The sequence below is a fragment of the Sutcliffiella horikoshii genome (assembly GCF_008180725.1).
Lineage (GTDB): Bacteria > Bacillota > Bacilli > Bacillales > Bacillaceae_I > Sutcliffiella_A > Sutcliffiella_A horikoshii_B.
The window spans coordinates 1-57,671 of sequence record NZ_VTEV01000009.1 but is presented as its reverse complement, the minus strand read 5'-3'; the positions used below and the strand labels follow the sequence as shown (position 1 = coordinate 57,671).

At 38.4% G+C, this 57,671-nt stretch carries 60 protein-coding genes (1 of these 60 running past the window's edge); 14 read left to right on the top strand and 46 right to left on the bottom strand.

Going from position 1 to position 57,671, the window contains the following annotated elements:
* Nucleotides 1-129, bottom strand: the start of a protein-coding gene (locus FZC76_RS19180; protein WP_148989784.1) for a YodL domain-containing protein. 186 nt of this gene lie to the left of the window's left edge; only the first 129 of its 315 coding nucleotides appear in the window; the start codon lies at nt 127-129; the stop codon falls past the left edge of the window.
* Nucleotides 130-305: 176 nt separating this feature from the next.
* Between FZC76_RS19180 and FZC76_RS19175 the strand changes: the two genes are divergently transcribed.
* Complete coding sequence (locus FZC76_RS19175) at nt 306-1,421, top strand: DUF2515 family protein (protein ID WP_187442154.1); 1,116 nt, start codon at nt 306-308, stop codon at nt 1,419-1,421.
* 421 nt (nt 1,422-1,842) lie between these two features.
* On the opposite strand, the gene FZC76_RS19170 is transcribed toward FZC76_RS19175, so the two are convergent.
* Nucleotides 1,843-2,010 (bottom strand): YozD family protein, encoded by a 168-nt coding sequence (locus FZC76_RS19170; RefSeq protein ID WP_010193926.1) that lies wholly within the window; start codon nt 2,008-2,010, stop codon nt 1,843-1,845.
* 188 nt (nt 2,011-2,198) lie between these two features.
* Here FZC76_RS19170 and FZC76_RS23260 point away from each other — a divergent pair, with 188 nt between their 5' ends.
* Nucleotides 2,199-2,357, top strand: coding sequence for a hypothetical protein (locus FZC76_RS23260; protein ID WP_187442153.1), 159 nt, complete (start codon nt 2,199-2,201; stop codon nt 2,355-2,357).
* Here FZC76_RS23260 and FZC76_RS19165 read toward each other — a convergent pair.
* The 18 genes from FZC76_RS19165 to msrA all read right to left on the bottom strand — a co-directional run bounded on the left by FZC76_RS19165 (nt 2,346) and on the right by msrA (nt 20,863).
* The gene (locus FZC76_RS19165) at nt 2,346-3,053 is read right to left on the bottom strand and encodes a hypothetical protein (protein ID WP_148989782.1); all 708 of its coding nucleotides are present in this window, start codon (nt 3,051-3,053) and stop codon (nt 2,346-2,348) included. The genes FZC76_RS23260 and FZC76_RS19165 overlap by 12 nt on opposite strands.
* A 385-nt stretch (nt 3,054-3,438) precedes the next feature.
* Nucleotides 3,439-3,657: a YozE family protein gene (locus FZC76_RS19160; RefSeq protein ID WP_148989781.1), complete on the bottom strand. Its 219-nt coding sequence runs from the start codon at nt 3,655-3,657 to the stop codon at nt 3,439-3,441.
* 62 nt (nt 3,658-3,719) lie between these two features.
* Entirely contained in the window at nt 3,720-3,998 is a 279-nt protein-coding gene (locus tag FZC76_RS19155; RefSeq protein WP_148989780.1) for a YokU family protein, read from the bottom strand.
* An 11-nt stretch (nt 3,999-4,009) separates the two neighbouring features.
* Nucleotides 4,010-5,431: a lysine 2,3-aminomutase gene (gene kamA / locus FZC76_RS19150; RefSeq protein ID WP_088018409.1), complete on the bottom strand. Its 1,422-nt coding sequence runs from the start codon at nt 5,429-5,431 to the stop codon at nt 4,010-4,012.
* A 96-nt stretch (nt 5,432-5,527) separates the two neighbouring features.
* Entirely contained in the window at nt 5,528-6,949 is a 1,422-nt protein-coding gene (locus tag FZC76_RS19145; protein ID WP_148989779.1) for a sigma-54 interaction domain-containing protein, read from the bottom strand.
* Between the two features lie 4 nt (nt 6,950-6,953).
* Nucleotides 6,954-7,841: a putative beta-lysine N-acetyltransferase gene (gene ablB, locus FZC76_RS19140; protein ID WP_148989778.1), complete on the bottom strand. Its 888-nt coding sequence runs from the start codon at nt 7,839-7,841 to the stop codon at nt 6,954-6,956.
* Between the two features lie 178 nt (nt 7,842-8,019).
* Complete coding sequence (locus FZC76_RS19135) at nt 8,020-9,231, bottom strand: Ger(x)C family spore germination protein (RefSeq protein ID WP_148989777.1); 1,212 nt, start codon at nt 9,229-9,231, stop codon at nt 8,020-8,022.
* Nucleotides 9,228-10,820 carry a spore germination protein gene (locus tag FZC76_RS19130; protein ID WP_148989776.1) on the bottom strand — a complete coding sequence of 531 codons (1,593 nt, stop codon included), beginning with the start codon at nt 10,818-10,820 and terminating at the stop codon, nt 9,228-9,230. The genes FZC76_RS19135 and FZC76_RS19130 overlap by 4 nt, the downstream gene beginning before the upstream one ends.
* Nucleotides 10,808-11,935: a GerAB/ArcD/ProY family transporter gene (locus FZC76_RS19125; RefSeq protein WP_148989775.1), complete on the bottom strand. Its 1,128-nt coding sequence runs from the start codon at nt 11,933-11,935 to the stop codon at nt 10,808-10,810. Before FZC76_RS19125 ends, FZC76_RS19130 begins: the two co-directional genes overlap by 13 nt.
* Nucleotides 11,925-12,164 carry a hypothetical protein gene (locus tag FZC76_RS19120; protein ID WP_148989774.1) on the bottom strand — a complete coding sequence of 80 codons (240 nt, stop codon included), beginning with the start codon at nt 12,162-12,164 and terminating at the stop codon, nt 11,925-11,927. Before FZC76_RS19120 ends, FZC76_RS19125 begins: the two co-directional genes overlap by 11 nt.
* Before the next feature lie 473 nt (nt 12,165-12,637).
* Nucleotides 12,638-13,906 carry a peptidase gene (locus FZC76_RS19115; RefSeq protein WP_148989773.1) on the bottom strand — a complete coding sequence of 423 codons (1,269 nt, stop codon included), beginning with the start codon at nt 13,904-13,906 and terminating at the stop codon, nt 12,638-12,640.
* 36 nt (nt 13,907-13,942) lie between these two features.
* Nucleotides 13,943-14,596 carry a 3-oxoacid CoA-transferase subunit B gene (locus FZC76_RS19110; protein ID WP_148989772.1) on the bottom strand — a complete coding sequence of 218 codons (654 nt, stop codon included), beginning with the start codon at nt 14,594-14,596 and terminating at the stop codon, nt 13,943-13,945.
* A complete protein-coding gene (locus tag FZC76_RS19105) occupies nt 14,566-15,282 on the bottom strand; it encodes a CoA transferase subunit A (protein WP_148989771.1) in 717 nt (238 codons plus the stop codon). Before FZC76_RS19105 ends, FZC76_RS19110 begins: the two co-directional genes overlap by 31 nt.
* Before the next feature lie 13 nt (nt 15,283-15,295).
* On the bottom strand, nt 15,296-16,627 hold the full coding sequence (locus FZC76_RS19100; RefSeq protein WP_148989770.1) for an aspartate aminotransferase family protein: 1,332 nt from the start codon (nt 16,625-16,627) through the stop codon (nt 15,296-15,298).
* 970 nt (nt 16,628-17,597) lie between these two features.
* Nucleotides 17,598-17,741 (bottom strand): YjcZ family sporulation protein, encoded by a 144-nt coding sequence (locus tag FZC76_RS19095; protein WP_148989769.1) that lies wholly within the window; start codon nt 17,739-17,741, stop codon nt 17,598-17,600.
* An 86-nt stretch (nt 17,742-17,827) separates the two neighbouring features.
* Nucleotides 17,828-19,312 carry a methyl-accepting chemotaxis protein gene (locus FZC76_RS19090; RefSeq protein ID WP_148989768.1) on the bottom strand — a complete coding sequence of 495 codons (1,485 nt, stop codon included), beginning with the start codon at nt 19,310-19,312 and terminating at the stop codon, nt 17,828-17,830.
* A 214-nt stretch (nt 19,313-19,526) separates the two neighbouring features.
* Nucleotides 19,527-19,676, bottom strand: coding sequence for a hypothetical protein (locus FZC76_RS23255; protein WP_187442152.1), 150 nt, complete (start codon nt 19,674-19,676; stop codon nt 19,527-19,529).
* Between the two features lie 233 nt (nt 19,677-19,909).
* Nucleotides 19,910-20,863, bottom strand: a complete 954-nt coding sequence (gene msrA / locus FZC76_RS19085; RefSeq protein WP_148989767.1) for a peptide-methionine (S)-S-oxide reductase MsrA — start codon at nt 20,861-20,863, stop codon at nt 19,910-19,912.
* 138 nt (nt 20,864-21,001) lie between these two features.
* Between msrA and FZC76_RS19080 the strand changes: the two genes are divergently transcribed.
* Nucleotides 21,002-21,928: a CobW family GTP-binding protein gene (locus FZC76_RS19080; protein WP_148989766.1), complete on the top strand. Its 927-nt coding sequence runs from the start codon at nt 21,002-21,004 to the stop codon at nt 21,926-21,928.
* 169 nt (nt 21,929-22,097) lie between these two features.
* Nucleotides 22,098-22,943 carry a protein-glutamine gamma-glutamyltransferase gene (locus FZC76_RS19075; RefSeq protein ID WP_148989765.1) on the top strand — a complete coding sequence of 282 codons (846 nt, stop codon included), beginning with the start codon at nt 22,098-22,100 and terminating at the stop codon, nt 22,941-22,943.
* Nucleotides 22,944-23,126: 183 nt separating this feature from the next.
* Here the strand turns inward: FZC76_RS19075 and FZC76_RS19070 are convergent, their stop codons facing one another.
* Nucleotides 23,127-23,288: a Fur-regulated basic protein FbpA gene (locus tag FZC76_RS19070; protein ID WP_148989764.1), complete on the bottom strand. Its 162-nt coding sequence runs from the start codon at nt 23,286-23,288 to the stop codon at nt 23,127-23,129.
* 189 nt (nt 23,289-23,477) lie between these two features.
* Between FZC76_RS19070 and FZC76_RS19065 the strand changes: the two genes are divergently transcribed.
* The 6 genes from FZC76_RS19065 to FZC76_RS19040 all read left to right on the top strand — a co-directional run bounded on the left by FZC76_RS19065 (nt 23,478) and on the right by FZC76_RS19040 (nt 29,169).
* Nucleotides 23,478-23,801 (top strand): MerR family transcriptional regulator, encoded by a 324-nt coding sequence (locus tag FZC76_RS19065; RefSeq protein WP_088018440.1) that lies wholly within the window; start codon nt 23,478-23,480, stop codon nt 23,799-23,801.
* A gap of 113 nt (nt 23,802-23,914) precedes the next feature.
* Nucleotides 23,915-25,675 carry a sensor histidine kinase gene (locus FZC76_RS19060; protein ID WP_148989763.1) on the top strand — a complete coding sequence of 587 codons (1,761 nt, stop codon included), beginning with the start codon at nt 23,915-23,917 and terminating at the stop codon, nt 25,673-25,675.
* Nucleotides 25,668-26,396 carry a LytR/AlgR family response regulator transcription factor gene (locus FZC76_RS19055; protein WP_148989762.1) on the top strand — a complete coding sequence of 243 codons (729 nt, stop codon included), beginning with the start codon at nt 25,668-25,670 and terminating at the stop codon, nt 26,394-26,396. Before FZC76_RS19060 ends, FZC76_RS19055 begins: the two co-directional genes overlap by 8 nt.
* Nucleotides 26,397-26,518: 122 nt before the next feature.
* Nucleotides 26,519-27,970 carry a carbon starvation CstA family protein gene (locus FZC76_RS19050; protein ID WP_148989761.1) on the top strand — a complete coding sequence of 484 codons (1,452 nt, stop codon included), beginning with the start codon at nt 26,519-26,521 and terminating at the stop codon, nt 27,968-27,970.
* A gap of 95 nt (nt 27,971-28,065) precedes the next feature.
* Nucleotides 28,066-28,314 carry a DNA alkylation repair protein gene (locus tag FZC76_RS19045; RefSeq protein WP_148989760.1) on the top strand — a complete coding sequence of 83 codons (249 nt, stop codon included), beginning with the start codon at nt 28,066-28,068 and terminating at the stop codon, nt 28,312-28,314.
* 114 nt (nt 28,315-28,428) lie between these two features.
* Nucleotides 28,429-29,169 (top strand): DUF4397 domain-containing protein, encoded by a 741-nt coding sequence (locus FZC76_RS19040; RefSeq protein ID WP_148989759.1) that lies wholly within the window; start codon nt 28,429-28,431, stop codon nt 29,167-29,169.
* Nucleotides 29,170-29,218: 49 nt separating this feature from the next.
* Here FZC76_RS19040 and FZC76_RS19035 read toward each other — a convergent pair whose 3' ends face one another.
* The 4 genes from FZC76_RS19035 to FZC76_RS19020 all read right to left on the bottom strand — a co-directional run bounded on the left by FZC76_RS19035 (nt 29,219) and on the right by FZC76_RS19020 (nt 31,477).
* Nucleotides 29,219-29,347, bottom strand: a complete 129-nt coding sequence (locus FZC76_RS19035) for a YjcZ family sporulation protein (RefSeq protein WP_082380721.1) — start codon at nt 29,345-29,347, stop codon at nt 29,219-29,221.
* A gap of 43 nt (nt 29,348-29,390) precedes the next feature.
* Nucleotides 29,391-29,483 (bottom strand): YjcZ family sporulation protein, encoded by a 93-nt coding sequence (locus tag FZC76_RS19030; protein WP_082380722.1) that lies wholly within the window; start codon nt 29,481-29,483, stop codon nt 29,391-29,393.
* 489 nt (nt 29,484-29,972) lie between these two features.
* Nucleotides 29,973-30,560 (bottom strand): YpmS family protein, encoded by a 588-nt coding sequence (locus FZC76_RS19025; RefSeq protein WP_148989758.1) that lies wholly within the window; start codon nt 30,558-30,560, stop codon nt 29,973-29,975.
* A gap of 11 nt (nt 30,561-30,571) precedes the next feature.
* Nucleotides 30,572-31,477, bottom strand: a complete 906-nt coding sequence (locus FZC76_RS19020) for an SGNH/GDSL hydrolase family protein (protein ID WP_148989757.1) — start codon at nt 31,475-31,477, stop codon at nt 30,572-30,574.
* Between the two features lie 118 nt (nt 31,478-31,595).
* Here FZC76_RS19020 and FZC76_RS23250 point away from each other — a divergent pair, with 118 nt between their 5' ends.
* On the top strand, nt 31,596-31,739 hold the full coding sequence (locus tag FZC76_RS23250; protein ID WP_187442151.1) for a hypothetical protein: 144 nt from the start codon (nt 31,596-31,598) through the stop codon (nt 31,737-31,739).
* A gap of 21 nt (nt 31,740-31,760) precedes the next feature.
* On the opposite strand, the gene FZC76_RS19015 is transcribed toward FZC76_RS23250, so the two are convergent.
* Nucleotides 31,761-32,345, bottom strand: coding sequence for an SCO family protein (locus FZC76_RS19015; RefSeq protein ID WP_148989756.1), 585 nt, complete (start codon nt 32,343-32,345; stop codon nt 31,761-31,763).
* Between the two features lie 128 nt (nt 32,346-32,473).
* On the opposite strand from FZC76_RS19015, the gene FZC76_RS19010 reads away from it, so the two are divergent.
* A complete protein-coding gene (locus tag FZC76_RS19010) occupies nt 32,474-33,745 on the top strand; it encodes an MFS transporter (protein WP_148989755.1) in 1,272 nt (423 codons plus the stop codon).
* A gap of 23 nt (nt 33,746-33,768) precedes the next feature.
* Here FZC76_RS19010 and FZC76_RS19005 read toward each other — a convergent pair whose 3' ends face one another.
* From FZC76_RS19005 to FZC76_RS18950, 12 genes are all read right to left on the bottom strand, one after another.
* Entirely contained in the window at nt 33,769-36,519 is a 2,751-nt protein-coding gene (locus FZC76_RS19005; RefSeq protein ID WP_148989754.1) for a VWA domain-containing protein, read from the bottom strand.
* Nucleotides 36,503-38,308: a vWA domain-containing protein gene (locus tag FZC76_RS19000; protein WP_187442150.1), complete on the bottom strand. Its 1,806-nt coding sequence runs from the start codon at nt 38,306-38,308 to the stop codon at nt 36,503-36,505. The genes FZC76_RS19005 and FZC76_RS19000 overlap by 17 nt, the downstream gene beginning before the upstream one ends.
* Nucleotides 38,309-38,313: 5 nt before the next feature.
* Nucleotides 38,314-39,177, bottom strand: a complete 864-nt coding sequence (locus FZC76_RS18995) for a DUF58 domain-containing protein (protein WP_148989752.1) — start codon at nt 39,175-39,177, stop codon at nt 38,314-38,316.
* A 5-nt stretch (nt 39,178-39,182) separates the two neighbouring features.
* A complete protein-coding gene (locus FZC76_RS18990) occupies nt 39,183-40,190 on the bottom strand; it encodes an AAA family ATPase (protein WP_148989751.1) in 1,008 nt (335 codons plus the stop codon).
* The gene (locus FZC76_RS18985) at nt 40,191-41,741 is read right to left on the bottom strand and encodes a hypothetical protein (RefSeq protein ID WP_148989750.1); all 1,551 of its coding nucleotides are present in this window, start codon (nt 41,739-41,741) and stop codon (nt 40,191-40,193) included.
* Nucleotides 41,742-41,748: 7 nt separating this feature from the next.
* The gene (locus FZC76_RS18980) at nt 41,749-42,594 is read right to left on the bottom strand and encodes an ABC transporter permease (protein WP_148989749.1); all 846 of its coding nucleotides are present in this window, start codon (nt 42,592-42,594) and stop codon (nt 41,749-41,751) included.
* Nucleotides 42,594-43,526 carry an ABC transporter ATP-binding protein gene (locus tag FZC76_RS18975; protein ID WP_148989748.1) on the bottom strand — a complete coding sequence of 311 codons (933 nt, stop codon included), beginning with the start codon at nt 43,524-43,526 and terminating at the stop codon, nt 42,594-42,596. Before FZC76_RS18975 ends, FZC76_RS18980 begins: the two co-directional genes overlap by 1 nt.
* Entirely contained in the window at nt 43,523-45,964 is a 2,442-nt protein-coding gene (locus tag FZC76_RS18970) for a hypothetical protein (protein WP_148989747.1), read from the bottom strand. Before FZC76_RS18970 ends, FZC76_RS18975 begins: the two co-directional genes overlap by 4 nt.
* 119 nt (nt 45,965-46,083) lie before the next feature.
* A complete protein-coding gene (locus FZC76_RS18965; RefSeq protein WP_148989746.1) occupies nt 46,084-47,208 on the bottom strand; it encodes a Ger(x)C family spore germination protein in 1,125 nt (374 codons plus the stop codon).
* Nucleotides 47,205-48,314 (bottom strand): GerAB/ArcD/ProY family transporter, encoded by a 1,110-nt coding sequence (locus FZC76_RS18960; protein WP_262372732.1) that lies wholly within the window; start codon nt 48,312-48,314, stop codon nt 47,205-47,207. The genes FZC76_RS18965 and FZC76_RS18960 overlap by 4 nt, the downstream gene beginning before the upstream one ends.
* A gap of 9 nt (nt 48,315-48,323) precedes the next feature.
* Nucleotides 48,324-49,796, bottom strand: a complete 1,473-nt coding sequence (locus FZC76_RS18955; RefSeq protein WP_148989745.1) for a spore germination protein — start codon at nt 49,794-49,796, stop codon at nt 48,324-48,326.
* 127 nt (nt 49,797-49,923) lie between these two features.
* Nucleotides 49,924-50,904 (bottom strand): nucleoside hydrolase, encoded by a 981-nt coding sequence (locus tag FZC76_RS18950; protein WP_148989744.1) that lies wholly within the window; start codon nt 50,902-50,904, stop codon nt 49,924-49,926.
* A gap of 134 nt (nt 50,905-51,038) precedes the next feature.
* On the opposite strand from FZC76_RS18950, the gene FZC76_RS18945 reads away from it, so the two are divergent.
* A complete protein-coding gene (locus tag FZC76_RS18945; protein ID WP_148989743.1) occupies nt 51,039-51,299 on the top strand; it encodes a hypothetical protein in 261 nt (86 codons plus the stop codon).
* A gap of 127 nt (nt 51,300-51,426) precedes the next feature.
* The gene (locus FZC76_RS18940) at nt 51,427-51,942 is read left to right on the top strand and encodes a PCYCGC motif-containing (lipo)protein (protein ID WP_148989742.1); all 516 of its coding nucleotides are present in this window, start codon (nt 51,427-51,429) and stop codon (nt 51,940-51,942) included.
* A 50-nt stretch (nt 51,943-51,992) separates the two neighbouring features.
* Here FZC76_RS18940 and FZC76_RS18935 read toward each other — a convergent pair whose 3' ends face one another.
* The 8 genes from FZC76_RS18935 to FZC76_RS18900 form a co-directional block, all read right to left on the bottom strand.
* Nucleotides 51,993-52,835, bottom strand: coding sequence for a DegV family protein (locus FZC76_RS18935; protein WP_148989741.1), 843 nt, complete (start codon nt 52,833-52,835; stop codon nt 51,993-51,995).
* Nucleotides 52,836-52,958: 123 nt separating this feature from the next.
* The gene (locus FZC76_RS18930) at nt 52,959-53,210 is read right to left on the bottom strand and encodes a DUF2535 family protein (RefSeq protein ID WP_148989740.1); all 252 of its coding nucleotides are present in this window, start codon (nt 53,208-53,210) and stop codon (nt 52,959-52,961) included.
* A 90-nt stretch (nt 53,211-53,300) separates the two neighbouring features.
* On the bottom strand, nt 53,301-53,966 hold the full coding sequence (locus tag FZC76_RS18925) for an SOS response-associated peptidase (protein ID WP_148989739.1): 666 nt from the start codon (nt 53,964-53,966) through the stop codon (nt 53,301-53,303).
* Nucleotides 53,967-54,034: 68 nt separating this feature from the next.
* A complete protein-coding gene (locus FZC76_RS18920; RefSeq protein WP_148989738.1) occupies nt 54,035-54,745 on the bottom strand; it encodes a lysophospholipid acyltransferase family protein in 711 nt (236 codons plus the stop codon).
* Nucleotides 54,746-54,770: 25 nt separating this feature from the next.
* Nucleotides 54,771-55,265, bottom strand: a complete 495-nt coding sequence (locus tag FZC76_RS18915; RefSeq protein WP_148989737.1) for a dihydrofolate reductase — start codon at nt 55,263-55,265, stop codon at nt 54,771-54,773.
* On the bottom strand, nt 55,262-56,056 hold the full coding sequence (locus FZC76_RS18910) for a thymidylate synthase (RefSeq protein ID WP_148989736.1): 795 nt from the start codon (nt 56,054-56,056) through the stop codon (nt 55,262-55,264). Before FZC76_RS18910 ends, FZC76_RS18915 begins: the two co-directional genes overlap by 4 nt.
* A gap of 107 nt (nt 56,057-56,163) precedes the next feature.
* The gene (locus FZC76_RS18905; protein WP_148989735.1) at nt 56,164-56,913 is read right to left on the bottom strand and encodes an anthrax toxin lethal factor-related metalloendopeptidase; all 750 of its coding nucleotides are present in this window, start codon (nt 56,911-56,913) and stop codon (nt 56,164-56,166) included.
* A gap of 524 nt (nt 56,914-57,437) precedes the next feature.
* Nucleotides 57,438-57,671: IS3 family transposase (locus FZC76_RS18900; RefSeq protein ID WP_148989734.1), on the bottom strand; the 234-nt coding region annotated here is incomplete at its 5' end.

Genomic DNA, 57,671 nt, shown 5'->3' with positions numbered 1-57,671 from the left:
ACCGCTTCCCTCCATGGTTAGTCGGAAAATGGGAGTGTACCCTTTTGATTCTCCATAATTTGGTGTTTGCATAATGGTCACATCATATTCCCCTGTCCCCATCTTCATTATTCTTTTAAGAGCCAACATCCTTTTCACCCCTCAACCATTTCTATATATATTAATTAGCAATAAAGGGTGTCGAATCCTTCATCAGATTATAAAAAGTTTTGTCGAAAAGAGTAAAAATTTGCAAAAGTATAGCGTGACTCGCCTGTGAATCATGAAACCACCACAATCCTCATATGATAATCCGAGGTGATTTGATGTTTGGAAAATGGTTTACAGGAACAGCATCCAAGTCCAAAAATAATGATTCGATAAAATTATGGACTACTACAGAAGAAAATCAACTTAAAAAGGAATGGACAAATTCCCCGGTTAAACTTTCACCTTCATTTAAAGAGCAAGATATGGTGGCAAAAATCCGTAGCAAGACTGCCAGCCTTAACCGAAACAATGTTACAAGAACTCAAGCCTACTTGGATTTTTATCAGAAACATCCAGAAGTCCATTGGAGCTTTTTGGCTCACATGGTTTCAAGAAACGGTGGCTGGAATATGACAGACCTGAAAGCTAGCCACATTTCCACCTTGCTTTCTTACGAGAAGGCCTCCATCTTATTTCGTTTTCTTGAAAAAGCAAACTACCTCATTTTTCAAGATGCTTACCCACAATTACTCCTATATGAAGAAAGTAAAAAGGCTGGCAGACCTCTATTTTATCTACTCTCCGAATTTCATGTTTCACCTTTTATGAATCCGATATGGACACTTTTCTTGAGCAATAACAGTAAAAAAGAACTGCTTACTGTTTCCTTGATCATTAACGAACAGAATTTTATTGAATATAACCTCCTTCAAAATCCTTATTTTCAGCAGAAAGTTTTATCCAGTTTAACTTATCAACTACAGGAAAAGCTTGGCTTTACATTAGTTCTATTTCCTTACCGGAAGGGTTTGGACACTCTTTTGACTGGGCTTGGAGTTCAACAATTTTCCGACCTTTCTAATCGTATTGAGATAGGGAAAATGCTTTATGTCCTATTGTTTACCAACGAGGATGTCTTGCAGGGGGCTTTGCATTTTAGCAAGGAGAGTTTCCATACCGGTTCAAGAGAAGATTACCTTCCTGCCGTTTTTTCATCAAAGTCTACTTCCCGCAAGATTTATAGTCCTACACTCGAAGCAGCATGGGCGGATTTTGACCATCCTTCGATAGTTCCTGTTGATTGGTTTAAGGATATTCAGGAAGTATTAACGTTTTTTCATCTTCCTGCAAGTATGGAAGCAGCTGATATGGAGAAATCCCATCTATTTAATTTGATGAAGCTTACTGGAATTTCTGAGCTTCATGGTGTTTTCTTTGATAAGGAAAAATGATTAGGCTGATAAAGTACGTGGTGGTTTATTTGTAATTGGGACGGGGCGATCAAAAGTGTAAATGTCCGAAGTTTTTCAATAGTTGACCGAAGATTTCGGGAATTTAACCGAAGTTTCTCAAAAGTTGACCGAACGAAATTTTCAAGTTACCGAACCTCGGTTTTTTTTGTCCAAAGCCTTATAAGAATTGTCCGAACACCCTCTTTTAAATTGCTTTTTTTGACCGAACCACATCATAATTTGACCGAACGGTTTCAACCCCCACATAATTAGCTTATTTTTGAGCTAATCTCGTCCATATAGCATTAAAACGAAGCCCCCTCAAAATACCAATCTGCTGAAACCTAAAAAAGCTGCCCCTAAGACAACAATCTCGCCTAAGAAACAGCAATGCTTGTATTATTTTTTACTTTATCGATTCCTATTCTATCTCTTCATCAATAATGCATTTTTCCAGTAAATAATCGAACATGATATCCGCCAACTCTTCTATCTCGCTTTCAGCTGGAACATACCCCCGCCTTACCAGCTCATTGTAAAAGAACTCGGCTATTTCTTCTGTGTCGATAACTACTTCGATTTCTTTCACAATATCACCCCTTTTTAAAGGTTTATGTACGTCTTTAAAGATATATGTCTTACTCTCTATATTAATCCATCAGGTTGGACAAATGCTATCTTTGTTTTCAAAAATTTCAAAAAAGTGCATATCAATGTTCTAGCGTGCATACATTGGGGACATAAGGACAAGCAATCACAAAAAAGGAGGAGATTTATATGAAGAACTATTTAGCAAGCTTAGAAAGATTAGGAGAAGAGGAAGTTTTATTGCCACTTTTAGATAAAATTTCGGACAAATTGGTATTCGCTGCAGCCATTATCGGAGGTCCGTTCTTTATCTATTTGCTCTTTCAATTCTCCATTCTATTTTTCTAATTGACTATGTTTTTTGCCATCCATGTATTTTTTTAGGTTTTTCATTACTAGATTCATCACTTCCTGGTATTCCTCATCACCGAAGATATCATATAACACCTTATAATCATTGTAGACATCAAGAAGCCCATCAATTATTCTTTGATATTCCTTGTTGTATTCTTCTTTTTTGAAATGTTTGTTTGATCCAGTCATCGGATTATACAACTCCAAGCTTGTATTTTCTTTGTTGAACATATAGGACAATCCAAGTTTGTGGATAAGAATTTCAGCATGTTCGTGATGGACAACCATTGTCAATTCTTCCTCTCCTGCTTCCAACCATTCCCCATCAGACAATCTTGTCAATTCATAAATGATGTCTTCCCAGGAGTCTTCTTTATATCGCCAGATTTCAGTGCGGAAACCGACTATTTTAAATAATTCTTTGCCATATCCAGCAACATGGACGATATCACCGATAAAATACATATACTTGATATCAAGTCGTTCGGTTACCAGTACTTTTCCTTCATATTCAGATACAAAGGCAAGCGTCTCTTCTTGATATAGCCCTTCACTTGAATTTACTTCATATACATACGCACCATCTATTTGCTTCATGTCCGTCACTTTACCGACAGTTCCATAGATGGTGATGACGACAATGTCACCAATTTTATATTTCGGTTTGTTTGGTTTTTTGTTCTTCCCCATATAATTTCTCCCCATTTATCACTGTGGCTTTGATAGTAATGTATTATATGCAGCAAGATGCCAACTCGCCAAAGCGTTGGGGCAAAAAGTGGTTGTACGATGTGTTTATAGGCGGCTGTCCCTATTATTCTATTATTCCATTAACATAGGAAATAATAAAAACTTGTGTTGTTTGGCTGAACAACACTGTTCCTTTCCGCAAATGGCTTCGCTTTCCGCGGGACGGTGCTTGAGCCTCCTCGCTGCGCTGTGGGGTCTCAATCTACCGTTATTCCCCTGCTGGAGTCTTCGCCATTTGCTCCAATCCACAGCTAGAATTTACATAAAAATATGTTTTATGTTTAAAAAAAATACACCCTCATAAAAGGTGCACTTTAACTAGCTATTAAACTTCTTCTTCATACAGCTCCCAAGCCTTGTCGAAGGTAGACATGCTCTCTAGGTATTGGCCGTTCATTTCTAAATAGCTGCTGATTTCATGGTAGTCCTCTGAATTTTTTGGAAAACTATGATCGTCGTAAGCATGATTGGCAAATATACTGATGTCATCTTTTTTCAAAGCATGACGAAACTTCATTAAATAATGGTAAAACGACTTTCTCAAAATGCATCCACACCCATTTTTTTACCCTCATTCTACATTAGAATGAGGGTAAAGGACAACCATTAGCTTGAGAAGTCAAAGTAGTTTCTTTTTAACAATCGGGGTTTAGCCATTAGCTCCTTATAGCTGAGCTGTGCTTCTAATTCCTTCGTGTTGATTAAAAACAATTGATCTTCTATTTCCTTCACAGTTGTGTCTTCTTGATATTTCATTCCACAGTCCCCACAATTGACAGAGGGTGTTTCTGTTATGGTTACGGCTTTTGTACCATCAGGCAGTTCCCAATATACTGTTCCTGATGAAGATGTTGCTTGTGAGCTATCACACCAATTACATTTCATCAAGTACCCTCCTAACTTGATTCACTCTTGTTTTCTTCTTCTCCAACTATATACTTCTTCTGTTGGGCCTGGAATTTCTTTTCTTTTAATTCATCACGCTTATCACGTTTATCCTTTAAAGAAGAATGTTCTGGGTTTGTTTCGTAGTCCTTGCGGCGATTCAATCGATTTAATCCTTCTGGAACGAGATTGAATTGTGAATCATTCATTAGTGCTGCGATTCCTATATTTGAACGCTTATCCTCCATGTTTGAATAAATCTCACCAAAATAGGCTTCCGCTCTTCCAGGGACATAGTTTTCCGGTTCCGGATAAGTGGTGATAACCCCTTCGAAGTTTCTTAACACTACTTTATTCGCACTTTGTGAGATAATATAATTCGGTTGAACCGCAATTTTTCCACCGCCGCCTGGGGCATCCACCACAAAGGTAGGAACAGCATAGCCGCTCGTATGTCCGCGTAACCCTTCAATAATTTCAAGTCCTTTGGAAATTGGGGCTCTAAAATGTCCGATACCTTCAGAAAGGTCACATTGATAAATATAGTAAGGTCTTACACGTATTTTCACTAGATCATGCATTAACTTTTTCATAATAGGTACACTGTCATTGATACCTGCCAATATGACGGCTTGATTTCCTACCGGCACCCCTGCATTCACGAGCATTTCACAAGCCAGCTTAGACTCTTCTGTAATTTCTATAGAAGTATTAAAATGCGTATTTAACCAGACAGGGTGATATTTCTTTAATATGTTGCAAAGGTTCTCTGTTATTCGTTGAGGAAACACGACAGGTGCCCTAGTTCCTATCCGAATTATTTCAAGATGTGGAATGGCCCGCAGATTTTTTAAGATGTATTCAAGGATCTGGTCATTGATTAGAAGACCGTCTCCACCAGAAATTAGACAGTCCCGAATTTGGTCATTGGATGCAATGTAGGCAATGGCAGCATCCAATTGTTTTTTAGGCACTCCCATTCCGATTTGGCCGGAGAACCTTCTGCGTGTACAGTACCTGCAATACATGGAGCACTGGTTGGTAACCAAAAATAATACTCTATCCGGATAGCGGTGCGTCAGGCCTGGAACTGGGGAATCTTCATCTTCATGAAGAGGGTCTTCTAAATCGTACTTTGTTTTGTAGATTTCTTTTGAAATTGGTACAGATTGCATCCTTATAGGGCACCTTGGATCATCTGGATTCATTAACGAAGCATAGTATGGCGTTATATTTAAAGGGATGGTTTTAGTGGAGATTTTTACCCCTTCCTCTTCTTCCGGTGTTAAGTTAATGACTTTCTTTAAATCCTCAAGTGTTCGGATGGTATTGGTCAACTGCCATATCCAATCATTCCATTGTTCTTCGGTTACATCTTTCCAAAGTTCGAATTCACTCCAATGCCGTTTGGGCTTATATAGATCCATTTTCATCTCTATCTCCTCCCTGTTCTACACCATGCAATAACCGTGCCAACTACGCTGATGCCCAGTTATTACTTATATATGTAGAATAGGAGAAACTTGTTATTAATCTGCGTGCCGAATTTCTGGCACTTCAGTAGTATTAGATTTCTCTTCCATTTTAGCAAGTTTGTATTGAAGGGTCTGACGAGGTATATCCAGTATCTTTGCCGCTTTCATTACATTCCCACCTGTCAGATCCATGGCATTTTGTATCATTGATTTTTCTGTCTTCTGTAATTCTATCCTTAATGACCCCAGTTTTGCCGGGGTATAAGTTTGCTGCTTTATTTTTTTCAGCTTTGCAGGAAGATGTTTAGGAGATATGGTTTCTTTTTTTGATTTTAATAGAACATATTCTATCGTATTGATTAATTCTCTTACATTCCCTGGCCAATGATATGCACCAAACATTTCTCCAATTGCAGGAGGCAACAGATAAGAAATTCTCGTTTGCAATCTCTTTTCCATCAGGAGGCGAATGTCATGTGGTCGTTCTCTTAATGGAGGGATATATATCGGACAGGTATTCAATCGGTAATACAAGTCATCTCTAAATGATCCATTCTCTACACATGTATCAGGAGACTCATTCATCGCAGTAATAATTCTAACATCTACTTTAATCGTAGCCGTTCCACCAACTCTTCTTATGGATCCATCTTCAAGGACTCTCAGCAGTTTGGCTTGCAATTCTAAAGGCATAGAATTCATTTCATCAAGGAACAGGGTTCCACCCGATGCCAGCTCAAAAAGGCCTTTGCGGTCAACTGCACCGGTGTAACTGCCTTTTTCTGTTCCAAACAGAATGCTTTCTAGCAGTGTAGCCGGTATCGCTCCACAATTTTGCGCAATGAATGGTCCACGTTTTCTAGGAGATTGATGATGAATCCCTTGCGCGATGATTTCCTTTCCCGTCCCTGTTTCTCCCCAAATAACAACAGGTAATAACGACGATGCAAATAACATGGCATCTTGAAGCATAGATAAACAAACCGGATCATCCGTGATGAAGTCAGCTAGAGTGTAGGATGCTTGGAAAGGTGAAATCTTCTTTGATCCTTCTGACCTATTAATTTTGGATTGTAAATCCATTAGTTTATTAGATAGAGTGTTTAAGTGCCCATAATTCTTGGCAATTTCCACTGCACCTAATAAATTATCTCCCTTGAGGATGGGGATGGTAGTATTCACTGTTTCAAGTAACTGACCTTTTTTATTTTCATATCGTTGATTTTCATGGTATATCGGTTTATTCGTTTTCAGTACCTTCAGCAATGTACTAGTTTCCTCCGTCAAGGAAGGGAAAACATGCAAAAGATGTTTCCCTAATACCTCCTCCACTTTCATGCCGTCATAGCCTGCTGCCACCTTGTTATAATAGATTGTAAAACCGTCCTTATCTACTGCGTGAATAGCCTCATCGATTCCATCTAATATTGCCATTAACATTTCTTTTGACAGAGTGTGTGTTTGCATGATTATCATCCGCCTATTTCTCGGCAATTGGTGCCAATTTTTGGGCATCCATTAAGGAGAGGTCTTTACTCCAAACATTCATATCTTCTATCTTATCGAAAATATAACAGTTGTTTTTCAATCTTCCTTTATAGGTGTAATCCAAATTGTGTAAGACGGCATTCATCCCAAAAGAGAGAGCCCTGGCAATGGAATAGCTGCAATAAATTTGCCTTTTTACTAATTCTGCTTCTAATTCACGAATTAGAGAATTCATATAACCGCCTTTACGTTTTGAAGGAGAGGTGGCACAGTCAGTAATTTCAGCATTCTTATAGAAAGGGTTCATATCCGCTGATGCTGCTGCAATTATTTCTCCTTTTTCCTCTAAAAGCATAAAGATTGTATTACTATTTATTTTTTCCAAAATATAATCCGGATCTTCAATAGGCACAGGATAAATAGCAAAAACATTTTTATAAAAGTCAGATAAGGCTATTGCATCCGTTACCTCTGCCACACGCAATGTTAAATTTGGGTCTAGGAGTACTTCCTTTTGCTTCCTTTTTTGCCATACAGAATCAAGGATATTATCTTCTTCACACCATCTATCACTGTTATAGCGATCAATATTTTTATATTTGCATAGAAAGAACCCCTCTCCCCCGAGAAAGTATCCAGGAACAGAAGCTTCCAAAAGAAATCCTTTTTCTATTAGTGTTCTAATATTTTCTCTTCTAGATTTCACAATTACTTTCTCTACAAATGGCTGTTTGCTCCAATTTTCAATGTAATGTAAGATGTGACCTAAATTTCCTCTGAAATCTTCTATCTTCAGTCTTTTATTAAACTGATCTACATATGCGTTCAAATAGAAGGTTTCATTCTTTACTATTAAGGTTTTACCTGTTTTTGTACTCATTGTATCCCCCCTACTAATTCAATTCGCTAAAGAGTAAGAAATTCCCCCATTTTTTTATGAGGCCACTGAAAAAGTATTTGATTTTAGAGTTTTTTAACACCGCTGTTGATTTCCGCAAATGGCTTCGCTTTCCTAGGGGCTGACGTGAGCCAGCGGTCATTTTTTTATCAACCTCTTTTTATTGTCCAGAAACCGGTTCATCGGTCAAAAAGCTTTTGTTCCTTATTCCTGAACGTTTGATACGGTAATCTGCAAGGACCTCCACTTCTGCTTCTGAAAAAATCTCATCCCAATTGTCTTCAACCTTTTTAAATTTTTTTGGAGATGTACGGAAATATACCTCCCCAAATCCAAAAATATCTGCTTGGTATTCATCTTGCATTTTTTGAATAGTTGCCAAAATCTTTTCTTCTATATATTTATTTAATGCCTCTTCATGATTTTCATATGTTTTTATTTTTTCTAGATTCTGATGACATTGTGTTCCTTGTATTTTTGCCTCTCCACTGATATTTACTTTGATTTTGACCCCTGTTTTTTCTTCTGTCGTTTTTACATCAGAATGAGAATGGATAATACGAATATCTAAAAAATTATTTTCTGCCTCGTTTCCTTCCATATAACAAGGGACAGTTAGACTTGTCCTGCTAAGCCCTTGTGTCCAGAGGTAGTCTCTGGCTTCTTCGCGAGATAAAAAACCAATCAGTTTATCTTTTTTAAAAACGGATAGACCAGAAATAACAACAATGGAATCCAACTCTGTCTTTGAATTTTGTTCAATATTTTTTCCTGCTTCCGGTTTTCCTGCTATTGAAACAGCACTTGTCACCGGGTGTCGCCCCTTTGAAGTCAAAGAAGATATGAAATCTGTAAGGCGCACATACGGATCGCCTCCCCATTCTTCTAAATAGATCTCGATTTGCTTATGTACCTTGATGGATGGTACCAACTCTAATGGATAAGTTGTTTTTACAATATCAGAAGCTTTTGTTCCTCTTGATATTAGAATGTTGAAGTCATTTCGAAATTCTCCTGTTCTTTCCAAAAAGTCCAAAACATCACCGACACCATCCTTAGCGAGTAATTCATCGATAACAATAATTCTAGTGTGGGAATAGATGAGTTTTCTAGAAAGTCCGACGTTCATTCTTTCAGATAATTCAGCGAGTGAGTTCCCTTCCTCTTGAAAAGTAATGACAGGTGTCCCGCTACCAGGTTGATCAGCTGATAGTTGAGGTGCGTTTATTGTCTCAACAGTGACACGAAACTTTGCATTTTCTCCTTTTTCAATAGCAATCCCTGTGACGATGGAAATCTCATTCAGTTCAACCTTGTCCCAGCATCCCGTCAATAAGATTAAGACGGAGCATATACATAACCATTTCCTCATGAAAAATTCCCCTTATCCTGTGATGGTCCGCTGTTGCTGCCTTTATCGGAAGTTTTTTTAGTATGCTTAGGCTTTAGATAAGATGGACGGGTTATATTATCCCAAACAGGCATTCTGACAAATACATCCTTCTGATCTTCTAAAAGGAGAGGAGCCACTGGAGCCAAATACGGCACGCCATATGATCGTAAACCAGTCAAATGGATAACCATGATAACAACCAATAGCAGTACTCCATACAACCCTATCAATGCTCCCATCAAAATGTAGACAAAGCGAAGAATCCTCGTAGCAATGGAAAAGTTATAAATTGGGGAGACAAAACTTGCAATAGCTGTCAAAGCGACAATAATAATTAAAACACTAGAAACTAAACCGGCCTCAACAGCAGCCTGTCCGATAACCAATGCTCCAACAATGGAAACGGTCTGTCCAACAGCTCTCGGCATCCTCACTCCCGCTTCCCTCAATACTTCAAATGTAAGTTCCATCAACAGTATTTCAATTACAGCCGGAAAAGGCACTCCTTCTCTTTGGGCTTGAACACTAATTAACAAAGAAGTCGGAATTAATTCATGATGATAAGTAGAAATAGCCACATACAAAGAAGGCAACAACAATGAAAGCATAAAAGAAACATACCGGATAAGCCTGATGAAAGAAGCCATGAAAAATGGTTGGTAATAATCTTCCGTGGAAATAAAAAAATCGGTAAAAACAGTTGGCACACTTAAGGCAAAAGGACTGCCATCCACTAACACTGCAACCTTTCCTTCTATAAGATTTGCCGCTATGTTATCTGGTCTCTCCGTGTTATAGGTAAGCGGAAAAGGTGTAAGCGTTTTGTCAGTCAAGTATTCTTCGATATTTCCGCTATCAAAAAGTCCGACTACATTAACCTTTTCCATTCTACTTTTTACCTCTTGTACAAGTTCATCGTTGGTAATATTTTTTATATATCCTATTACTACCGCTGTTTTTGTATCCTGACCTACACGATACTGTTCAAAGCAGAGATTGGGATTACGTATTCTTCGTCTAATCAAACTAATATTTGTATTTATCGTTTCGGTAAAACTGTCTTTCGGCCCTCTGATAATAGTTTGGGTACTCGGTTCCGTAACGCTTCTTTTTTCAATGCTTCCCAGATTGATGCACAGTGCCTGTTCCATTCCATCTATTACGATGACAGCATATCCATTTAGGAGCTTCCAAAAGATCTGATGGTAATTTTCTGCAAATTTATAAGGAACAGAAGCGAAGTATTCTTTTCTAAACTCTTCCAGATCTCCAGATTGCAAGACTGAATCAGACCCTTCTGCAGTTACAAGTGGTTCAAAAATCTCTTCTGTCAATCTATCTTTGGCAATCAAAGTATCAAAAAAATAAACGATGGCATCCCTTTTTCCAACAATTAAAGTTGAATAGTGAAAATCAATGGAGAGAGAAAATTCTTTTTGTATGATTTTGTCATTTTCCTCGAGCGATTTTTGTAGGGGTTCAGACGTTTCTTCAGGTGAATATAGCTCTTTATCGGTAGAACTGATATTCCCACCTTCCCCTAAGAGAAATTGTTTTAACTTTCCCAATTTATATCACTCCTTTTCCCGCCACTTCTCTCCCTTGTTCGTATCAGCACAATCACAAGTAACATTAGTGGCAATGCAAACTGAAAGGGAAGGTGGACAAAATAAGGAACAATTTGTAAACCTTCCTCTATATGTTCAGCAAAATTGTCGGTTATGATTATGGAGGATAAACAAATAATGGAACCAACAGGAATTAAATACGTCCGGTACTCCCTATTGGAAATATGTTCTAAACCCTTTATCGCCCCAAAAAAGAAAACACCTATCTTAACGATGATGCCAAACATCACCACAAAGACAACCGCTATATCTACCCGTTCAATAAAATCTAATAAGGAGATTTCCCTTGCAGCCGAAAGGAGTGGAAAGTTTGACCTTTCTTTCATTTCGTGTCCAAGTGTAAGCACTTGAATAACGGATGAATAAACCAGTACTAATGTACTTAGAATGATACTTCCTGCGGCAAAACCTTTTGCCTTCTTATATTTGGTGACTAGTGGTAATACAACCGCAAATGCAATAAGCTCGCCAAAAGGAAAGGTCAATAGGCCGGGGATAATTGCTTGGAATATGGGTTTTATTCCTTCATCAAGAAATGGCCTTAGGTTTTCAAATTGAATCTCTCCAGACAATAAAATAAAAATTCCAACTAAAAATGTAAAAGAAAACACATAAGGGAAAAATATCTCCGACGTTCTTGCCATCACTTCAATACCGGAATTCAACATGTAAATAATCGTCAGAATAATAGTAATGCTAATTATTTCTATAGGAGTAAAGATAAAAATGGTAGACACAATTAATTCACCGAAGTCCCTCAAAACTCTTGAAGAGATATAAATAAAATAAATAATGTAAAGGAAACTTATTACGCCTCCTAACCATTTCCCTAAACAGAATTCTATGAGAGCAAAAAGATTATAGCCTTTTTTTCTACCAAGCATGAAATGCAAAAGATAAATATAGCCTACTCCTATTAATCCAGCCAAGCTGATGGCAATCCAGACATTTTGCTTTGCTTCTCCACCTATCCCGACTACTGTGGCGCTCCCCATTTCAAAAATGAGTATTAAGATAAACAGTTGCCATAATGATATTGTTTCTTTATTGCCCATTAGTATCTTTGCTCCTGTTTTTGTTATTTTTAAAATGTAGATCTTGAATGATTGCAAATGTAAAACCAAATATAAACGTCAAATAAACCATCCACTCTCTTAAACCAGGATCAAAAATGAACAAACGTGTAAAACAGTCTAAGACATCCCTGTTATAGTAATAACAATCGAGGATGGAAATGAAAATCACCATACTTAAAAACAGTAAGATAGTAAAGAACGTAACCATAAAGTTGCCTCCGGTCTTCATATACTTGATAGTATTTTCTAAACATCTCAGGATATGTAAACCAGTGTGAAATGCGATGTATGTAATCTATATAAAAAAGGAAACATGGCTAAAATTCTTTAGTAAATTACGTTAGTTACTTTCCTAAGTGGGAAAATGCACTTCCACTTCCGGGCAGTTATTTAATGTAGTGCAGGCACAGGGGAATGGGATCTCAAGTAAAAAGTAAAAGTGGAGGATATCAATAAATTCTGAGAGATATCAATAATTCTGAAGATATATCAAGAAATTCTGAGAGATATCAAGAATTCTGAAGATATATCAATAATTCTAAAGATATATCAAGAAAAAACAGAATATATCAAGAAATCGACACATTTCAACATTATCCGCACACCCACCAATTGCCTCCAAACCAATAAAAAAACCGGGCAATACCGCCCGGTCCATTCTTTAGTCGCTTAGTTATTCATCTATCCTTCATCAGAGATTTCACACCATTCCATAAGAAGGATGGCAAAAATCTCTGCAGCCTTTATCATTTCGTCAATGTAGATAAACTCATTAGGGTAATGCGCTACCTCTGTTGTTCCTGGACCACAAACGACTGTTGGGATACCTGAAAGTTGAGTGAATAATCCCCCATCCGTCCCCCACGGTGATGCTTCTAAAATGGGTTGCTTCTTTTCCACTTGTATATATGCCTTTTCGATCATCTTCACAAAAGGATGTCCTAACTCTACTGATCCTGGCACCCACTGCGCACCAAACCATTCAAGCTCGACTGGATGACTTTTAAACCACGGATCTGTTTCACCCAGACTTTTCAACCAGGTAGCTAGTTCTTGTTTTACTTCTACTAGTTTCTCTTCAGGCCCTACTCCTATTCTTCCTTCTAACACTACCAAATCTGGTACCGAGGATGGCCAACTTCCTCCTTCTACTTTCCCTATATTGATTGGAAGGGGAATTGGAATGCCTTTATATAAAGGATCTTCAACTCTTTCATTTCTTTTCGTTTCTAACTCTTGGATTTTTTCTATAACTAGAATGCTCTTTTCAAGGGCACTTACTCCCTCATATCTTGTACCTCCATGTGCGGACCGGCCCTTTACTTTTAATCGAAACCACATGGAACCTTGTTGTTTTGGGAAAATTTTCATATTTGTTGGTTCTGGTATTAGTACTGCATCTGCTGAATAGCCTCGAAGAATGGTCGCTAACGTTCCGGCTCCCCCACTCTCTTCTTCAATGACACTTTGGAAGATTACATCCCCTTTAAGTTTTACACCAATTGATTTTAAAGCATTAATCGCAAGAAGTAGGGAGACATTTCCTCCCTTCATATCTGTGCTTCCCCTGCCGTAAATTTTACCATCTTGAACTTTACCTTCGTACGGGTCACATTCCCACTGCAACAAGTCTCCTTCAGGTACTACATCGATATGCCCATTAAGGATTATGGAACGTCCACCCCCAGTTCCCTTCCAAATCGCCACAACATTAGGAGAATCCTCAAAATTCTCCCGCGTGGATACAAAATTTTCATGCAAACTCATTTCTTTAATATCCGGCTCCCAGATGTCTATTTCCATCCCCAGTTCCCGGCACGCTTCAATCACCACTGCTTGTGCGGAACTTTCATGGCCCTGTACACTTCTTTCTTGTATAAGCTTTCTTAAAAGTTTGACACCATTCCCTCTGTTTCTACCCAACCATTCTTTAATCATATTCTCCTTCATCTCATCCCCCCTTCTTTCCACAGCATAATTAAACCGTTATAAAAATGCAGGCGACAGTGTAAAAGGTGCCTCTGTTTTCTCTTTTACCTGTTCCAAACTCACGCCTGGCATTAATTCACGAAGGAGTAATCCAGCATCCGTTATCTCAAAAACTGCTAAATCGGTAATAATGATGTCCACACATTTTGGTGTTGTTACAGGTAAACTACACGATTTCACCACTTTTGATTGCCCATTTTTATCTGTATGGCTCATTAATACAATCACTTTTTTAGCTTTTTGTGAAAGCTCCATGGCTCCACCCATACCCGGTACTCTTTTGCCTGGTACAATCCAGTTAGCCAAATCACCCTGCTCCGATACTTGTAGCGATCCAAGAATCGTAATATCCAGCTTCCCTTTTCTGATCATTCCAAAAGCTAGTGCACTGTCAAAATAAGATGCACCAGGCTGAACAGATACAGGAAATCCGGCAGCGTTGCAAAGATTGGCGTCTTCTTCCCCCGAACGTGGAGTAGATGCCATTCCTAACACACCGTTTTCCGCTTGAAAAAAAACATGGATATTATCCGGTAGATGATTGGGAACCAACGACGGAATGCCTATGCCCAAATTTACAACCATTCCATTTTCTATTTCCTTGGCTGCTCTTTTGGCAATTAAATTCCGTATGTTTCCTCCCATACCCATGTCCAGTTCACCCCCTCGCTTTGAACCATATAATCCACATATACTCCAGGCACGACAATTTCTTCCGGATTCAAATACCCTAATGGAACAAATTCCTCCACTTCCACGATGGTTTTTGTCCCTGCCATTGCTACAAGCGGATTGGTGTTTCTGGCGCTTTTATCGAAAATTAGATTTCCATAAGAATCAGCTTTTTTTGCAAAGACGATCGAAAGGTCTGCAGTAATAGCTGTTTCAAGAATATATTCTTTTCCACCTGATGTAAGGATTTGTTTGTTTTTTGTTACAATGTCACTCTCAATCCCTACATCAACCAGAATCCCTCCTAAACCTACACCACCAGCTCTTATTCTTTCGGCTAATGTACCTTGCGGACTGAACTCGACTTCCATTTTTTTATCCGTCATCATCTTGCCCGCAACCGGATTTGAACCAATATGGGAAGCAACCAATTTATTTACCCTTCCTGCACACACTACCTTTCCGATACCTATTGTCGGAAAGCCGGCGTCATTTCCAATAAGTGTCAGGTTTTTCACCCTTGAATCCAAGAGGACATCAACCAGCTTCGGAGGTGTCCCCACCCCTCCAAAGCCGCCGAACATCAATGTCATTCCGTCAAAAAATAAATGGCGGACCATTTCCAGTTCCACTATTTTGTTAAATGTATTTTCTACTTTCTCCATCCCGGTCCACTCCTTACAATTCTGCTTGAAGTTCGTTTAGTGTCTGCTCTAGAATGGTAATCAGTTCATCCATTTCCTTTTGGTTGATTGATAGTGGCGGTGCAATAATGACGGCATCGCCTCCCACCCCTTCTATCCCTGCTGATGCAGGGTAGATAAGCAACCCATTTTTCTGTGCCAACTCTACAAGTCTTGTGGTGACGGCTTTCTCTTGTGAAAACGGATACTTTGTCGCAAGATCTGCTACAATTTCCAGTCCAAGTAAAAGTCCTTTGCCTCTAACATCACCAATAAAGGAGTAAGTCTGTTTTAATTGATGTAATTGTTGCAACAGATAATCTCCCATCTGCTGACCATTGCTTACAAGACTTTGGCTTTCAATATATTCTAAAACAGCCAATGCAACTGCTGCGGATTGGGGATTTGCACTATACGTATGTCCACTCATAATCAGCCTAGATCCCTTTAGAATGCTTTCTATAATCCTCTCGCTCACAAGCGTTGCTGCAATGGGAGTATAACCCGCACTCATGCCTTTGCCTATACAAATAATGTCCGGAATTACGTCCCAATGTTCCATCGCAAACATTTTGCCGGTCCTTCCGATGCCTGTCATTACTTCATCTGCAATAAAATGAATGTGATATTTTTTGCAAATTTCTGCAATTCTTTGATAATACCCATCAGGCGGGCAGATTGCTCCAGCTGCTGCCCCAATGACTGGCTCAGCTACAAATGCTGCGATATTCTCTTCCCCAATTTCCAAGATGGCACGCTCTAGATCCTCAGCACATTTAAGACCACATGCAGGGTATTCCAAATGGAAAGGACAACGGTAACAATAAGGCGGTTCTACAACAGGGGATTTTTCCAATAAAGGCTCAAATCTCCTCCTGCGATCCGCATGTCCTGATAAGGATAGCGCTCCTATTGTAATACCGTGATAGCTTTTCCAACGTGAAATAATTTGGTTTTTATGAGGTTTTCCTACCTCTTGCCAATATTGGATAGATATTTTCATCGAAGTTTCCACAGCTTCTGTCCCACTATTTACGAAAAACGACCAATTAATATCTCCTGGTGTGATAGAACTTAATTTTGTTGCCAATTTTTCTGCAGGTACGCTGCTGAATTGGGATCGATAAACAAATGATACTTTGCTTGCCTGGTCTGCCATCGCATCTATTACAGCTTGTACATGATGACCAATGCTTGCCGTAACAGCACCAGAAGAACCATCCAAATATTTCTTTCCAGTGACATCAAATAAGTACACTCCGTTACCGTGGCTTATCACCGGATACTCTTTATCTAATAAAGGCTTAATTAGATAGGATTGATCCATAAACGATTACTCCTTTCCACAACTGTCCTGTAACCGTTTACTAGCAATGGTAGCCCCTGTCTTTTAGAGGCAGGGTAAATCCTGGCTGTCGATAAGCTAGCTTACTTTCATTCTATGTTCAATAGAATGAAATATTTCGTTCAATTTATGGATAAATAAACAGTCTGTGAATGAATATGTATAAAGAACAAAATCGCTATTGCGACCTAAAACCACGTCCAAAGTAAGATTCTAACTTCTTGGTCAGTTCTCGCTTTTCACGTAACTTTGACAAATTGGCCTTGTCCGGATCTTGCCTCTGGGCCTCATCTAAGACCATTTCATTGAATACTCCTTTTTCCTCGTCATGGAGGTCTTCATCACGGGGATGAGGACCTCTCTACTCCTTTTTCCTCGTCACAGAGGTCTTCATCACGGGGATGAGGACCTCTCTATTCCTTTATCCCCGTCACCGAGGTCTTCATCACGGGGATGAGGACCTCTCTACTCCTTTTTTTTCGTCACGGAGGTCTTCATCACGGGGATGAGGACCTCTCTACTCCTTTTTCCTCGTCACAGAGGTCTTCATCACGGGGATGAGGACCTCTCTATTCCTTTATCCCCTTCACCGAGGTCTTCATCACGGGGATGAGGACCTCTCTACTCCTTTATCCCCGTCACGGAGGTCTTCATCACGGGGATGAGGACCTCTCTACTCCTTTTTCCTCGTTACAGAGGTCTTCATCACGGGGATGAGGACCTCTCTACTCCTTTTTCCTCGTCACGGAGGTCTTCATCACGGGGATGAGGACCTCTCTACTCCTTTTTCCTCGTCACGGAGGTCTTCATCACGGGGATGAGGACCTCTCTACTCCTTTTTTTTTCGTCACGGAGGTCTTCATCACTACGAATCCAGTATTCCATAATTAATTTCTTAAAAACACAAAAAAAGCATCACTCCAATTACCCGAGTGACACTTTTAAACTTATCTTATTTGCAATAGCAAGCTCCAACAATGATTAACAAAATGAATAGAACTACGATCAAAACGAATGTATTTCCTCCGCCGTATGCCGGGGCAACTTGAGATGGATAGCCGCATGGTCCACAAGTGTAGTAACAGTAATCGTGCATGGTCATCACTCCTGTTTAATATTTACACTTCTACACTATGTTATAGGTGGCTGTCCCGTATGTGCATATGCCTATTTTTCGAAATTCTATTTATGTTCCTCCATTTTATCAATGATTTTAACCATGCTTTTTAATGTCTCCTCTATATGAGTGTTATCCTCTGTAACTTGTTCGACTGTCGCGCTAATTTCCTCTAGACCAGCAGTAGCCTCTTCCATCAATGCTGCAAATTCACTTGTATACGAATCTGTAGTAGCTGTTTTTTCTTTTACTGTGCTTGCAAAATCCCTGAAGTGTTGGGCATCCATTAATAATGTTTTCAAAGTTTCGCTTATTTGCTGGAAGGATTGATTAACCTGATTTGTTGCTTCAAGGTTCTTCCCCATTTTTGCTATGTTGAGTTGCAACTGTTTCAATACCTCTTCTTTTGTATGGTGAAGAGATGAAAGGTTGTCTGTAATTTCTTTTGTAGTCTCGCCAGTTGACGTGGCAAGCTTCCGAATCTCTTCGGCTACCACAGCAAAACCTCTTCCAGCTTCCCCTGCCCTGGCCGCTTCAATAGAAGCATTTAGAGCAAGTAAGTTTGTCTGATCCGTAATATTTTTTATGTGTTGAGTTAATATATTCGTTTCATCAATTTTTTCCGTAAGCACCTGGAATACAGCGTCCATTTCTGCAACATCATGTGAAAAACTTTTCATGTTTTCTTGAAGTTCTACCGCCATCACTTTCCCTTGATCTGCTGTGAACTTTGTAGTATTGGTAGTTTGATATAAACTATTGGATTTATCGACAACATTATCCATTAAAATGGATACATCATTCGTCTGTTCCGCAATGCCACCTATCTGGTCTGCTTGTTTTTGACTACCAACCGATAGCTCTTGGATGGTTTGAGAAACCTCTTTTTGGGATTGAATATTTAAGTTAAGTCGGTCATGTACTTTATTGACTTGGTCAATTAATGTCATGGCATCCTGCTCAAAGGCTTCCTGCTTCTTTTGACGCTCTTCACTTACAGCTTGCATCTTGTCCACTATTCCCTCAAATTGAGCAAACAGTTTTTTCCCTATTTTCACTTGAACAAAAGTAATAACAAACAGTAAAAAGAATAACAAGACTATATTTCCTAACTGTCCTTCTGTCATCAAGTTGCCGTTTAGAAATGACCAAAGAGAGTAAGCGAAAAGGACTAAACTCCCTACTCCTCCAACGATAAAGACGTTTCTATTAAAGTAAACGGTTGCAAGCATTAGTACAAAAAAAGGTAGTATGAAACCTGATAAAGAAGCTCCGCGGTTTACTAAAATGATAAAGAATACGGTGAAGGTTACTCCCACTGTAAAGTAAGGCACTAAGTAGTGAAACCAAGTGTTCCATCTAGTCAAAAACAATAAAACAATTCCTAAACATAAGGCAACAAACAAAGTTGCGGTTATAACTGTTGCCGCTGGTACAAAGAAATTTACGAGAAGTCCAGCACCATACGAGATAAAAATCACGAAAAACATTAGCTTATTTTTGTTAATCAAGTCTTGAAATTTTAATTCTTTTACACTTACCGCAGACATAGCATAATCCCCCACTTAATCATCCTTTGTTGCTTTTGTTTCTTTTCTTTATAAAACTACTTATTCTTCAAATCCTTTCTATTATCCTGCAATAATTCTGTTATTTTGTTGAATTTTGACAGAAAAAACAGGCAATTATTGGGCTGCAATTGAAGAAAGAACTTCGAATAAAAAAAACATAGGGAGATTTAGTCTTCCTATGTTTTCATTCATATTATTTATCGGTTTGTTTTTGCTTCTTTTTCAAATACTCCGCACGTATTTTTTCAAGTTGCTGCTTTTTATCAAATTTAGCAGGTGTCTGTTTTTCATGAAACTTTGCCACAGCTACCTTACCTTTGTTATCCAATTGATATTTCCCCACTTAGTTCACCTACTTTTTATGTTTTAAAGAGAATCTATCCAACAACTATAATATACCTTATTTTATTGAAGTAAACCGCATTTTTATCCATTGGAGAATGATATTGCCTATTTGAATGGCGTGGAAGGTCGCGACGCCCGCAGGCAAGCAAAGCGCCTGGAACGGAAATTCACCTTCTATATTCTCTTTTACAAGGAAAAACGGAGTGTGATGTACACTCCGTTGGTTCATAATTAAAACATTTTTTTGTATTCTCCATATCCCTCTTGTTCAAGTTGGCTTACCGGGATAAAGCGAAGGGCAGCAGAGTTGATGCAATACCTTAGACCGCCTTTATCTACAGGGCCGTCCTCAAACACGTGACCTAAATGAGAATCTCCCTCTTTGCTTCTAACTTCCGTCCGTACCATTCTGTGACTAACGTCCATCTCTTCTTTGATTAGTTCTTTGTTTATCGGTTTGGTAAAACTTGGCCATCCGCAACCTGCATCGTATTTATCAAGAGAAGAAAATAAAGGTTCTCCGGAAACAATATCAACATAGATTCCTTCTTCTGTATGATTCCAAAACTCATTTTTAAACGGTGGTTCTGTACCGTTATTTTGTGTGACCTCATACTGAATGGGAGTTAACTTCTTTTTCAAATCTGCATTGTTTTCTTTTTTCCAATTCTCTTTGATAAAGGCAGCCCTCCCAGATCCTGCTTGATACATCTTATAGCGGAAAGGATTTTTCTTATAGTAATTTTGGTGATACTCTTCCGCTGCATAAAATGGCTTTGCAGGAAGGATTTCTGTTACGATTGGGTCTTTAAATCTTCCGCTTTGGTCTAAGTCATGCTTAGATTTTTCGGCGATTTCCTTTTGCTCATCGGAATGATAGAAAATGGCGGTACGGTACGAATCCCCTCGGTCGTGAAATTGACCGCCTGCATCTGTGGGATCAATTTGGCTCCAAAAAACGTCTAGTAATTTTTCATATGGGAAAATTTCAGGGTTGAACGTAATTTGTACCGCTTCATAATGGCCTGTCGTCTCAGAACATACCTCTTTGTATGTTGGATTTTCTTTATGTCCACCTGTGTAGCCTGAAACTACTTCTTCGATGCCATCCTGTTCGTCAAAAGGTTTAACCATGCACCAAAAGCAACCTCCGGCGAACGTTGCTTTTTCTAATTTGTTCATCATGTAGTACCCACCTTTTTATAAAATATATTTACGTGAATTATAGCAATATCAAAGAAGATTTCCTAATGGTATGCTCGTATTACAGAAAGATAATAGGTATGGTAAAATGAGGGGTACATATATCAGGAGGTTCCATTTATGAGTAAAAAAGTTGAAGTTTATATATTAGCTGGGTTTCTTGGAAGCGGAAAGACTACCCTTTTGACCCAAATGCTGCAACAGGAACAAGCAGAAAATAGAAAAGTGGCGGTGGTCATGAACGAGCTTGGGAAGGTCTCCATCGACTCCGATTCCATACCTGATGAAACCCCACTTTCCGAATTATTTGATGGCTGTATATGTTGTACCATTCAAGAAAAATTGGAATCCACGATGCAAGGGCTTTTACTTGATAAAGACTTGGATGCCATTTACATAGAGACGACAGGTGCCGCACATCCAATAGAGGTTCTAGACACGGTTCTTTCTCCCATATTCGCCAACAAGTTTTCTGAAGCTAGGATTATCACTCTTTTAGATGTTTTACGATGGAAAGATCGTGATAACTTATCTATTCAAGTTAAACAGCTGGTAAGAGAACAAGTGAAGCATGCAGATATGCTTATTTTAAATAAGACGGATTTAGTAGGTGAAGCAGAGGTTTCGAGCATTTTGTTTGAATTGCAATCCATTAATCCTCACGCTACTACACTTCTGACCACCTACGCTAAGATTCCGGAAAACAGCTGGAAAAGAACGAAGCAAATAGAAAAAGGAAGCCATTCACGTGCACATGTGAAAGATTCTCTTCATTTAAAAACATTCGTTTATCAGTTTTCATCTAAAATAGACTTGGATGAGTTTGAAGACTGGCTTAGAAATCTTCCCGATTCCGTCTACCGAATCAAAGGGTATCTTACTTTCGAGCATTCTAACAATGTATACTTGTTTCAGTATTCTTATGGCACACCACTATATTTAAAAGAGCTAGTTAAAGTCCCACTCAATCTTGTCATTATTGGGGAAAACTTGGATGTAGATTTGTTAACAGAACAGTTACAAACACTAGAGAAAAACAAGCAATAGCTGAAAGTGCTGTGCAAATCACCGATTCGCACAGCACTTTTTATTTTCTCTTTACACTATATCGGCACCCCTCAACTAGCTAGTGGAATTTTTCATTCATGAATGCGTTCAACTTGAATATGTTGGTTAGTAATGAGGATTATACTGTGTTTGTGAAAAGAGGGATTTCATGATTGTAATAAACGGAGAATCAATTACAGAAAGTAATCTGTCTAATTTAGAAGGCCTTGAAAAGACCATTTTTCAACGCTTATTTAACGATTCAGAGGTATATTCTTATGATTCTATAGAAGAATTAAGGTTTGAAATTGCCTTACGGAATAACATTGTTGCCAGTGCTGCATTAATGGAACAAGGGGAAGCGAGATTTGAAACCTTTGCTGGAACTCAGTGTAACCCTGCTTATTGGAAGTTGACAGATGTAGGTGGCATTCTGATACGGGAGGATGTCAATCCGTCTGATGCTATTGCTGATATTTTTAAAAACAGTCAACTATATGCATTCGAATGTGCAACGGCCATACTTATTCTGTATTATCACGCCATCTTAAATACAATCGGGCCTAAGCTTTTTAATGAATACTTTCAAGACTTGTACCTGTACAGCTGGCATTTTGATTCTGATCTTGTCATGCAGTCCGTCTACACTTACTATACGATTCCAGGTGATGTTGTTTATTTTAAAAACCCTGATTTCAATCCATTGACCTATTGGTGGAGGGGTGAGAATGCCGTGGTGATGGGTGACGATTTGTATTTTGGGCACGGACTTGGAATAAAAGATGCTTCCTATATCATTGAGTTTTTGAATGGTACGAGAAAACCAGGTGGTACCAAGCCTGCTTACTTGAGTGATTATGTTGCCCGTCCATCTTTTACACATTTGGCAAAATTATCCTCCTCACCAAACAGACGAACCAAACACCAACATCCAGTCATTATCCATCGCAAGAATTCCATTTCCCTCGATCGGTATTTGTTTTACTTGTATCGATCTTATCTTCCCAATCAATAAAGGCCAGCTCCCACATAGGAGCCAGCCTCTTTCAATTAGAATTTTGTACAAGCCTTAGTATTTCTAAAGCACGGTCGCCTTCTTTTTGAAGAAGTTCTTCCCATATCTGATCTCGTCGACAATCTAGTTTAATTATATCGTAAGCAAGCTTAAATGAATCAGATTTATGATACTCCTGCAACTTTATCTCCTCCCCTTTTCAATTAAGTTCGTATATTCCTTTTTCAATTCACTTAATGTGTAGGTGGAAAGAACACTATGATTCATGAAAAACCCCGCATTAACAAGTTTGGTAATATAATACTCTTTGGCGTCATTAATAGCCTTTTTAAAAATTTTTGCCATTCCACTCACCTCTCTTTATTCCAGTTTAGTAAACCAGTAGTGGAAATTCTTTATTTTTGTTAGGAGTTATCACATAGAAATTACAATCAACTTCATTTAACTGTAAGGTTTTCTTACAAACGCACAGGAATTTGTAATGGAAATGTACTATAATAACTGTAAGAGTTCTTGAAGAGGATGTGAATGGCTATGACACAAGAGGATCCATCTTTGAAAGAGAGAAAAGTCATTTCAATCGGCACGGTTCGTGATCTTACAGGTTTATCAGAAAGACAGATTAGATATTACGAGGAAAGAAAGTTAATATTTCCTGCGAGATCAGGTTCAGGCATTCGCAAGTACTCCTTCTCTGATGTGGAGCGGCTGATGGAAATAGCCAATCAAATGGAAGAAGGTGTTCAGACTCATGAAATACGTCGAGAGTGGAAAAAGAAAGAAAAAGAGAATGAAAACTGGAAAAAACAGATGTTAAAAGGACAAATTCAAGCTCATTTCAAACAAAATAGAAACTAAGCATGATATCCCTGAAGAAGGAAATCATGCTTTTTTCTTTATATGGATATGTCTTAACGGAAGTGTTTGGTTATGCTACCATTAGCACATCAGAATTAAGTGGAGCGTGAAAAATGTTTGAATTACTACTAACCATGTTAGAACGACTTGGTATCATTGTAACCGTTGCTTTTATCATGACAAGGCTATCGTTTTTTAAACAACTTATCAACAGGCAGCAAATTGATCGAAAGCAGCAGGCAATCGCTATAATCTTTTTTGGCTTTTTCGGGATTATCGGTACATATACAGGTCTCACTTTTAGTACCGAAACTTTAGGTTTTAACCGTTGGATAACGGAATTGAATGATTCAGAGGCGTTAGCCAATTCCCGAGTGATAGGGATTGTAATGGCAGGTCTACTTGGTGGATACAAAGTAGGAATTGGTGCAGGAGTTATTGCAGGTATCCATCGCATGAGTCTTGGTGGGTTCACCGCCTTTTCCTGCGGTTTTTCTGCTATTGTAGCAGGATTGTTAGCAGGGTTCATTCGAAGCAAATACAAAGGGAAAAGAATTAGTGTCGCAGTTGCGCTCCTGACGGGAGCAGTAGCAGAATCCATACAGATGGGGATTATTCTATTAAGTTCCCAGCCATTCTCCAAAGCTTTAGCACTTGTGGAAAGTATTGGTCTCCCCATGATTTTAGCGAATGGGGTCGGATCTGCTCTCTTCTTCCTCATTATATTAACTGTAATTAACGAAGAAGAAAGGGTTGGAGCACTTCAAGCTCAAAAAGCTTTGTCGCTTGCTGAAAATACGTTGACACACCTTCGAAAAGGTTTATCGACAGAGTCTGCTGAGGAAACATGTAAAATTATCTATCGGGAAGTAAATGCTAGTGCTGTAGCCATAACAGATATGGAAAAGATTTTAGCGCATGTAGGTTTGGGCAATGATCATCATAAACCTCTATCCCCCATCCAGACTCACAGTACCAAACAGGTCCTGAAATCAGGAAATTTATTAGTTGCAGGAAAGAACGATATTCAGTGCCAAGTTTCATCTTGTCCACTCGGTGCAGTGGTTATCGCTCCATTAAAGAAAAGAGAAGAAACAGTTGGGACACTTAAATTTTACTTTAGTTCCGATAAAGAAATTGATAATATCGTGATCCAATTAATCAGAGGACTCAGCTCCCTTATGAGTCATCAGTTGGAAATTTCCGAAGCAGAAAATGCATCCAAACTAGTGAAAGAAGCTGAAATTAAAGCGCTCCAAGCTCAAATCAGCCCCCATTTTCTATTTAACTCGCTGAATGTAATCGTATCTTTAATACGCACAGATCCTAAAAAGGCAAGAAAACTATTAATTTCTCTTTCTCATTTCTTCCGGCAAAACTTGACGGCAACCACTGCTAAATGGACCACTGTTCAAGAAGAGCTAAAACATGTACAAGCATACCTTTCTGTTGAGGAAGCACGATTCTCAGATCGCTTAACAGTAACGTATCAGGTTGACGAATCTGCGCTTTCCTACCTTGTTCCTCCTCTGTCCTTGCAGCCAATAGTTGAAAACGCAGTAAAACATGGGCTTAAGGACCGGCAGGAAAATGCAAATTTAATCATTAAAATAAATGAGCGCTCTTCAGATATATTTATCTCTATAGATGACAATGGAGTCGGTATGAAAAGAGAACGAATTAAAGAGCTTGGTCATCTACAGGTTTCTTCCCCTAGTGGCACGGGGGTTGGCCTTTACAATATAAATAAAAGACTTATAATGATGTTTGGCAATCAAGCAAGATTGCATTTCCATAGTAAAGCAAGTATTGGCACCTCTGTTTCTTTTACCATTGCCAAAAAATTAAGTAAGGATGATATTACCGATGGATAATATAAAAACAATCATTGTCGATGATGAACCATACAGCCGAGATGAACTTAAGCATTTAATAGAAGAGCATGACTGTATGCAAGTGATCGGAGAAGCAGCAACAGGTGAAGACGCTCTGTTACTCTGCATGCAGTATCAACCGGATGTCGTTTTTTTAGATATAGAAATGCCAAAAATGAACGGCCTGGATGTAGCCAAACATTTAAAAGAATTAAAAAAATCACCTCTTATTGTTTTCGCTACTGCTTTTCCAAATTTTGCAGTGGACGCTTTTAGACATGAAGCGGTTGATTATCTTTTAAAGCCTTTCGATGAGGAACAATTGTCCCAAACCGTGTGTCGGCTTATTAAACATTTAATGCCAGAAAAGGAATCTACACCACAACTTGGCTCCTCTAGGCTTGCTGTGGAGTATGAAAACGAGATTTTTTATTTAGATCCACTTGATATACTCTATATCAGCAGAGATGATCGAATTTCGAGGATACATACTACTACACGGAACTTCGAGTCAAAGCTTGCTTTGAAGGATCTGGAGGAAAGGTTGCATGACTACCCTTTTTTCCGCATTCATAAAAGTTACCTGGTTAATTTAAACTATGTGACGAAATTGACTCCTTGGTTCAATGGAGCATATATGCTTGAGCTTACAGGAAGCCCCGAAAAACTCTCTGTAAGCCGTAATTATGTAAAAGCATTAAGAAGAAAACTCGAACTATAACATGTCAGTAATTGATACTGACATGTTATTTATGTTTTTGTACATCTTGGCCACACTTACACTTAATGAAAGCCTTTTCATTTATAATGATGGTACTCCATAACGAGAAAGGGGTCCTCATTTTGTATACATTCTTAACAGGTATTGTCTTATTAATTTTAGGTTATTTCATTTATGGTAGATTTGTTGAAAAAGTATTTGGGATAAAAGATGCTAGGAAAACACCCGCATATTCCAATCAAGACGGTGTTGATTATCTACCGCTCGGACAAAATAAGAATTCATTGATTCAATTATTAAATATAGCTGGTGTCGGACCAATTTTCGGACCAATTTTGGGAGCCTTGTATGGTCCAGTGGCATTTTTGTGGATTGTCCTAGGATGTATTTTTGCCGGGGCGGTTCATGATTATTTGACAGGTATGATCTCCATTCGAAACCGCGGAGCTCATTTGCCTGAACTCGCAGGTAAATTCCTTGGAAAATTCATGAAACATACTGTCAATGCCTTTGCTATCTTGCTTTTACTTTTAGTTGGAACCGTTTTCGTAACGGCACCTGCAGGATTAATTCATACACTAGCAGAAGGCAAAGTGGCACTAAGTATCATTATATTCGCTATTTTCATCTATTATATTTTTGCAACGATGTTGCCAATCGATAAAGTCATCGGTCGTTTATATCCCATTTTTGGAGCGCTATTAATCATAAGTGCTTTAGGTGTGGGCGTATCATTAGTTGTTACAGGCGCACCTATTCCTGAATTAAGCTTCACAAATATGCACCCAGATAACGTGCCTATCTTCCCATTACTATTCTTAACGATTTCATGTGGAGCACTTTCTGGTTTCCATGCAACGCAAACACCTATTATATCTAGAACTACTCAGAACGAAAAACAAGGCCGTCGAATATTCTACGGCATGATGATTGCAGAAGGTATCATTGCCATGATATGGGCAGCGGCAGGAATGAGTCTGTTTAATGGGTCAGCTGGATTAAGTGAGGTCTTGGCAAATGGTGGACCAGGTGCGGTTGTAAGTGAAGTTTCTGTTACGATGCTTGGAGCAATTGGAGGTACAATGGCTGTCATCGGTGTCATCATTCTTCCTATTACATCCGGTGATACAGCATTCCGAAGTGCTCGTATGATTATTGCTGATTACTTCAATATTTCTCAAAAGAAAATTATCAGCCGTCTTTGGATAGCAGCTCCTTTGTTCATCATTTCATTTGTACTGACAAAAATTGATTTTGAATTATTATGGAGATACTTCTCCTGGGCGAACCAGTCAACTGCCGTCATAGCATTATGGGTCGGCGCGATGTATCTTTTCATTGCTAGAAAACAGTATTATATTGCGATGATACCAGCAATTTTTATGACAATGGCAACAACAACCTATATTTTAAATGCACCAATTGGCTTCCGTTTACCAATCGAAGCATCTTATATCGGGGCAGCGATGTTTACGATCATTATTATTGGATTGTTTTATATAAAAGCTATTGCAGCAAGAAAGACAGATTTCGAACTTGATGCAAATGATATCTCAAATAAAAAAGCAGCATAATCTCGCAAACGGTTCTACTTTTGTAGGGCCGTTTTTTGTTTTGCATAAAAGTTATCCGTTCGGAAAAAGCTACTATCAAAGGAGGCGGATTTGATATGGCATCCCCTTATCTATGCCCAAATTGTAAAACTAACCGCTCGCGTTTTAACATTATTGAACAAGTGGCAAAGTCCGTGAAGTTGAATCCTCAATCAGGTGAGGTTGTAGAGGAATATACATCGGGCACCACGGACCCTTTTCATATCCCATATAAAGGGCCTTCACAAAAAATTCAATGTGCAACTTGCGGAAATGTAGATGAAGAAATCACTTTCATCAAGCATGCAGAATATCAAAAAGGATAACAGGCCTAAGTTGCCTATTATCCTTTTTTCTATATACCCTTAAAAATAAATACTATTTCACTTTTCTTTGCATATCCATTTAGCATCAGGAATAAATGGAGGGTGTTTGCAAATATGGGACATGATGAAAATTATTTCCTCGCAGGACAATATCAATTGCTAGCTGATTATTATAAATACTCCGATTCACAAAAACATATTTATTTTTATTCTATGCATATTTATCATTTGCAAAAATGGGTGAGCACAATGAAGCCTGTTCCAACAAGAGAGGCCCCTTCAAATAATCGCTCCCAACTTAGGATACTTCATGCTGCCCCTGGGATAATGGCAGTCGATGTACTTGTAAACAATAACCCTGTATGGAAAGATCTGCGTTATACAAACAGCAGTAGATATGTAGATATAAAACCTACAAACAATCAAATAGAAGTTATCCAAAACGGGCAAAAATTAATAACCGGTACACTCCAGGCTAACACAGATATGAATTATACGATTGCAATTGCCGGAACAAAGGATAAACTACAACTTATACCAATTGTGGATGATTCGACTGTACCTCAAAGTGAATCAAAGCTCCGTTTTTGGCACTTATCCCCTGATGCTCCTTCTGTTGATATTGCAGTTAAAAAGGGTGATATCGTCTTTTCCGATATAGCTTACGGCGGAATATCTGATTATCTCGGACTAACACCGATGACAGTCGATCTTGAAATAAGGGTTGCAGGTACTAAGGATATCGTACTCCACCTAAACAGGGTAAGCTTGAAGCCAGATGTTGCTTATACCATTGTAGCAGTTGGCCTTGTTAAGAACAGTCCATCTTTGGAAGCCATTTTTTTAGCGCCATGACATGTAAAATGCTCAATCAACTTGTGATTGAGCACCGTGTTTTAATTCATTAGCACCAAGCAGCACCAACGATGATTAAAAGAATAAACAATACTACGATTAACACGAAAGAGCTTCCGTAACCACCTGGGTATCCTGCTCCTGCTACTTGACCGTAACCGCAACCACACCAACTCATAGCTGTCACCTCCTCTACAAAGGTATTTATCGAAGCTTGGTAATTAATAACTTAGAACTCCCGCACCAACAATCACCAATAAGATAAACAGAACAACTATTAACGCGAATCCTGATCCATAACCAGAACCACCCATGCTCTACACCTCCCCCTCTTTCCTAATACATAATGTATTCATGAGGAGCGTATTGGTAAAGGCATATGCCCAGTTCCAAAAAAATTGGGTGGTTTTTAATACTAAGCCCTCAGGCGTTGTAGTACCAAGTAAGTAATATAAAAAATAAAAACCGGGCAGAAACCGCCCGAGCCCTTTAAAAGCTATAGAATATTAGTTTTTGGTTAGTCACCGCTGTTCCTTTCCGCAAATGGCTGCGCTTTCCGCGGGACGGTGCTTGAGCCTCCTCACAACGCTTCAGGGGTCTCAAGCTACCGTTACTCCCCCGCTGGAGTCTTCGCCATTTGCTCCAATCCACAGCTAGAAATTACGTTAAAGAAACGTTATTGGGATATCAAACTCGGTTATTTAACTTATTTGACCTTAAGCTGACTGAAATCAACTGTCTTACATGCATTATTTTCTTTATAAAAAAAGCATGGTGAAATAATCACCATGCTTTTTGGGATGTTAGTCCTCCACCGGGACTAGTAGTTTAAATTCAATGTCGTCGCGTTCGACATCGAATTTTGTGAATATTACTTTTGTATCACTTTGCAGCTCCAGTTCTTGAAGTGCAACATAGATACTTTGTTCGTTCGGTATTATTTTAACCCAGGATGGTAAAGGGTAATTATCACCTACATACTTTAAAACCATGGATACAGGTACTTGCAACCTTCCGATCGACATGGAGTCCTGTTTTAACACTACATCACCGTTTTCCTGAACTTCAGGCATAAACGTCATGGTAAGGGGTATATTTCTCTCAAACACTGTCATTTCACCCCTGAGCTCCACTCTGTCAGTCAGTACCACTTCATAATTTAAAGGTCTTCTCGTTTCTTTTTCCAAATAGTAACGGATAAGTTCGTTTAAGTCTTCTTTATCTGATTGGATAGTGAAAGCTACCCTTTTTCGATCGTCATCCTTGCCGGGTAAATTGAATTTTGAGTGTTTTGGCAGCAGCACCAAGAATATTGCTACTCCCGCAATTAAAATATTTAGTACAAGCAAGCTTAAAAAAGCCGTTTTCCAGTTTATTACTTTCTTCACCATAACCCTCTCCACTACTCTTCTTCTAACATCTCTTCCAATGATGTTTCCACATTAAAACGCTTAATTTCTTCTACAACATTATTACCTATTAATTGATACCCTTTTTGGTTAGGATGAAACTGGTCGTCATCTAGCAAATTTTCTTCAGGCTCGATAAAAATGTCTTGTATAGGAACATAGGCTGTATTAGGATATTCATCTAGAACGGAAACGGTTGTCGCATTCCAATTAGTAACTACCTCATTCATTTCTTCAATTTCTTGAAAATATTGATAGAAAGGATTGAAAAGACCCACTAAATATATTCTACTGGAATCATTATGTGTTCTTACTTCACTTAGAACACTATCGAGCCTTTTGGCGTACAATTCTTGTTCTTTATCAAAAAGAGAAAATGTTAGATCGAGGAAATTCTCCCGTATCACCTTCATCAAATCATTACCGCCAACTGTCATAAAGATGACATCTGCTTCAGCAAGAGCCTCCTGCACTTCTGGATCTTCTAGCCTTTTTAGGAGATGATTCGTCCTGTTTCCCCTCACACCAAGATTGGTGACACTTACGTTGTCGATATATGGTTTTGACTCATAATGTTGTTTAACTATTGATGTAAATCCACCTTTTTTGGACTCGTCTCCAACACCTTGTGTCAGGGAATCACCGAAAAAGACCAATTTAAACGACCTGTCAAAAAATTCTTCGGTTACTTCCTCTTTTTCTTCGATATTCATTATTTTATTCTGGTTCTCTTCAGACTCTTCTTTGAAAAAATCTTTGAAAAGTTCTCTCTCACTTTGGCTTTCTCTTCGTTCTTTCGCTTTTTCCAAAACATAACTGGAAGAATTTTCTGCAGAACAACTAACCATACTAACTATTATAAGCCCAAACAAGGCTATTTTCCAAAATTTATCCATCATGCATTCTCCTTATTTTGTTAAGGATCCAATCCGCTACTTACAATAAACTTTCAGTACATTTTTTATAACATACTCTAGTGTATTTTTCAAAAACTAAAAGGTTAGGAGGTTCATCAAATTGAAGGAAAAAGAAATACTTGCGTGCAATGAAGAGGTTTCAAAAGAGCTATTTTCAAAAGAGCTACATGTAATTGTCACAGACGGATTGAATGCCAGCAGAGAAGATGAGCTAAATGACAATCAAAAGGATCACTCTAATTAAGAAAGAGTGATCCTAACCATTTCATTTTTGACTTAATAAGATTTCTACATGTTCCAATATTTCTTCGTAAGGAACATCCAATCCATCATAACTTTTTATGATCGTACCGTTTTGATCAATTAAATAAAAACTTGTTCCATGGACAACTTCGCCACCGTTTTTAGGTTTAGCGACAATTGTTTTAAAGTTTTCCATGCCAAACTCTTCTATCTCTTTTTGTGTATATCCTGTTAAAAAATCCCAAGAAGTGTAGTCTGCTTCAAAGTTGTTTCCAAATTCCTTTAGTACTTCAGGGCTATCAACTTCAGGGTCAACAGAAAACGATAGGAATTTAACATCTAATTGTTCTTCATTGGCCATTCTTTGCAATCTGGCCATGTTTGCCGTCATAGGAGGACATACCGTTGTACAGTTGGTAAAGACCATATTTGCTACAGTGACTTCACCTTTTAAGTCCTCTAAACTGACCTGCTCGTTATCCTGATTTATGTACTGAAAATTTGCCAGTTTCCAATCTGTTGTATCAGGTATTTTTGCATTGCCACTACATGCAGCTAAAATTACTGCACTAAGGCCAATCAGAAGTATTTTGCTTTTATTTAACACGTACTTCACCTTATTTCGCTAGATATTTTCCATTTTCCATTCAAATCGTACCATTTCTCACAAGTAGATGAAAGGAACAGCTGAATAAATTCATAAAAATAACACAATTGATTAGTGGGGGTTAAGGGATGCAAAGAGAATCTGAGACAGTAAGTATTATATCCATCACATCAACTTCCATTATTCTTGTACTTGGGAACTCGATGATTATTCCAGTGCTACCTGAAATCCGTCATGATCTTCAGTTAACTCAAGTCCAAGCCAGTCTTATTCTTTCCATATTCTCCATCGCTGGAGCTGTCACCATTCCATTTATCGGATATTTATCTGATAGATTTTCCCGTAAGCACATAATATTGGCATCGCTTTTACTTTATGGGTTTGGTGGTTTAGTTTCAGGGATAGCTGCCCTGGTACAAGCAGTCTTATCATATGAGGGAATCGTTTTTGGCAGGATTCTTCAAGGGATTGGCTCAGCAGGAACAGCTCCGATTGCAATGGCCATTATAGCTGACTTGTTTTCAGGGAACAAACAGTTGAAGGTATTAAGTCTAATGGAAACAACCAATAGTTTAGGAAAAGTGGTATCTCCATTAATCGGAGCATGTATAGCACTGATTATGTGGCACTATGTTTTCTTTGTCTTTCCTTTGGCTTGTGGCATTTTGTTTATCCTCTTCTATTTCTTTGTTGGTAAGGAAGAGGCTCCTTCTGAAAAAGTAATTTTCAAGAACTATGTACGTCATTTAGGAGGAGTATTAAAAGAAAATAGGTATTATTTAATGACAAGTTATAGTGCTGGTGCACTCTGTCTCTATTTACTTTTTGGTCTGCTGTTTTATTCATCTGATGTGTTGGAAAACAAATTTGAAACACATGGTTTTTTAAATGGTGTCATACTCTCTTTTCCACTTTTGTTTTTGACGATTGCTTCCTTTCTTACTGGGAATGTATTAGGAAAGTTCCAAAACTACATCTACCGAATTGTCATTGCTAATTTTTTTCTTCTTAGCTTCTTTTTACTTGGAATATTGTTAAATAACAGTCTATGGTGGACCATGTTAATGATATCCCTGATTAGCACTTCTATTGGTATTGTTCTTCCATGTATGAATGCCATCATCACCAATTCTGTCAAAAAAAAGGCTAGAGGATTTGTAACGGCTCTTTATGGCTCAGTCAGATTTGCAGGAATTGCTCTTGGACCAATCGTATTTGGCTACTTTATGGATTTTTCTATTCCTTCCATTCTTGTAATTTCTTCTGTACTTTGTCTTTTACAAGCCATACTTTGCTTTTACTTTTTAGAAGGAAAAAAGAAAAGTATATCGCTTCATGCCATCACTAATTGGTTTTCTATATTCACCTTATCGTCTCAACGAAAAAAGCAAAGAGGCTGACTGTTTACGTCAACCTCTTATGTTTATTTACGTTTTCTGTTCTTTGCTTTTAATAGTTGATTCATCCGATCTTCCGAAGGTTTTGTTTCTTTAGGTGGAGTTGGTGTTTTTTTTCGTGGCTTAAATTCCTTCATCTCTTTTTTCGGCTCTTCCCTTTTTTCCGTCTGTTTAACCTTTTTTCTATGAATCACTGGTGCTTTCCATCTTTTATCTGACACATTCTTTTCCTTTTTCTCCTTACCTTTTTTCCAAAAGGCTAGCGATATTAAGCCAAACCTTCTGAAGAAAATTTCAACAATCAGTAAGAAAAAGGCAACAATGACAAAAGGTAACCACACCGTCTGAGACTGGTAAACATTCCTATGGTAAGGTCGAAACACTTCCTCAGTATCTTCTAGCACTTTTCCATTTTGGTTTGCCGTGATATTTTTAAGCAATTCCAAATTCACTGGCCTTTGTTCAAACTCCGTGGAAAAAGGTACAACCATACCGCTAGAATAAGTTGAGACCGTTTCCCCTTCCTCTTCTTGGGTAATATTGAGGAAGTAGATGTCCGGTATGGCTGGAAATTCCACTTCGTACTGGCCAGGCCCCACCATTTTACTTTTTGCGTCTTCTATAATTTGACCTTTATTGTTTGAGACCGATATGGAAACAGGCATCAATATATCCTCTAGTGCTTCCACCTTTACGGAAGCTCTACCTCCATCAACTGTGGTCGAGATGTCATAAGCTCCCTGTTCATAAGATGGCAAAGACCACGTCACCATTTCATTCCAGAAAGCTGTCCATTCTTCCCATGAAGGAAACCCACCACTCCAGGCACCGGAAACATCGGAAGTCCAAGCGATCGTTCTCCCAAGGCCGTAATTCATACGAGCAAGGATGGGATCCTCTTTTTCACTAGATATAATCTGCTCCGCCCGTGATTTCAATGTCGTGGCTATATACGTATTAAGGAACGGTGTCCCACTTTCAAACCTTTTGGACCAATCATATCCTGCATAGACAGTCGGTACATGAGGATTATCTTCTATATATGTCTTGGTAGTAAGCGCGGTTTCCCTAGAGATAATACTTGGAACTGAGCTTGCTTCATATACTTCGTAGAATCTTCCTGTTCCAAGCTCTGCCAACTCTTCTAATAAGGAAGTATCTGCATCTCCACCGATTGCTACAGTCGATAATGTTACATTATTCGTCAAACCTTCTTCAATGATTTCCTCGTATGGTCCATTATTGGATTGTCCATCCGTTAATAGGATAATATGCTTGCGTTTGAGGTCCATTTCATTCAGTTGCTGATAAGCCTGGTTAAGGGCTGGGAAAATATCTGTACCACCACCTAAGGCGGTAGAACGAATAGTCTCCATTACCTCTTCTTTATCCTTGATCGGGTTTGTCTCTACAACTTGCCAAGGCTCCGTATCAAAGGCTATAAAGCCAAACGTGTCTTCTTCTTTCAATAGTTCCACCGATCGTGCTGCAGCTTCTTTCGCTAAATCAAATTTTTCCCCCATCATACTTCCCGAACGGTCCAAGACGATAATTAAACCAAGAGAAGGAATTTCTTTTTTACCCTTTACATCCATATCCACCGGTAGAATTTTTTCTATCGGAGTTTGGAAATAACCTCCGAGACCATAGGATTCATTGCCTCCTGTCATCGTGAAACCGACACCAAAATCCCTGACCGCAGTTTCCATGAGTTCCATCTGATTTCCACTTAAAAGGTGACCGGACACATTATGAAAAATAATACTTTCGTATGCCAGGAAACCACTGAGTGTCGTCGGTAGCAGGCTTGGATGAATACGATCAATCTTCCACCCGCTTGCATCTAAGGCGCGGAATACATTTTCCCCTTCACCCTCTTGGTCCACCATAAGCACTTTAGGTTGGCCCGATACCTGTGTCAGAGCGTGAGAGATATTGTTTTCCACAATCTTATCTACTTTTGGAAAAATTTCTGCTTTAAATGTATACAATCCAGGATCTTTTAATGGAATGGAATAGGAATAAGTATTCGATCCTTTTGCCACGACAACTTCCTCTTTAATGATGGTTTCATTATTTTGTGTAATATGCAATGTGGCTTGCGTGTCCACATTGGCCTCAAGACCGATTTGGAATGGGACAGCTTCCCCTTCAAAGCTTGTTTGTGGAGTATGAAAAGATTGTAGTGACACATCTTCCACATATGGTGGCTGAAATGCCATAGCATCCATTTCTATATTTCTACCCTTATAAAAACTAGATTGTTTCGTACTATTCCCATTTGTTTCAATTCCATCAGATAGTAAAACAATTCTCCCTTTACGATTCTCTGGAATGTAATTTGCGGCAAACTCCAATCCCTCTTCAATATTAGTGAATTGTGAACCGTCGTTAACAGATAGTTGATGAATAGTTTCCTGTTGATCGGTAAAGGATCGTTCAAGTTTCGGCTTTTCTGAAAAAGTAACAATGCTGTAACTATCCTCTCCTTTCTTGTGCTTAATAGCCTCATTGATGGAAGATAGGATCTCTCCTTCCATCCTTTTCACGCTATCCGATTGGTCTACAAGGAAGACAGTATGTGTCCCTTTTACAGGGGAAAGAAGGGATGGCATACATAGTCCTAGTATAAGAAACAAATAGATTATGCTTCTCAAGGAGATGATGACATACTCCTTTTTCCGCTTCACTTTCTTTTTATGCCAGAACAAAACAAGACTGATTAGTACCGGAATAAGAAATAAAAGCATGAGAGGGTGTTCAATTTGAAATTCCACGTCTGTAAACCTCCCATTCTACCAATAGAACGACAAGCGCAAGTATTAAAAACAAATAGGAGATGTCCTTGCTGCTTGTTGACTCTTCATCTTGATCTATAGCAGGAATTGCCGATATGGTAAAGCTCTCTTCCGTCTGAATGGATTTTTCTCCATCCTCCAACATGATATAAAGAGTCTTGGATTCCTCCAATTCATCCTTTGTCTCTCTTAACGTGTACAATCCAGGCGTTAAGGGAAGTTCTATGGGTTGTTCGAATGTTTTAGATGAAAAAACGATCTTATCATCCTGATCCAGAATTTCAGTTTTCCTTACATCAGAAGCTGGAAAATAATCCATCGTCTGTCCTGGATAAAAATATCCCAACATCCCCCGGTTCTGTGTCAATTCCTGAATAGAGTGAAACATGAACAACGGAAAACCGGGATGGAGCGGCCAGTCACTTGAACCAAGCTCAAATGTTACGATAATAATCGGATCCCCTTTGTATGTTCCTGAGAGAATCAGTGGTGTTTCTCCTCTACTTGCTACCACATCTAATGAGGAAAATTCTTCGGATGAAAAGGTTTTTTCTACATACACTTTCTCCATCGCCACTGATTGCATTAACGGATTTGTCCTATTTGCCGTTATCTCGCCTGAAAGATCAACTTCTTTCCCCCCATCTTCCCCTGATAAAAACACTAGCTTAGGTCCAGACGGCCAGTCGCTTTTTGACAGCCCTTTAATAAGGTGAACACCATCTAATTTATTCCCCTCTGATGGATCGGAAGAGAGATGAATAACGTTCGTACTTGCAATCTCGACAGCTTTTCTAGCAAATGGATGTATGTCCTTATGCACATATACGGTAGGATCCTGTTGCTGCCCAAGGAAAGCGTATTGTTCATTATCAAGCAAATATTGCTTGTCTCCACTCACTTCCACTCTATACATTGTCGCTGGTGGAAGGTCTTCCAGATAGATAGTCTTTACTTTATTACCTTCTACCTTCTCAGAAACTTGCTTTACTATTTCCTCCTGAACATTAAATATCGATAACGTAAACTCCTTTGAATCGTTCCCTTCATTTTTTACGGTAACTACTCCCACGACTGCGTCTTCACGTTTGGCTACTCCGAATGTTTCAACTGCCAAATTCTCATGTGTTGTACCTATGTTATGAGCGTAAAAGGCAGTGTTCTGATGAAGCTCTAAGGATGTTTCTTTGCTAAAATTGTCGCTTAAAAGCTGTATGTTCCCACTTTCATCTCCTAGAAGACTTTTAGCCATATTAATGGAATCAATCACGTTTGGAGAAGCGTAAGATGCTTCTAACTTTTCCACATGCTGTAGCACTTCTTTTTTCGAAAGAGACCTTTCCGTTAGAATTTCAGGGGACTCCTTTGCCACGATTAGGGTCATTTCTTGATTATCGACTTTATCTATTATTTGCACCATTTTCGCTTTGGCCAATTCTAATCGCGACTTCTCCCCTTCCTTTGCTGTCATCGATGCTGATGAATCAACAATGAAAATGAGATGGTCCCCTTCAATTCCCTCCTTCTTAAAAAAGGGCTGCGTTAAAGTGAAAATAAGAAATAGCAGTGCCAATAACTGAAGATATAAAAGCAAATGGTGCTGCAGTTTTTTCCACCAAGCCTGGGCTTCAAATTCATTCATCCATTCCTGCCATAATAAGACAGAAGGGATTGCTTTTTTCTCATATTGCTTCCGGAAGAAATACATCAGTATAACAAATAGTAAAAATGCACTGAACAAGAAATATATTGGTGCTGTAAAACCCATCCCCATCACCTAATCCAACCTTTAGAGGTCATCCTTTTAAATAAAATATCTTCCACATTCTCTCCTGTATGGCACATAAGGTAGGAGATTCCCCTTTCAAAACAAAAACCTTCCAGGATCTCCTTCCTTTGTTGCATTTTTTCTTTATAATTCTTTCTTGTAAAATCTGAAACTGTTACATTCACTTCCTGATGTGTCTCGCTGTCAATCAGCATAAAGTCGCCATCAAAACTTGGATTGACTTCATCCTCTTCCAATATTTGCAACAAGTAGATTTGTTGTCTATTTGCTTGGATCATTTTCAAAGTGTGAATAACCGAGTCAAGAGGCTCTAGTAAGTCACTAATGACGATGGATACACTGCTTTTCCTTTGAATATGGTTTAAAGCAGCTTCAGAGAATAGTAGGGAGGTATCTTTTGGTTGTATGTCCTCCACATATTGCATCATCTGAAAGAGGTGACCTTTTCCTTTTCGATATAAGTAGGGAGCCTGCTCACCGTGAACATCAATAATGGATATACGATCATCCTGACTTAGCCCTATGTAAGCAAATGAAGCTGTAAGTGTTTTGGCTAGTTTCCATTTATCAGAAGAACTGGCCATGGAATTCGTACAATCCAGATAAATGGAAGCTGAGAGCTCTTGCTCATCTAAGTACCGTTTAATGTAATGCTTTTGCGTACGTGCGTAGATATTCCAATCCACTTGCCGAAGATCGTCTCCTTGCTCATACATTCGATAATCAGAGAAATCATGAGATGCACCGAACCTTGTCGACTTTCTTGTTCCTTTATGCCAGCTTCTCTTTAGCTTACCTGCTTGAAGGCTATAAGCCTGTAGCTGCTTGGTTATCATAGAATTCAACATGAGAGCTACCTTACATTCAAGACTTTATCAGTGTATTGAATAACATCATCTAAGATATGATCTTCTTTCACCCCAGAAGCTTCCCCTTCAAAATTTAAGAACAGGCGATGACGAAGGACTGGAATGGCGGCATGTTTGATATCCCCTTTGGAGACATGAAATCGACCTGAACAGAATGCTCTAGCTTTAGCTACCTTAATTAAACTTTGGACACCGCGAGGGCCTACACCGTATCGTACATATTTTTTTACAAGTTCACTGGCATGTTCTTCTTCTGGATGAGTTGCCATGATTAGCTGAACCGTATAGTCTAACAAATCCTGTGAAACTAGTATTTCCTTTACAGCCAACTGTATTTTTTGCATCTTGTCTGTATCTAGGAGCTTTTGAACATGATAGAATTCCGTTCCTGTAGTCCTTTTAATGATCTCATATAGCTCTTCTTTCTTTGGATAGCCCATATTAATTTTCAAAAGGAAACGGTCCATCTGTGCCTCCGGGAGCGGATAAGTTCCTTCCATATCAATAGGGTTTTGTGTTGCTAATACAAAGAATGGGGATGATACCTTCCTTGTTTCCCCCATGATGGTCACGGTTTTTTCGGCCATTGCCTCTAAAAGGGAACTTTGTGTTTTAGGAGTTGCCCGGTTTATTTCATCTGCAAGAACAATATTAGAAAAAATAGGACCTTCATGAAAAACGAAGGATTGTTTCCCATTTTCATGAATTTCAATCATTTTAGTTCCGGTAATATCGGATGGCATCAAGTCAGGTGTGAACTGTATCCTTGAAAAATCAAAGCTTAAAACTTCTGATATCGTTCGAATAAGCATGGTCTTCCCTACACCTGGCATCCCTTCGAGCAAGGCATGCCCATCTGACACCATCGCCCAAATCAGTTGTTCGATAACTTCCTCCTGCCCAACAATCACTTTTCCTATTTCTTGTTTCACTTCCTGCAATGTATCCTGATAATATTTCAGTTCTTTTTCTTTCTCTTCCAAACTGATCACTTAATCTGCTCCCTTCGGATCCACTTCACTAAAGTATTGTTTAACCACATTTTCTAATCTTGAAGGCAATTGCATTCTGTCCAGTGATTCTCTATAGGACTTTTCATAAGATGAGAATATTTCTTCATACGGTCTTGCTTCCCCTCTTAGTGTAGGAGAGTCTGGAGCATCCTCGTATTGAGACTGCCCTTCCCCAGTTGGACCCCCATCCGTTTCATTCTGTATTTCACTATTAATGTTTGAAGGAACCGTAAATGTTTGCTCACCAACACCTACTCCTGCACCAAGTCCTCCCCCGCCTTGTCCTTGTCCTTGTCCTTGTCCTTGTCCTTGTCCTTGGCCTTGGCCTTGACCCTGACCTTGGCCTTGACCCTGACCTTGGCCTTGACCCTGACCTTGACCCTGACCTTGGTTCTGTCCTTGGCCTTGGTTGGAATTTTGGGCAGTTTGATTAGACGTGGTGGGGTTGTTTGAATTAGATAAAGTTAGCTTAGAAGGGTTTAACCCAGCCTGCGACATTTTCCCATATTGATTTGAAGCAGCTGCTTGAAGTGCATTCTGTAATGCTTCCATTTCAGACAGTGCAGAAATGTCTTGCAATAGCTCTTCAAGTAGTTCCAACAATGCTTCTAATTCCTCATCAGATATTTCCTCCAAGTCCATTTCTTCTTGGTCTAAGAGGCTCTCTGATAGTTCGGATAGCTCTTTTCTCTCTTCTTCTGTTAAGGATTTAATATTTTTCTTCATTTCATTAAGAAGCTTCTCTAACTCTTCATTCTTGTGATTTAACGCAAGGTTTGCCATAGAGTTTTCTGGTTGTTCTTTTGCAAGTTCTATTAAGTTTGCTTCCTTTTCTTGCAGTTTTTTCATTTTTTCAGCTAAGTTATTTTCTTTTTCCATTAGTTCTTTTAATAGTTCATCTGCATCTTTCTCATCTTTAAGTTCTTTAAGCTCTTCTATTTCATCTTTTAATCCTTTGTTATCTTTCATGTCCTCGGCATCTTTTTTCACTTTATCGAGGGTTTCCTCTATTATTTCTCGTTCTGCCTCTACAGCCTTGGCTTCTTGCATCTTGTTATTTGGAAACAAAATTAAAAGAGCAATGAGGCATGATGTTAATAACGACATAAAAAGTACTTTTGGGTGTACATGCCGTAATTTTGCCTCTTTAATAGCTTGTTCCTTTTTCTTAAGATGGTCATATGCCTCTTTGCGCTGAAGTTGTGCGACCAAGGAGGTATCCTTCACATAATCAAGGGACGTGGTAAGTCTATCCTCTTCCAAAAAGGCATCTGAATATCTTGCTGCATCCCAAGTCGAGGGTCTTTTTCTCCAGTAGAGAAGGAAAACTGCTATACAAACAATCCCTCCCAACCAGAGAGCTTTTTCGATTAAGTACGGAGTTACCACCATTCTGGCAACGATGAGCACACTTAAAAAGCTGACACAAAATGCCAAAATCGCATATTGCGCCTGTTTAGACATACGTTGGATTCTAAGCTTTCTTCTTATGGAAAATAGAAACCTAACTATAAGATCGTTTTCCTTCATGGATTATCTACCCTTTACTTGGTTTCATATTTGGGCGTAACTTTTTAATGCTTAGCAAAATCAAGATGATAGAAGTGGAGATATATGAAATGATCAAACCTACACCCAGGTGTAAATCTATTCCTGTTACATTCTTTAATTCCATGGCTGCACCAGGCTCAAACAGCGCTAACATGACACCAAAGGGATTAAACATGGCAATAAAGTACGGTATTGGGTTTGCCTGTGGACCTGTTGCACCATATTGCGTAAAACTAATGGTGAACATCGTAATGATTGCTGTCCCCGCTGCAAGGAAAAAGGCTACACCATACGTACAAACCATGGCTACAATCGTTTTACGAATTAATGTGGAGAAGAAAACTCCTATACTACCTAAAGTAGCCATGGAGAGCAAATATACTCCGAAAGTCATCAGCAAAAGTTTCGGTGATATTCCTCCAAATAAAAAGACAATGCTATATAACGGCAAACTGGAAATTACAATCAACAGTAAAAATGATAGGGATGACACTAACTTGCTGACTATGATGCTTGTAGATGATTGCTGTGTCGTCAGGAGAATATTTAACGTCTGCTTTTCCCGCTCACTGCTAATAATTCCTGCTGTCAATCCAGGTGTCATAAAGAAAATTAAGGCGAGTTGGACAAATGCTAATATCATGAACATGTTTTTACTATTTTCAGCACGAAACATGCCCATTGAATTGTATCTTGTTTCCATATAGATATAGAACAAGGCGATCAGACCAAGTACACCGAGGTAGAATAAAATTCCCAGGAAACTTTTGAAACTCCTGAAGCGTAATTTGAACTCTTTATTTAACATGGGGTTAATAAGTTGAGCTTTCATTATTCCACACCCTTTGTAATTTCTAAGAAGATATCTTCCAGGTTAGATTCTTCTTGGCTCAAGCTAAGAATCATTACGCCTGAATCTAGTGCTTTCTTAAGTAAATCAACTTGTTCTTCATCTGTCCCTTCAAATGAGAAGGATAGCAGATTTGATCGTTGTTCACTTAGCTGAATGTTAGAGACACTAGGTATATCTTCAAAGAATTTGATAGCTTTATCTATATCTTTCAGAATGAGTACTTTCAGAACTTTATTGGCTTGCAGTTGTTGGTGAATTTCTTCCACTCTTCCAGTAGCAACAAGCTTTCCACCATTAATAACACCAATTTCATCACACATCTCTGCAAGTTCTGGCAGTATATGAGAGGAAATCATGATGGTTTTCCCCATGGTTTTTAATTCTCTTAAAATTTCCCTCATTTCAATCCTTGCCCTTGGATCCAATCCTGATGCCGGTTCATCCAAAATTAATACTTCGGGGTCATGTATTAATGCTCTTGCAAGACAAAGACGCTGCTTCATTCCCCTCGATAATACATCTACATAGGCATCTTTCTTATCTGTTAAATTGACAAGTTCAAGAAGCTGAGGTATCAGTTTTTGCCTTTCCTCTAAAGGGATGCCGTAACTTGCTCCATAGAAATCCAGATATTCATCTGTTTTGAACTGATCATAAACTCCAAAGAAATCAGGCATATATCCAATATACTTTCGAACCATTTTAGGATTCTTCGTAACATCATATCCGTTTACAAAAGCAGTCCCAGAGGTAGGTGCGAGAAGGGTAGAGAGTATGGAAAATGTGGTGGATTTCCCTGCTCCATTGTGACCAACAAAACCAAATACTGTACCTTTTTCTACCTTTAAGTTCAAGGAATCCAACGCTGTAAATTTCCCATATTTTTTTGTAAGATTAATGGTTTCTATCATTCGTTTAACGCTCCCTCTACCTGTACTCCCGGCAATTGTATATCCATATCAAAATTATTTGGAACTCGTAAACGAACCGTCATGCTTCCCTGTTCATCGAAATAATCGGAGAGATTTCCCTCTAATGTGATAGAAGATTTATTCTCAAGCAATTCGGCTTCACCCGTTTTATGGTTGTAAATAGAGTACTCTACACTACCGTCTCTTGTACGAAGTTTAACTTTCACTTCGGTCATTTCATCTTTTGTAATGTCGACCATATCTGGTAGGCTGTAGTTGAAATCATAAGTCCCTCCACCTAGATATAGGTAATTTTCGCCAAACTGTAAACCGTTATGGTGGACCATGCCAGTTTCACCTTCTGTGACCTGTATGCTTGGTGATAAATGTTCCTCAGCAAAACTAAAACTTCCTCCACCTGAATTAGTAATCGTAATTGGTAAAACAACAAGATGAGAGGCATTTGATTTTCCTGATTTCCCATCCACCTTTGTGTTCATTACTCCTTCTGTAACATAACCAACCAGAATAGGTTGAGAGGCTATGGAAAAAATATCTTTTCTGTTGACAAGTAAATCTAGCATTTGAAACTTTTTATAGTCTTCTAGCTCATCCTTTTCAATTTGATTTGCCCCAGGTCCCTGATTATAATAACTCTGGAAATTAGGGAATGCCTTTGTTGCAGAAGTACTGCTCGGTGCAGTCAATGCATTGGCGACGTTTCCTCCAGACACCTCATATTCAAGATCCACTGTTTCCCCTGCTTTAATATCTCCAAGTGGTTCAGAGTTGCGACCTGATAGGATAAATGCGTCTTTTAATTCATACTGCATTTGGTTGGAAATTGTCCCTTGTACGTTTCCGTCTTTCATAGATATAGCATGTTCAATTTTCCCTAACGGCAAAGCATTAACATTTCCGATACTTGTACGTGTTGACCAATATTCCACATTATTAAACCTGATATCTGTTCCTTTAGATAAAGAACTGACATATGCGTAATTTTTCATTAATTCAAAATTTTCGTTATAGCCGTAAGTCATTGGGAAAAGTGTGGTGTTTTCTCCAGTTTCCATCCTATAATCACCGCCACTATTCGTAAGAATGCTCGCTACCCCATAGCCACTGGCAGTTTCCGTTTCATTGTCCAAGAGGAGTATACTAGCTTCATTTACTTGCGTTCCTGAAATTCTGTCCTTAGCACCAATCCCGAAAACTGCAATACTAGTTAAGATGGCTATGGTTGGAATGATCCACCACGCCTGTTCTCGTTTGTCCGTTCTCTTCAGAATAATATACAAAACAGGAATAACTAAAATTAGATAAATAGCAAAAGCACCGATTAATAGTGGAACTGAAACGATTGAGCCTGGAAAAGCTTCGCCAATTGGGCTTAATTGGTGAGATAGTTCTTCCATGACAGGCATCTTGTAGTGATTTGGACTCTTAGTAGTAACCTTTTGAAGGACACTACTCCACCATGTGTTTATTTCACTCCATTCTCCCAAAAGTGGAGAAGCCAAGTTACTTGTGATTTGGGTTACTGTCCCTGTCCCTGTGTTCATCATAAGTGTGATGGGGGTTTCTCCATCCTTTGTCAGAACAGTAGCATTTTCCTTAATAATGTTTCCAGTGAATATAGGAAGATCTGGAAAACTACTTTTCTCATTCAATTTCAATAGTGACGTTTCATTCGTAGGATCCAGCAGCTGAAATTCCTGCAAATCTCCTAAATCTTGACTCAGACCTACCTTTGTATCAAACATCAAGGATCCACCATTATTTACCCAGTCTTTAATTGCTTGTTGCTGTGGAGCAGTTAATGTGGCTAGTGGAAAATCATGAACTAAAAGAACATCAAACAATTCGAGTCCATAAGATTCATTTGGAATATTCTCACTTTTGATATTTAGTAATTCCATACTTTCGTTTTGATATTTTACTAATTTCAAAAAGTTTACGGCATCATGGTTATTGCTTAGGACACCTAGAACGACTCTATTATCCCCGATATACCTTGGCTGAGCATTTGCATTGCCTTTTAACTTCACTTCTTTTCCTTTTTCTACTCCACCCTCATAAAAACTGACAAAGTCATTTCTTGTACCGGAGTAGTTATAAGACATATGATCGGAGGTCCCTTTTACTGCAAGTTCCAACGTTTTGGAACCTCCTGCTTCTATTTCAACCGGGATCACATAACTTCCGGCCATATTATATGTAGGGCTTGTAAAAACAACGACATCCCCTTTTATCGCATCCCCTTTATTCACCAAATCAATCCTGATTTGGTGTCCCTTGCCCATCTGCACTTTATTGTCTACACCAAATTCCACTTTCACTTCTAAGTTTGTTTCAGCGTTTGAAAATGACGGATAAATAAATAATCCGATAACCATCAAGAGCAGACATTTTTTAATCAACAACCATGCTTTCACGTTTTTTCCCCCTAAATGTGACAATCTCTCTTTCTATTTTCAAATAACTATATCTAAGACGTAACACTTTAGGAAAAAGTTTCAAATTTTATAAAAAAAGAAGGGTTCTCTTCTTCTTTTTAATCCATCACACCGGTTCGTAATATTTCCACATTTATTCTTATTGTATACTTAGCGTTCTGATAGCGTTCTCTCCATTCCTCTTTGCTGAATGAGTCATATCCTACTTTGGCACGATAATAGTTTCCGAAACCAACCGGGTCCGCTCCCATTTCCCTGCTTTTTTCCAATACCTGCATTAACTTTCCTTCCATATCTTTACCTATCGCCTCTTCCAATTTTTTGATGGCTTCAGGATTACCCAAATCATAGTTTTCTGATATCTCCTGCATTCGCGTTTTCACATTAATTTCTATCGAATAAGATGGTACTTGTTTGTCTTTTAGCTTAATGGCCGTATCACTTCTGAGATGATCAAGTGAAACAAATACACTGTCCTCCTGTTTATTATTACTTGTTAGAATAAATTCTTTTAATTGTTCTTTAGGGATAGTTATCTCTGTATTACCCGCCTCAAAAGGATCAAGCAGCAGTTTTATATAGAAGGAATCATTACTATCCAATTCACCAACAACTTTATCATCTTGAAATAACGATAAACCTTCTATAATGATTGTATTATCCTTGAAATTCAATAGAGGAAGTACAGGATCACGTCCTTCACTATAATAGCACTGCATAAATTCATGAAGAGTCGGAGATAGTAACGTGTCCCCATTTACATTTTGAGTAATTAAGTCGTATAAAAAAGTACCCGCATTCGTTACATCTTCCGAATCTTGAGACATTTGAAGAAGGTCATGTGCCTGAGGTTTGCTTACTGCAAGAAAAGACATTGTTCCTATTTCTGCATCACGTGAAAGGGTATCAATAATGGAAATTATCCCTCCCTTTGCTAATTCTTCTCCATAAATCGCCACCCTCAATTGTCCGGATACAAGCCTTCTACTTGAAGCAAGGTTTTCTTTTTGTCGTATTCCTTTACTTGTATGAGCTAGTGTCGTAACCATTTTTGTATTATTAGGATGTAAGGGGTCGAATTCATAATATATGATAGTACCTTTTACCATGTCATCTTCATTATCATAGCCCATTGCTGTTATTAGACCGAGTTCTTCCAATGGTTTTTGTGCGACACACCCACTTAAGATGACAATCACGCATAACCAGATAATTTTTCTCATCTCTTCCGGTTCACCCCTTTCACCTTTTCTCTTAGAAATACGATAAGCGAGAGTATAATGGAGTAAACAAAGATCGTATAAAACCCAAACACCCCCACAAAATCAACAAACTCATTGATCTCTGTGCGCTTTTGAAAAAAACAGGAACATATAAGCACAATCACACTACAAAGAATGACCAAGCTCTTTTGCCTTCGATTAAATATTCTTTTTAATCCTTTCGATGCTGCCCAAAGCAAAAATAGGGTATTAGGAAGAATGATAACAAGCCACAGAGAGACGGCAAAAAACTCAAACCTCTCTAAATTTTGGAACTGTACTATCTTAAACATGGATAAGGTAGCCCATATCGTTTTTTCCAATTGTTCCCCGCTATAATATCCAATCCCCACGAAAGTTACTGCAAAAATAAGGATGAACGTAAAAAACACTGCTAATTGAGCGTATTTATGGACTTTATGTTTATCTCTCATGTAAGGATAAACGAAGTACAATATCTCTAATCCAAGAACTGTAAAGGAAGTTTTATAAGCACCTTTAAGCAGTTCTTTTGGTGATGCCTCTAAAATAGGCAAAAAATTCGTCCATTCCATGTATCGAAGCGGTACTACTAACATGAATATTAGCCATATGGTTAAGAAGAATCCTAAAAAGCTGACTCCAACGATTGTTTTTATGCCTCCGTACACCCCATAAATAGAAATAAGAAGTAATAGCGACACTATCGCCCAAGTCTTTAAATCAGGAAATACCCAGGCCTGTACAATTTCCGTATAATTTAAAAGCATAGACATTAGACCTAATAAAAGATAGAGAACCAAAATTATGTTCAGCACATTGCCTATCCATCTTCCAAACAGTAACTTATGAATCTGAAAAAGGTCCTTCGATTCGAACGTTTTAAGTGTATAACACATGGCAAACACGACAATTGCCATTCCTATATAGCTAATAAGGAGGGAAATCCACGCATCCTGCCCAGCTTCGAGAAAGATGATACGTTGAACTCCGGCTATTCCCACACCAGTTTGGTTTGTATGGATGATAAAAAAAATCAGATAGGCTGATAAAAAAAATGACTTTTTCGTATTTGTAGTACTTATCATTTATTCACCTTATTCATCTATGTCTTGAGAGACTTCCTTTCGAAAAGAAAAAAAACCTTCCTTGTTCGGGTTTTTCCTTATCAAATGGATCGGCATCCGTAAAATGGTGTTCATTGCATGATTTTTATCAAAAGGATAGACCGGTTTAAGATAAGGTACACCCATGCTGGTCAAGCGAATTAAATGAATCAATATGAAACAAAGGCCAAAACTAATGCCAATGCCGCCCCAAATTCCTGCCAGTATTAATATTGGAAATCTCATGACTCTGACAGCAGTACCCATCAAATAACTAGGAGCAGTGAAGGAACCTAGTGCACTCAAAGCAACAACAATAATGAGGATATTGCTCGTAAAACCCGCTTCTACCGCAGCTTGTCCTAACACAATCCCCCCTACTATACCCATTGTTTGCCCTACTTTCGTCGGAAGCCGAGCACCTGCTTCTCTTAGCAATTCAATCATGATTTCCAACAAAAGGGCTTCAAAGATTGGTGTAAAAGGAACTTTAGATCTTGACTCCCCAAGAGAAACCAACAAAGTAGAAGGTATCATTTCATAGTGATAGGTTATGATGGCAACATAGGCTGGAGTCAGAATAACAGAAAGAAACATGGTGACATAACGGAGAAACCGGATAAAGCTTCCCATATTCCAACGCATATATACATCTTCTGTCGATTCAAAGAAATTAAACAGGGAAGAAGGTCCAAGCATTACCATAGGACTCCTGTCCACAAAAACCGCAACCATTCCCCTTTCTACGCTGTATGTAACTCTATCAGGAAGTTCCGTCTGAACAAATTGCGGAAAGATAGAATAACTGTTATCTTCAATTAATTGTGCTAATACGGAGGTATCGAGTATGTCATTTACTTGAAGAGAATTAATCTTGTCCCTTAATGATTGAACTAATTCCTCTTCTGCCATCCCGTTTAAATAAACGATTCTTATTTCCGTTTCATTCTTTTTACCGACCGCCATTTTTTCTGTACAAAGGTCTTCGGAAATAATATTTTGCCTGATAATACTAATATTTGTACTTATGGACTCAGTAAAGGAAATTTTGGGGCCAAAGACAAGCGATTCTGTTTCTGCTTTCTCTAAACTCCGTTCCACTTTTTTACTAACGTTTATCAATAAACTTTTCTCAGCCTTTGGTGTAATTAACACTACATATCCATCCAAGAGCTTATGGATCATTTCATCCATATCTTCCGTCAGCTTAGACTGAGTTGTGTGCAATTGGTAAATCAATTCCTGCAAATCTAAGGAATTGTCCTTAGTTTTATCGATTATAGTAGGAAGAATGGATTGATTCAGTACATTAGTATCAACAAGGTTCTTCATGTAAATGAAAAGAATTGATACTTGATTTCTTTTCATTTCATAAAAATACAAATCAGGACTGTCATGAAAGGTCTTTTTAAAAAAGTCCTGAAGATCGCATATATCGTATGTAGTTAAATTCCTTCTCTCCATGCGGACCACCCTTTTATTTTCTCCCATATAAATGTAGGCTTACCAAGATACGTAATTTTATGAAAATGTCTATAATGTAGTTCTATAAAGTGAGCAATAAAAAAGCCAACCCTATGATATGGCCGACTTAAAGAGATTGGTGGTTATTTAGTTCTACTGTCAAGACTGCTATAACACGGTTAATAAATGCTGTATAGTTAAATTCCATCGCTATTCGATGAACAGGATATTCAGCTAATTGTATGAAATCACGAAAATCTCCAATAGTTTGCCCAAATGCAGAACCTTGTGACGTGACTACCTTTACTGGCTTTCTTTCATACTTAATATGCTTTTCATTAAATACTCCCCACAATGTCACCACATCGTGTAATGGAGCTCCAGGAATAGTAGGAATCTGAGACTTATAGAATTGCCAGTAATAGTCCATCATGGGCTTGATTATTGATCCTAACTGGCTATTTTTTTCCTTGTTTAAAATTTCTATTTCATTCACCATTTCTGCTGTCAAGATAGCTTTTTGAGTTACATTAAGAGGAAAAATGGTCAAGTTTTTTGCAAAATTAAAAACAATATTCGCTGCATAAGGGTCACCATATATATTCGCTTCTGCTACAGGAGTAACGTTGCCAGGAAAATTGAATGTTCCCCCCATTACAAATATATCGCTTACCTTTGCCACTGTTTCAGGATAAAGGATAAAAGAGGTTGCCAGAGAGGTTAATCTACCTACACAGACTATATTTAACTCGCCATCAAATTTTTCTATAATATCATAAATCTGATGGAAGTTTTCAAAAACATCACCTTCTGCTTGAAAATCTTCAGGAAGTACATACCCCCCAAACCCTTCCGGACCATGCACTTCTGGATAATAGATTGGAGGTTCCCCTGTCATAGACCGTTCAGCTCCTCCAATAAGAGGAATATCGTATCTTCCAGTATTCCTTTGGAGGTATCTGGCATTTCTGATAGCCGTTCTTTTATCAACATTGCCGTATTCTGCTACCACACCGACAATTTCTACATGTATTTCATAATAGGCATAAATGATTGCCATGATATCATCTATGCCAAAATCAGCAAAAAGCAGCACTTTTTTCTTCAAACTTATCCCTCCTCTATATTAAGGTGCCATAATATTTTCACTTTAGATTAAGACAAACCAAGACAAACATACAGGCACATGGGACGGGGGGCGAATAGTCTATTAGTGATTAAATAGGATAGGAGGAAGGAAACATGTCTCAATTTTATAATCAGTGTCGTCGTTACCAGGGGCAAATGGTGACCGTGAGATGTCGTGACGGTTCATCTCATCATGGAAGAATTGTTAGAGTATCACCAAGTCACGTTTACATTCAACCAACGGGCGGAAATAGATTCGGTGGATATGGCATGGGCTTTTGGGGTGGATATTACGGAGGATATGGATATAATCCTGTAGCAGTCCCGCTTGCATTCGTAACAGGTGTCGTTTTAGGCGGTCTATTATTCTGGTAAAATATCATTGTTACTAACCTGCAGTAACAGTGTTACATGCCTCGTTCACAATAGTGTTAGATTTTTCTGTACTTCACTATGTTATAGTATAATGGTACAGTTTATGTGAACGAGGTGTAATTTATTTATGAAAAAATTGGCATTAGCTGCTTCCTGTATGATCATTCTAACCGTGGGTTGTTCCAAAACTGGAACGCAAGAAAACAATGCTCAACACAAGGAAGAACAACACCATCATAACGAGAAACCCTCCTTTTTCCAAGGAGATCTTAGGGAAGAAACGGCTTCTGTGGAAGTTCTGCCTTCTTTTTTGAAGGACAAGCCAGAAGATATGCAACTTATCTATTCAGCCGCAGCACAGCACAAGGAGGTTCTCGAATATATTCCGTGTTATTGTGGTTGTGGCACTTCCGCTGGACATAAAAGCAGTTATAATTGCTTTGTGTATGAAAATAAGGAAGATGGTTCCCTTACCTGGGATGACCACGGCACAAGATGTGGGGTCTGTTTAGAAATTGCAGCCACTTCTGTCATGGAGTACAGCAAGGGTAAGAGTGTAGAAGAAATAAGACTTATGATTGACGAAGCCTATAAAGAGGGTTATTCAACACCTACTCCAACACCTAAACCAGAAAATGGATAAAATAAAAAGGGTAATGGAAATGTCGACATTTCCATTACCCTTTTTATTTTCTATTCAGCATAATACATTAATGCTAATGCACCTGGACCTGTGTGTGTAGAGATTACAGGGGTAGTATAAGCAATTTGAATGTCTTCAAATCCGGAAGCTTCATAAAGGGCATCTTTTAAAGCTTGTGCCTGTTTTAATGATCCGGCATGCGCGATTCCAATGCCTTTCACCAATTTACCTGCAATATCTTCTTTGAATTGCTTTGTATAATACTTAATTACTTGTGAATGACTTCTTGCCTTTGTTACAGGCGTATAGACTCCATCTGCCAAAGAAGCAATCGGTTTTATGTTCAATAAAGATCCAATGAGTGCCTTTCCTCTACCAATTCGGCCACCCTTCACTAAATTATCTAATGTATCTACCATAAGATACAGTTCAGTATTGGAACGAATATCATTCAACTTATTAATTATTTCTTGCAACTCTTTCCCCTCATTGGCCATTTTTGCTGCAGCCACTACCTGAAAAGATAAAGCAAAAGAAATGAATCTTGAATCAATTACCGTTACATCGCTCTCACTAATATTAGCCGCGCTTTCAGCAGATCCGACGGTTCCACTCATTCCTCCGGTCATATGGATGGAGAGAATTTTGCTACCATCTTCACCTAAACGGTTGTACACATCGACAAATGATCCAACAGCAGGTTGCGAACTTTTTGGCAGCTCAATAGAATGTTTCATTTTTTCCATAAATTCATCAGGCTTAATTCCAAATCGGTCTATGTATGACTCTCCGTCAATCGTAATGGATAACGGTACAATTTCTATGTTTAACTCTTCAATGATGGACTGTTCAATATCTACAGTTGAATCTGTCACAATCTTTACATTTGTCATTACATTCACTTCCCCAATTATATCCTTTTTACTATTATACCTTCCCACTGGGCTTGCTCAAACTTGGAACAAAAAAAATACAGGGTATACGCCCTGTATTAATATTATCACATTAACATAAGTTTAAGCATTATTTTTTAATATATCTGTTTTTATAACTTTACAATAGTCCGGCCATTTTAATACTGTTCGCAAATATTCCTTGAAAGAATAGATCTGCTTTGGCTCCTTCTCAGATAGGATTATTTTAATATACTTCTCCAATCTGATTCGAACCATAAAATGATATGTGCTATCGTCCTCCAATACTGGAATTTCAATGACTTTTACCTTCTGTCCCTCATTAACCGTGAACTCTAGGCTTTTCCATAGCAAAATATCAATCCTCTTTTTCACCCGTTTATCATCATTATACCCTAAAATTTCAAATAAGTGTAAACTTTCGGTAGACAAAATAAAACATTTTCAGATAGTTTTGATACATTCAGGACCATTATTTTTTGGGGAATTCACGATAGACGATACTTCGTAAGATTTCATTAATTCAGCATTGAATGGTTGCAACATAGTAGCTAACTGACTACTTGTGAGTTCTTGTCTAGAAAGCCAATCTTTTTCATGTTCCTCTTTAAGTATCACCGGCATTCTATCATGAACATCTTCAACAAGCTTGTTTGGTCTAGTCGTTATTAATGTACAACTGACCATTTCTTCATCCTTTGTAACCCAACGGTCCCATAGTCCAGCAAAAGCAAAGGGTTGTTCATTAGTTTTTGTAAACCTTATGGGCTTTTTATCTCCGTTTTGCTTTTTCCATTCGAAGAAACCATCTGCTGGAATGATACATCTTCTTCTTTCCAAAAGCTTTCGAAAACTTACTTTTTCATGTAATGTCTCTGCTCGTGCGTTTATCATTTTGTATCCAATTTTTTTGTCTTTTGCAAAGCTTGGCACCAAGCCCCAATGGAGATAACCTGCTCTGTTTTGGTTTTCTCCTTCTACAATGGCTAAAATGGGTTGTCCAGGTGCGATGTTGTAGCTGATACTATATTCAAGGTTGTTTGTGTTTTCAAGGAAAAACCGTTCTTCCAACTTATGAAGTTCTGTTGTTAATGAAAATCTTCCACACATTTTCTGCACACTTCCTTTTTATGTATTTATTTTACAGGAAAAGCCACTAATTTTGTAGTGGCTGCAGATCATAATACCTGTTTGATTTTTTCTTGGATTTGGATTCCTAGTTGGTTGCCGTCGACTTTTTCGTCTTGTGGTAGGAAAATTGGGTCGTGTACGGTTACTTTGACTTTTGCTGCTTGGAAACCTATTTTGCTTTCTTCCATTATTTTATAAGATCCGGAAATAGTAATAGGAACAACTGGCACTTTGCTATCTGTTGCCAGACGAAGACCACCTTTTTTGAATTCTCCCATTACGTTCCCTTTGCTTCTAGTCCCCTCAGGGAAAATAACCAAAGAATGGCCTTTTTTCAGAGTTTCAATCCCATCTCTTATAGACTGGACGGCTTTTCTTCTATCCTTGCGATCAATAAACACACAGTTCATTGCTTCCATCCATCTTGGAATAAATGGAATCTTTTTTACTTCTATCTTGGAAATGAAACCAAGTGGCTTTTCTAAAAAACCAATTAGTATCGGGACATCGAAATTACCCTGATGGTTACTTACAAAAAGTACTGGCCCGCTAGGAATTTTCTCCTGACCTACCACCTCAATGTTAGAACCTGTAAGTTTCACCAATGTTTTTGCCCAGTGTTTGGGTTTTTGATGAATTATGGTATCTTTTTCTTCCACTGTCATTGGAGTGTCTATTTTTTGCACTTTCTTAATAGTCGGCAAGCTGTAAATTAAGTAGCCGAAAAAATAAACAAACCACCATATCGTACGTAACATTTCTTTCTCTCCCTAAAAACCACATCTATTTGTCTAATGTACCTGCTCTTTTAAACTTTTTAAAATAGTAATCGTAAGGATTTTTTTCATCCTTTATGCCTTTTTCACTAGAGATTAATTCCCAATCTTTTTCATTTACTTCAGGAAAATATGTGTCTCCTTCAAATTCTTCATCAATAAATGTTAAATACAAAAAGTCTGCGAAAGGGAGTGCTTCCTTAAAAATATGAGCCCCTCCGATAATGAAGAGTTCTTCTCCCGCTTCATCCATGTTTACAACTTCTTCTATAGAATGAAGTGTTTCACAACCATCTGCATGGTAATCTTGCCTTGATAGTACAATATTCCTTCTTTTAGGAAGCGGCTTTCCGATGGACTCATACGTCTTTCTACCCATCACAATCGTATTACCGAGCGTTACCTGCTTAAAATAAGCTAAGTCTGCAGGAATTCTCCATGGTAGGTCGTTGTCCTTGCCTATTAGGTTGTTTTTGTCTGTAGCTACAATAATGGAAATCATACACTGACAACCCCTTTAATATGTGGGTGTGCATCATAATCCACAAGTGTAAAATCTTCGTATTTAAAATCAAAGATCGATGTAACTTCTTTATTTAGTTTCATTTTTGGCAATTTTTTAGGATCACGTTCTATTTGTAACTTGACTTGTTCCATATGGTTGGAATAAATATGTGCATCACCTAATGTATGAATGAATTCACCAGGCTCTAAGTCACAGACTTGCGCGACCATCATGGTAAGTAAAGCATACGATGCAATGTTAAACGGTACACCTAGAAAAACATCTGCTGACCTCTGATATAATTGGCAAGACAATTTTCCGTTAGCCACATAAAATTGGAACATAGTATGACAAGGCGGTAATGCCATAGAGTCGACATTCGCCACATTCCATGCAGAGACAATCAGTCTTCTTGAATCTGGATTTTGTTTAATCTGCTCTATTAAGTTAGCAATTTGGTCAATGCTTTCTCCATTTGGCGTTGGCCATGACCTCCACTGATACCCATAAACCGGGCCTAAATCTCCGTTTTCATCTGCCCATTCATTCCAGATTCTCACACCATTATCCTGCAAATATTTTATATTTGTATCTCCATTTAAAAACCAGAGTAGTTCATGAATAATTGATTTCAAGTGTAGTTTTTTCGTAGTTACTAATGGAAACCCTTCCTGAAGGTCAAATCTCATTTGATAACCAAATGTGCTAATTGTCCCGGTTCCTGTCCGGTCTCCTTTTTCGGTGCCGTTATGTAATATATGTTTGCATAAATCCAAATATTGTTTCATTCCATCTTCACCTCTTGAACTGTCTTTATTCTTAGTACATTCTATCACAAAAGTCATACGAATTTGCTAGTAAGACAAAAAAGAAAAACATTCATGAGAATGCTTTTCTAGTGAGAGTTAGATATTAGGTTTTTAGTAACAGGTAGTTTCTCCATGTTTTGATAAAATAGGAATGTGTGTGGTGCGTGTTTTGCTAATTCAAATCTAGACACATCATTTAAGTAGTACATGGCAAATGTTTCTGCGAAATATTCTTCTGGAAAAGTGTAAAAATAATTTCTGTTTGGAAATAAGGAAGAGACCTCACTTTTCCATGCTTTTAAGAATGTCTGGTTATATCGGATATTACCTAAAACATAACGATCAATGGAGTGTGCCAGTTCATGTAGTTCCAAATTAATAGAACCATGCCCCAAACCTTTATTACTGTGTCCGATCTTTGCCAATACTAGCTTAGAACCTCCAATTCCAGGAACATCTTCCCAGTTAGAGCCCTGATTGCTATATCCTCTAGGCTTTACCCCATGTAGATGTTCAAACCCTTCCACATCGGTAAGATTTCCATTAAATAGATACAAATGAACATTCTGTTGAACCAGAACGTGTAAAATGTGTGGGGGAATGTTGGAAACGTGACGGATCATATTTGCTGCATCTTCCTTTGAAAAATCCCCTGGAGGAAGATAGATAAGTTGATTTAGTGTTTCTCGATTAGCAATATCTTTCAGGTGGGAATCGAGTTCTGAAGACTTGAACTGTTTTAGTGGTATCGCGTCCAAACTAGCATAAGCTTTCCAATATATCGGAATAATTGTAAATGTAATTAATAGTACTATTGCTAATAAACGTCTTTTCATCTTTCCTCACCTTCTCTAGTTGTCCGTAGCATGTTGAACTTACATGTTGAACTTTAAATTATTAGAAAATTCAATTCTATTATAATAGTATTATATCATCTTGGCATTTAATTGGAATGACATTTTTGTAATCTCTTCTTAATAAAAGTGATTAATTTTTTCCAATTTGCTTAACAAGAATGCACTTACCCTTTGGTAACTGCCAAAACTAAATCGTGGTCTCAAATGCTTTGAAACATTGGCCGGACCTTGTCTTTGCACTTCATCCGCAGACGAACGAAGGATTCTCTTGTTTTATTGCCTTGTCATCAAGGTCATCATTACTACCTTGAGGACTACTCTCCTCTTCTTTTCTCGTCGCTGAAGTCTTCATACCGACGATGAGGACTTCTCTCTTCCTTTTTTCTCGTCGCTGAGGTCTTCATATCGACGGTGAGGACTTCTCTCTTCCTTTTTTCTCCTCACGGAGGTCTTCATATTGAACTGCCCCCCGTCAAGTAGACACTCGAAATAATAAAACAAGACTAAGCTGTCTTAGCCCTGTATTCTAAAGGGCTAAGGCCGTTTAATCGTTTTTGATAACGGTCATGATTATAAAAATGAATGTACTCATCAATCGCCTCTTTAAGGTCCTCAAACGTTTCATATTTCTCTAAATAATACTTCTCGCATTTCAATGTCCCCCAAAAAGACTCTATTGGTCCATTATCAATACATCGTCCCACTCGGGACATACTATGAGTCATCTTTGCTTTATC

Excerpts from the sequence above, each read along its gene's own strand:
- FZC76_RS19175 (WP_187442154.1), top strand. The coding sequence starts at position 306 with ATGTTTGGAAAATGGTTTACAGGAACAGCATCCAAGTCCAAAAATAAT.
- FZC76_RS23260 (WP_187442153.1), top strand. The coding sequence starts at position 2,199 with ATGAAGAACTATTTAGCAAGCTTAGAAAGATTAGGAGAAGAGGAAGTT.
- FZC76_RS19165 (WP_148989782.1), bottom strand. The coding sequence starts at position 3,053 with ATGGGGAAGAACAAAAAACCAAACAAACCGAAATATAAAATTGGTGAC.
- FZC76_RS19155 (WP_148989780.1), bottom strand. The coding sequence starts at position 3,998 with ATGAAATGTAATTGGTGTGATAGCTCACAAGCAACATCTTCATCAGGA.
- kamA (WP_088018409.1), bottom strand. The coding sequence starts at position 5,431 with ATGAAAATGGATCTATATAAGCCCAAACGGCATTGGAGTGAATTCGAA.
- FZC76_RS19145 (WP_148989779.1), bottom strand. The coding sequence starts at position 6,949 with ATGATAATCATGCAAACACACACTCTGTCAAAAGAAATGTTAATGGCA.
- ablB (WP_148989778.1), bottom strand. The coding sequence starts at position 7,841 with ATGAGTACAAAAACAGGTAAAACCTTAATAGTAAAGAATGAAACCTTC.
- FZC76_RS19135 (WP_148989777.1), bottom strand. The coding sequence starts at position 9,231 with ATGAGGAAATGGTTATGTATATGCTCCGTCTTAATCTTATTGACGGGA.
- FZC76_RS19125 (WP_148989775.1), bottom strand. The coding sequence starts at position 11,935 with ATGGGCAATAAAGAAACAATATCATTATGGCAACTGTTTATCTTAATA.
- FZC76_RS19120 (WP_148989774.1), bottom strand. The coding sequence starts at position 12,164 with ATGGTTACGTTCTTTACTATCTTACTGTTTTTAAGTATGGTGATTTTC.
- FZC76_RS19115 (WP_148989773.1), bottom strand. The coding sequence starts at position 13,906 with ATGAAGGAGAATATGATTAAAGAATGGTTGGGTAGAAACAGAGGGAAT.
- FZC76_RS19110 (WP_148989772.1), bottom strand. The coding sequence starts at position 14,596 with ATGGGTATGGGAGGAAACATACGGAATTTAATTGCCAAAAGAGCAGCC.
- FZC76_RS19105 (WP_148989771.1), bottom strand. The coding sequence starts at position 15,282 with ATGGAGAAAGTAGAAAATACATTTAACAAAATAGTGGAACTGGAAATG.
- FZC76_RS19100 (WP_148989770.1), bottom strand. The coding sequence starts at position 16,627 with ATGGATCAATCCTATCTAATTAAGCCTTTATTAGATAAAGAGTATCCG.
- FZC76_RS19095 (WP_148989769.1), bottom strand. The coding sequence starts at position 17,741 with ATGCACGATTACTGTTACTACACTTGTGGACCATGCGGCTATCCATCT.
- FZC76_RS19090 (WP_148989768.1), bottom strand. The coding sequence starts at position 19,312 with ATGTCTGCGGTAAGTGTAAAAGAATTAAAATTTCAAGACTTGATTAAC.
- msrA (WP_148989767.1), bottom strand. The coding sequence starts at position 20,863 with ATGATGAACAAATTAGAAAAAGCAACGTTCGCCGGAGGTTGCTTTTGG.
- FZC76_RS19080 (WP_148989766.1), top strand. The coding sequence starts at position 21,002 with ATGAGTAAAAAAGTTGAAGTTTATATATTAGCTGGGTTTCTTGGAAGC.
- FZC76_RS19075 (WP_148989765.1), top strand. The coding sequence starts at position 22,098 with ATGATTGTAATAAACGGAGAATCAATTACAGAAAGTAATCTGTCTAAT.
- FZC76_RS19070 (WP_148989764.1), bottom strand. The coding sequence starts at position 23,288 with ATGGCAAAAATTTTTAAAAAGGCTATTAATGACGCCAAAGAGTATTAT.
- FZC76_RS19065 (WP_088018440.1), top strand. The coding sequence starts at position 23,478 with ATGACACAAGAGGATCCATCTTTGAAAGAGAGAAAAGTCATTTCAATC.
- FZC76_RS19060 (WP_148989763.1), top strand. The coding sequence starts at position 23,915 with ATGTTTGAATTACTACTAACCATGTTAGAACGACTTGGTATCATTGTA.
- FZC76_RS19055 (WP_148989762.1), top strand. The coding sequence starts at position 25,668 with ATGGATAATATAAAAACAATCATTGTCGATGATGAACCATACAGCCGA.
- FZC76_RS19045 (WP_148989760.1), top strand. The coding sequence starts at position 28,066 with ATGGCATCCCCTTATCTATGCCCAAATTGTAAAACTAACCGCTCGCGT.
- FZC76_RS19040 (WP_148989759.1), top strand. The coding sequence starts at position 28,429 with ATGGGACATGATGAAAATTATTTCCTCGCAGGACAATATCAATTGCTA.
- FZC76_RS19035 (WP_082380721.1), bottom strand. The coding sequence starts at position 29,347 with ATGAGTTGGTGTGGTTGCGGTTACGGTCAAGTAGCAGGAGCAGGATAC.
- FZC76_RS19030 (WP_082380722.1), bottom strand. The coding sequence starts at position 29,483 with ATGGGTGGTTCTGGTTATGGATCAGGATTCGCGTTAATAGTTGTTCTG.
- FZC76_RS19025 (WP_148989758.1), bottom strand. The coding sequence starts at position 30,560 with ATGGTGAAGAAAGTAATAAACTGGAAAACGGCTTTTTTAAGCTTGCTT.
- FZC76_RS19020 (WP_148989757.1), bottom strand. The coding sequence starts at position 31,477 with ATGATGGATAAATTTTGGAAAATAGCCTTGTTTGGGCTTATAATAGTT.
- FZC76_RS19010 (WP_148989755.1), top strand. The coding sequence starts at position 32,474 with ATGCAAAGAGAATCTGAGACAGTAAGTATTATATCCATCACATCAACT.
- FZC76_RS19000 (WP_187442150.1), bottom strand. The coding sequence starts at position 38,308 with ATGGGTTTTACAGCACCAATATATTTCTTGTTCAGTGCATTTTTACTA.
- FZC76_RS18995 (WP_148989752.1), bottom strand. The coding sequence starts at position 39,177 with ATGTTGAATTCTATGATAACCAAGCAGCTACAGGCTTATAGCCTTCAA.
- FZC76_RS18985 (WP_148989750.1), bottom strand. The coding sequence starts at position 41,741 with ATGAAGGAAAACGATCTTATAGTTAGGTTTCTATTTTCCATAAGAAGA.
- FZC76_RS18980 (WP_148989749.1), bottom strand. The coding sequence starts at position 42,594 with ATGAAAGCTCAACTTATTAACCCCATGTTAAATAAAGAGTTCAAATTA.
- FZC76_RS18975 (WP_148989748.1), bottom strand. The coding sequence starts at position 43,526 with ATGATAGAAACCATTAATCTTACAAAAAAATATGGGAAATTTACAGCG.
- FZC76_RS18965 (WP_148989746.1), bottom strand. The coding sequence starts at position 47,208 with ATGAGAAAAATTATCTGGTTATGCGTGATTGTCATCTTAAGTGGGTGT.
- FZC76_RS18960 (WP_262372732.1), bottom strand. The coding sequence starts at position 48,314 with ATGATAAGTACTACAAATACGAAAAAGTCATTTTTTTTATCAGCCTAT.
- FZC76_RS18955 (WP_148989745.1), bottom strand. The coding sequence starts at position 49,796 with ATGGAGAGAAGGAATTTAACTACATACGATATATGCGATCTTCAGGAC.
- FZC76_RS18945 (WP_148989743.1), top strand. The coding sequence starts at position 51,039 with ATGTCTCAATTTTATAATCAGTGTCGTCGTTACCAGGGGCAAATGGTG.
- FZC76_RS18940 (WP_148989742.1), top strand. The coding sequence starts at position 51,427 with ATGAAAAAATTGGCATTAGCTGCTTCCTGTATGATCATTCTAACCGTG.
- FZC76_RS18935 (WP_148989741.1), bottom strand. The coding sequence starts at position 52,835 with ATGACAAATGTAAAGATTGTGACAGATTCAACTGTAGATATTGAACAG.
- FZC76_RS18925 (WP_148989739.1), bottom strand. The coding sequence starts at position 53,966 with ATGTGTGGAAGATTTTCATTAACAACAGAACTTCATAAGTTGGAAGAA.
- FZC76_RS18920 (WP_148989738.1), bottom strand. The coding sequence starts at position 54,745 with ATGTTACGTACGATATGGTGGTTTGTTTATTTTTTCGGCTACTTAATT.
- FZC76_RS18915 (WP_148989737.1), bottom strand. The coding sequence starts at position 55,265 with ATGATTTCCATTATTGTAGCTACAGACAAAAACAACCTAATAGGCAAG.
- FZC76_RS18910 (WP_148989736.1), bottom strand. The coding sequence starts at position 56,056 with ATGAAACAATATTTGGATTTATGCAAACATATATTACATAACGGCACC.
- FZC76_RS18905 (WP_148989735.1), bottom strand. The coding sequence starts at position 56,913 with ATGAAAAGACGTTTATTAGCAATAGTACTATTAATTACATTTACAATT.